General features: G+C 72.4%; 33 protein-coding genes (1 of these 33 running past the window's edge). 14 read left to right on the top strand and 19 right to left on the bottom strand.

The genetic code is table 11. From position 1 onward, the window contains the following. Nucleotides 1-422: 422 nt before the first annotated feature. Nucleotides 423-1,430, bottom strand: a complete 1,008-nt coding sequence (locus tag ABZ354_RS08560) for a stage II sporulation protein M (RefSeq protein WP_358654316.1) — start codon at nt 1,428-1,430, stop codon at nt 423-425. A 128-nt stretch (nt 1,431-1,558) separates the two neighbouring features. Between ABZ354_RS08560 and ABZ354_RS08555 the strand changes: the two genes are divergently transcribed. Further along, the gene (locus ABZ354_RS08555; RefSeq protein ID WP_358654314.1) at nt 1,559-2,527 is read left to right on the top strand and encodes an RDD family protein; all 969 of its coding nucleotides are present in this window, start codon (nt 1,559-1,561) and stop codon (nt 2,525-2,527) included. Nucleotides 2,528-2,569: 42 nt separating this feature from the next. Here the strand turns inward: ABZ354_RS08555 and ABZ354_RS08550 are convergent, their stop codons facing one another. The 9 genes from ABZ354_RS08550 to ABZ354_RS08510 all read right to left on the bottom strand — a co-directional run bounded on the left by ABZ354_RS08550 (nt 2,570) and on the right by ABZ354_RS08510 (nt 11,792). Next, nucleotides 2,570-3,184 carry a hypothetical protein gene (locus ABZ354_RS08550; RefSeq protein WP_358654312.1) on the bottom strand — a complete coding sequence of 205 codons (615 nt, stop codon included), beginning with the start codon at nt 3,182-3,184 and terminating at the stop codon, nt 2,570-2,572. A gap of 181 nt (nt 3,185-3,365) precedes the next feature. Further along, nucleotides 3,366-4,823 carry an adenosylhomocysteinase gene (ahcY, locus tag ABZ354_RS08545; protein WP_358654310.1) on the bottom strand — a complete coding sequence of 486 codons (1,458 nt, stop codon included), beginning with the start codon at nt 4,821-4,823 and terminating at the stop codon, nt 3,366-3,368. After that, a complete protein-coding gene (locus tag ABZ354_RS08540; RefSeq protein WP_358654308.1) occupies nt 4,820-5,014 on the bottom strand; it encodes a hypothetical protein in 195 nt (64 codons plus the stop codon). The genes ahcY and ABZ354_RS08540 overlap by 4 nt, the downstream gene beginning before the upstream one ends. A 445-nt stretch (nt 5,015-5,459) precedes the next feature. Further along, nucleotides 5,460-6,440 (bottom strand): cation diffusion facilitator family transporter, encoded by a 981-nt coding sequence (locus ABZ354_RS08535; RefSeq protein WP_358654306.1) that lies wholly within the window; start codon nt 6,438-6,440, stop codon nt 5,460-5,462. A gap of 122 nt (nt 6,441-6,562) precedes the next feature. Beyond that, complete coding sequence (gene manA, locus ABZ354_RS08530) at nt 6,563-7,714, bottom strand: mannose-6-phosphate isomerase, class I (protein WP_358654371.1); 1,152 nt, start codon at nt 7,712-7,714, stop codon at nt 6,563-6,565. Between the two features lie 110 nt (nt 7,715-7,824). Beyond that, complete coding sequence (locus ABZ354_RS08525; RefSeq protein WP_358654304.1) at nt 7,825-8,952, bottom strand: SIS domain-containing protein; 1,128 nt, start codon at nt 8,950-8,952, stop codon at nt 7,825-7,827. Nucleotides 8,953-8,983: 31 nt separating this feature from the next. Continuing rightward, nucleotides 8,984-9,154 (bottom strand): Trm112 family protein, encoded by a 171-nt coding sequence (locus ABZ354_RS08520; RefSeq protein ID WP_358654302.1) that lies wholly within the window; start codon nt 9,152-9,154, stop codon nt 8,984-8,986. 697 nt (nt 9,155-9,851) lie between these two features. Further along, nucleotides 9,852-11,222, bottom strand: coding sequence for a phosphomannomutase/phosphoglucomutase (locus tag ABZ354_RS08515; protein ID WP_358654300.1), 1,371 nt, complete (start codon nt 11,220-11,222; stop codon nt 9,852-9,854). A gap of 147 nt (nt 11,223-11,369) precedes the next feature. Further along, the gene (locus ABZ354_RS08510; RefSeq protein ID WP_358654369.1) at nt 11,370-11,792 is read right to left on the bottom strand and encodes a DUF3499 domain-containing protein; all 423 of its coding nucleotides are present in this window, start codon (nt 11,790-11,792) and stop codon (nt 11,370-11,372) included. A 278-nt stretch (nt 11,793-12,070) separates the two neighbouring features. Between ABZ354_RS08510 and ABZ354_RS08505 the strand changes: the two genes are divergently transcribed. Beyond that, on the top strand, nt 12,071-12,520 hold the full coding sequence (locus ABZ354_RS08505; protein ID WP_358654298.1) for a metallopeptidase family protein: 450 nt from the start codon (nt 12,071-12,073) through the stop codon (nt 12,518-12,520). Between the two features lie 65 nt (nt 12,521-12,585). Here ABZ354_RS08505 and ABZ354_RS08500 read toward each other — a convergent pair whose 3' ends face one another. The 3 genes from ABZ354_RS08500 to ABZ354_RS08490 form a co-directional block, all read right to left on the bottom strand. After that, nucleotides 12,586-14,079, bottom strand: coding sequence for a DUF5719 family protein (locus tag ABZ354_RS08500; protein WP_358654296.1), 1,494 nt, complete (start codon nt 14,077-14,079; stop codon nt 12,586-12,588). Then, nucleotides 14,076-17,783, bottom strand: a complete 3,708-nt coding sequence (locus ABZ354_RS08495; protein ID WP_358654294.1) for a glycosyltransferase — start codon at nt 17,781-17,783, stop codon at nt 14,076-14,078. Before ABZ354_RS08495 ends, ABZ354_RS08500 begins: the two co-directional genes overlap by 4 nt. 195 nt (nt 17,784-17,978) lie before the next feature. After that, a complete protein-coding gene (locus ABZ354_RS08490) occupies nt 17,979-18,242 on the bottom strand; it encodes a WhiB family transcriptional regulator (RefSeq protein ID WP_358654292.1) in 264 nt (87 codons plus the stop codon). A gap of 676 nt (nt 18,243-18,918) precedes the next feature. On the opposite strand from ABZ354_RS08490, the gene ABZ354_RS08485 reads away from it, so the two are divergent. The 4 genes from ABZ354_RS08485 to ABZ354_RS08470 all read left to right on the top strand — a co-directional run bounded on the left by ABZ354_RS08485 (nt 18,919) and on the right by ABZ354_RS08470 (nt 22,939). Next, a complete protein-coding gene (locus ABZ354_RS08485) occupies nt 18,919-19,434 on the top strand; it encodes a cysteine dioxygenase family protein (protein ID WP_358654290.1) in 516 nt (171 codons plus the stop codon). Nucleotides 19,435-19,527: 93 nt separating this feature from the next. Beyond that, the gene (gene cofD, locus ABZ354_RS08480; protein ID WP_358654288.1) at nt 19,528-20,487 is read left to right on the top strand and encodes a 2-phospho-L-lactate transferase; all 960 of its coding nucleotides are present in this window, start codon (nt 19,528-19,530) and stop codon (nt 20,485-20,487) included. Next, a complete protein-coding gene (locus ABZ354_RS08475; RefSeq protein ID WP_358654286.1) occupies nt 20,484-21,794 on the top strand; it encodes a coenzyme F420-0:L-glutamate ligase in 1,311 nt (436 codons plus the stop codon). Before cofD ends, ABZ354_RS08475 begins: the two co-directional genes overlap by 4 nt. Nucleotides 21,795-21,925: 131 nt before the next feature. Beyond that, nucleotides 21,926-22,939 (top strand): DNA-3-methyladenine glycosylase 2 family protein, encoded by a 1,014-nt coding sequence (locus ABZ354_RS08470; RefSeq protein ID WP_358654285.1) that lies wholly within the window; start codon nt 21,926-21,928, stop codon nt 22,937-22,939. Nucleotides 22,940-23,257: 318 nt separating this feature from the next. Here the strand turns inward: ABZ354_RS08470 and ABZ354_RS08465 are convergent, their stop codons facing one another. Beyond that, the gene (locus ABZ354_RS08465; RefSeq protein WP_358654283.1) at nt 23,258-24,724 is read right to left on the bottom strand and encodes a peptidoglycan recognition protein; all 1,467 of its coding nucleotides are present in this window, start codon (nt 24,722-24,724) and stop codon (nt 23,258-23,260) included. 151 nt (nt 24,725-24,875) lie between these two features. Here ABZ354_RS08465 and ABZ354_RS08460 point away from each other — a divergent pair, with 151 nt between their 5' ends. From ABZ354_RS08460 to ABZ354_RS08445, 4 genes are all read left to right on the top strand, one after another. After that, on the top strand, nt 24,876-25,631 hold the full coding sequence (locus ABZ354_RS08460) for a TIGR03089 family protein (RefSeq protein WP_358654281.1): 756 nt from the start codon (nt 24,876-24,878) through the stop codon (nt 25,629-25,631). 276 nt (nt 25,632-25,907) lie between these two features. Further along, nucleotides 25,908-27,116: an LCP family protein gene (locus tag ABZ354_RS08455; RefSeq protein ID WP_358654279.1), complete on the top strand. Its 1,209-nt coding sequence runs from the start codon at nt 25,908-25,910 to the stop codon at nt 27,114-27,116. A 234-nt stretch (nt 27,117-27,350) separates the two neighbouring features. Then, nucleotides 27,351-29,105 carry an LCP family protein gene (locus ABZ354_RS08450; RefSeq protein WP_358654277.1) on the top strand — a complete coding sequence of 585 codons (1,755 nt, stop codon included), beginning with the start codon at nt 27,351-27,353 and terminating at the stop codon, nt 29,103-29,105. A gap of 168 nt (nt 29,106-29,273) precedes the next feature. Continuing rightward, nucleotides 29,274-30,935: an LCP family protein gene (locus ABZ354_RS08445; RefSeq protein WP_358654275.1), complete on the top strand. Its 1,662-nt coding sequence runs from the start codon at nt 29,274-29,276 to the stop codon at nt 30,933-30,935. Nucleotides 30,936-30,966: 31 nt separating this feature from the next. Here the strand turns inward: ABZ354_RS08445 and ABZ354_RS08440 are convergent, their stop codons facing one another. Further along, nucleotides 30,967-31,998, bottom strand: a complete 1,032-nt coding sequence (locus ABZ354_RS08440) for a glycosyltransferase family 2 protein (RefSeq protein WP_358654273.1) — start codon at nt 31,996-31,998, stop codon at nt 30,967-30,969. Between the two features lie 127 nt (nt 31,999-32,125). Here ABZ354_RS08440 and ABZ354_RS08435 point away from each other — a divergent pair, with 127 nt between their 5' ends. After that, nucleotides 32,126-33,646, top strand: a complete 1,521-nt coding sequence (locus ABZ354_RS08435; RefSeq protein ID WP_358654271.1) for an LCP family protein — start codon at nt 32,126-32,128, stop codon at nt 33,644-33,646. Between the two features lie 171 nt (nt 33,647-33,817). On the opposite strand, the gene ABZ354_RS08430 is transcribed toward ABZ354_RS08435, so the two are convergent. Continuing rightward, a complete protein-coding gene (locus ABZ354_RS08430) occupies nt 33,818-35,089 on the bottom strand; it encodes an LCP family protein (protein ID WP_358654269.1) in 1,272 nt (423 codons plus the stop codon). 118 nt (nt 35,090-35,207) lie between these two features. Here ABZ354_RS08430 and ABZ354_RS08425 point away from each other — a divergent pair, with 118 nt between their 5' ends. Further along, nucleotides 35,208-35,765 (top strand): acyl-CoA thioesterase, encoded by a 558-nt coding sequence (locus tag ABZ354_RS08425; RefSeq protein ID WP_358654267.1) that lies wholly within the window; start codon nt 35,208-35,210, stop codon nt 35,763-35,765. Nucleotides 35,766-36,108: 343 nt separating this feature from the next. Here the strand turns inward: ABZ354_RS08425 and ABZ354_RS08420 are convergent, their stop codons facing one another. Next, nucleotides 36,109-37,266 (bottom strand): acyl-CoA dehydrogenase, encoded by a 1,158-nt coding sequence (locus tag ABZ354_RS08420; RefSeq protein WP_358654265.1) that lies wholly within the window; start codon nt 37,264-37,266, stop codon nt 36,109-36,111. A 212-nt stretch (nt 37,267-37,478) separates the two neighbouring features. On the opposite strand from ABZ354_RS08420, the gene ABZ354_RS08415 reads away from it, so the two are divergent. Beyond that, the gene (locus ABZ354_RS08415) at nt 37,479-38,822 is read left to right on the top strand and encodes a UDP-glucose/GDP-mannose dehydrogenase family protein (protein ID WP_358654263.1); all 1,344 of its coding nucleotides are present in this window, start codon (nt 37,479-37,481) and stop codon (nt 38,820-38,822) included. Between the two features lie 257 nt (nt 38,823-39,079). Here ABZ354_RS08415 and ABZ354_RS08410 read toward each other — a convergent pair whose 3' ends face one another. Then, nucleotides 39,080-39,580 (bottom strand): CGNR zinc finger domain-containing protein, encoded by a 501-nt coding sequence (locus tag ABZ354_RS08410; RefSeq protein ID WP_358654261.1) that lies wholly within the window; start codon nt 39,578-39,580, stop codon nt 39,080-39,082. A gap of 90 nt (nt 39,581-39,670) precedes the next feature. On the opposite strand from ABZ354_RS08410, the gene ABZ354_RS08405 reads away from it, so the two are divergent. Beyond that, nucleotides 39,671-40,030 (top strand): VOC family protein, encoded by a 360-nt coding sequence (locus tag ABZ354_RS08405; RefSeq protein WP_358654259.1) that lies wholly within the window; start codon nt 39,671-39,673, stop codon nt 40,028-40,030. A gap of 156 nt (nt 40,031-40,186) precedes the next feature. Here the strand turns inward: ABZ354_RS08405 and ABZ354_RS08400 are convergent, their stop codons facing one another. Then, on the bottom strand, nt 40,187-40,571 hold the end of the coding sequence (locus ABZ354_RS08400) for a dipeptidase (RefSeq protein ID WP_358654367.1). The gene runs 803 nt beyond the window's last position; 385 of the gene's 1,188 nt are visible here — the last part of the coding sequence; the start codon falls outside the window, past its right edge; the stop codon is at nt 40,187-40,189.

Genomic DNA, 40,571 nt, shown 5'->3' with positions numbered 1-40,571 from the left:
TATCTGGCGTTGACTTTTGGCACGCTGTTGAGTTCTCAAGGAACGGACGCTTCCTTTGTACTCACCCTCTCGGGCTTTCCTCCGGGCGCTTCCCTCCGGTCTTGCGTTTCCGACTCTATCAGATCTTTCCGATCCGATTTCCTCGGTGCTTTCCAGGTTCCCGCTTTCGCGTTTCCCTTTCCGGCGGTTCCGACTTTATCAGAAGTTCTGAGACCGGACTGACCGGCCGCTGATTTCCGAAGTATCGGGAGACGCTTCTCTGGAATCTGATGTTCCTGGAAGCAGACAGATCGTTCACCTTCGCCGGATCGGGCTCAACCCATCTCCAGGCAACTGTTCAAATCTACCTCCCCGGCCTCACCGCGTCAACGGCGTTTCCGGGGCGAGGAGGACACTAGCAGCTCCGCGGACAGGTCTGCACATCAGGCTGCTGTCGGCAGGCTCGCGCTGCGCTCGGCCGCGTCGACGTCACCCGTCCCGCCGGTGCGAGCTGCGCGACCGCCGAGGACATAGACGTAGGCCAGGAAGGCCGACTCGGCGACGGCGCCGATCGTGATGCGGGACCAGGTGGGCAGGTCAGAGGGGGTGACGAAGCCTTCGACGGCGCCGGAGACGAAGAGCACCACGGTGAGACCCACAGCCATGCCCAGGGCTGCTCGGCCCTCCTCGGCGAGTGCCGCGCGACGGGTGCGTGGACCGGGGTCGACGAGGGTCCAGCCGAGTCGCAGGCCTGTGCCGGCGGCGACGAAGACGGCGGTGAGTTCGAGAAGGCCGTGCGGGAGGACGAGTCCGAGGAACGTGTCCAGGCGGCCGGCCTCGGACATCAGGCCGATGCCTACGCCGAGATTCAGCATGTTCTGGAAGAGGACCCACAGGACCGGGAGGCCGAGGAAGACCCCCAGGATCAGGCACAGCGCGGCGGCCCAGGCGTTGTTCGTCCACACCTGGGCCGCGAAGGAGGCTGCCGGGTGGCTGGAGTAGTAGGTCTCGTACTGGCCCCCGGGCCGGGTCAGCTCGCGGAGTTCGCCAGGGGCCGCGATGGTGGCCTGCACCTCGGGATGGGTGCCGATCCACCAGCCCAGGAGGGCTGCGACCAGGGTGGACACCAGTGCTGTGGGTACCCACCAGTGCCGTGACCGGTAGACCGCTGCGGGGAAACTGTGAGTGAGGAAGCGGGTGACGTCTCGCCAGTCGGCGCGCCGGGTGCCTGCCACGGCACTGCGCGCCCGTGCCACGAGCCGGCTGAGCCGGCCTGTCAGCTGTGGGTCAGGGGCGCTGGACTGGATCAGGGACAGGTGCGTGGCGGTGCGCTGGTACAGAACGACGAGTTCGTCGGTCTCGACTCCGGTGAGGCGGCGCCGACGGCCGAGCAGGGCGTCGAGGCGGTCCCACTCCGCTCGGTGGGCGGCGACGAAGACGTCGAGGTCCATCGGTGTGCCTGCTCCTGGGCTGCTCGGCGGCGGCTCGTCATGGGTCAGCTTGTCGTACTGCGGCGCGATACGCCCTCAGCTTGGCAGACTGGCCGTGTTCGGGGCAGGTCAGGGGAAGGGCGGCGGGCGTGAGTGAGCTGGTGACGGGCGAGGCGGTGGCCCTGGAGCTGCGCCCTGCGAGGCTGCCCAGCAGGGCGCTGGCCGTGCTGCTCGATCTGTCGGTGGCGGTGGCCGCGTACATCACCGTGGCACTCGGGCTGGTGGCTGCCACCTCTTCGTTGGACGAGGCGGCGCAGACCGCGTCGTCGATCGCGGCGTTCGTGCTGCTGCTGGTGGGCGGGCCGATCGCTGTCGAGACGCTGAGTCACGGGCGGTCGCTCGGCAAGATGGCGTGCGGGCTGCGGGTGGTGCGTGACGACGGCGGGCCGATCCGGTTCCGGCACGCGCTGGTGCGCGGTTTGATCGGGGTGGTCGAGATTCTGATGACGTTCGGGGCTGTCGCCTGTATCGCCTCTCTGGTGTCCGAGCGTGGGCGGCGGCTCGGAGACGTCTTCGCGGGGACACTGGTGGTGCGGGAACGGATACCGGTGGCGCCGTCGGCTTTCGTACCGCCGCCTCCGCCCTGGCTGGCGGGACGGTTCTCGGAGCTCGACCTGTCGGCCGTGCCGGATGATCTGTGGCTCGCAGTACGGCAGTACCTGACGCGGATGCAGCAGCTCGATCCGCAGGTCGGTCACGTCCTGGCGCAGCGGCTGGCGGCCGATCTCGCGGCGCGTACGGGAACGCCCGTGCCGCACGGTGTCCCGGCCGGGGCGTATGTGGCCGCGGTGGTGCAGGAGCGGCAGGCGCGTGAGGCGCGGCGGGCCTTCGGGGACGGTGCTGCCGGGGTCGGGGTGGCCTCTGCGGCGGGCTTCGCGACGTCGCCGTACGCGGGCACCGCCCAGCCTTGGGCGGTGCCCGCCGTGCCCGTGTCACCGCCCGTCCCTCAGGGCGGACGGGCGCCCGGCGTCGAGCCGGCCGGTCCGGTCGCAGTGTCGGCGCAGGACGTTGAGGCTTCCGAGCGGCGCCGGTCCACCGGGTTCGTCCCGCCGGCCTGATCCACGCCCGCATCGCTGTCGCGGCTGTCTGCCGACTCCTCGTCAGGGGAAGACGGACGGCGGTGACTCCAGGTCCTCCAGCTCGATGCCGGGGGCCGCGAGGATCACGTCGCCGGCGATGTGGACGGTGTGCTGCTCGCCCGTGTCCAGGGCTGTGACCTGGTATGCGTCCACGGTCAGGGGGCCGTTGTCAGTGGCGTGTGCTTCGCTGTTCATCAGTGCCCACGACTGGTCCACGGTGCGGGGGGCGAGGACTGGGTCGGTGAAGGCGACGAGGCGCACGCGGGTGGCGGACCCGGAGGGGGTGAGGCGCAGGAGACGACTGGTGGCGACGAGGAACGCGGGGGACGTGCCGGTGAAGGCGTGGGCGCGCACATGGCCTTCGGTGGCTTCGGTTCCTGTCGGGTCGGTACGGACCCAGGTGACGCCGTCGATGGCGGCGCCGCGGATTTGCCAGCTCGCCGCGTGGAGTTCGAGGCGGATGGGGCGGCCGAGTTCGTCGAGGGCCAGGTCGACCGAGCCGCGGTGATCGCCGGACGGGGCGGTCAGCTGGGAGACGTAGCGCCAGCCGGACGGGCCGACGGCGCAGTGGAAGTGCTCTTCTGCGAGGGGGGTGTGATCGTGCGGATCGTGGAGCGAATAACGGCCGCGGGGCATCGGGGTCCAGGGTCTTGACGGGCCGGTCCGGGCATGGGGAGCCCGTTGCCGGACGGGAGCCAAAGGGGCAGGCCCCCGGCACGGGGGTGCGGGGGCCTGCCTCTGGGGAACTGCCGCCGTGGGCGCGTCCGTGCGTGTCGGCACCGACGCGCTCACCGCGAGCGGCGGCCGGGCGCCGGGCTCAGTAGCGGTAGAGGTCCGACTTGTACGGGCCCTCGACCTGGACGCCGATGTACTCGGCCTGCTCGGGGCGGAGCGTGGTCAGCTTCACGCCGAGCGCGTCGAGGTGGAGGCGGGCGACCTTCTCGTCGAGGTGCTTGGGCAGCACGTAGACGCCGGTCGGGTACTCGTCGGGCTTGGTGAACAGCTCGATCTGGGCCAGGGTCTGGTCCGCGAAGGAGTTGGACATCACGAACGACGGGTGGCCGGTGGCGTTGCCCAGGTTCAGCAGGCGGCCCTCGGACAGCACGATGATCTTCTTGCCGTCGGAGAAGGTCCAGGTGTGGACCTGCGGCTTGACCTCGTCCTTCACGATCCCGGGGATCTTGGCGAGGCCGGCCATGTCGATCTCGTTGTCGAAGTGGCCGATGTTGCCCACGATGGCCTGGTGCTTCATCTTGGCCATGTCGCCGGCCATGATGATGTCCTTGTTGCCGGTCGTGGTGATGAAGATGTCGGCCGTCTCGACGACGTCGTCCAGGGTCGTGACCTGGTACCCGTCCATCGCGGCCTGCAGGGCGCAGATCGGGTCGATCTCGGTGATGATCACGCGGGCGCCCTGGCCGCGCAGGGACTCCGCGCAGCCCTTGCCCACGTCACCGTAGCCGCACACGACGGCGGTCTTGCCGCCGATCAGGGTGTCCGTGGCGCGGTTGATGCCGTCGATGAGGGAGTGGCGGCAGCCGTACTTGTTGTCGAACTTCGACTTGGTGACGGCGTCGTTCACGTTGATCGCCGGGAAGAGGAGGAGGCCGTCGCGCTGCATCTCGTACAGGCGGTGGACGCCCGTCGTGGTCTCCTCGGTCACGCCGCGGATCTCGGAGGCCAGCTGGGTCCACTTCTGGGGGCTCTCGGCCACCGTGCGGGTCAGCAGTTCGAGGATGACGCGGTGCTCGTCGGACTCGGCCGTGTCGGGCGAGGGGACGTTGCCGTCCTTCTCGTACTCGACACCCTTGTGGACGAGGAGGGTGGCGTCGCCGCCGTCGTCCAGGATCATGTTCGGGCCGCCGGTGGGGCTGTCGGGCCAGGTCAGCGCCTGCTCCGTGCACCACCAGTACTCCTCGAGGGTCTCACCCTTCCAGGCGAAGACCGGGATGCCCCGGGGGTTGTCCGGAGTGCCGTTCGGACCGACGGCGATGGCGGCCGCGGCGTGGTCCTGGGTGGAGAAGATGTTGCAGGACGCCCAGCGGACGCGGGCGCCGAGGGCGACCAGGGTCTCGATGAGGACGGCGGTCTGCACGGTCATGTGCAGGGAGCCGGTGACGCGGGCGCCCTTGAGGGGCTGTGACTTGGCGTACTCCTCGCGGATCGCCATCAGGCCGGGCATCTCGTGCTCGGCGAGGGTGATCTCCTTGCGGCCGAACTCGGCCAGGGAAAGGTCGGCGACCTTGAAGTCCTGCCGGTTGTCGACAGTCGTCATGCGAGCTGCTCCTCGGGGTGTGGGTCGAGGTGGGTACGGCTGGTCTGCGCGACGGCGGACACAGGGGTGCCCGAAGAGGACACAGGCATGCCCGCGTACGCGCAGCGCAGTCCGTCGGAGGCCCTCTCTCCCTCGGTCGGCCCGTACACGGGCCGCCCGACCGCCATCAGCAGCGACGTCTGGCTCCCCACCAAGCTACACCGCCCGCCCCGGGCGTCCCCAGCCCGCCTGCGAACACATCGCGCCGAACTCGCCGGGCGGCACCGGGTGCTCGGCGGACACCCGGCGGCCGGAGCGCACGTGAGGAGGGTGCCCACCGCAGCCTCGTCCGCCCCGGCCGTCCCGGCCGACAAGGCGCAGGTCCTCCAGCTGGACCCGGACCAGCGCGTCGAGCCCACGTGCGGACCGGGCCGCGGCCGGGCGTGGGGAGGGCAGGCCGGTAATGGTCGTAGGGGCCCACCGAATCGGCCGGTGGGCCCCTACGACCGGGGCACGGGTAACGGTGCCGGCGGCGGACGAGGACCTGGCGGTGTTCCGGCGCCGACGGGCCTCGGGTGCGGGCCGAGCACCGGTCCGCGCGAAGAACGCCCTACGGCCGTCCGGGTCGCCTCCGTTACGGGAGGAGTTTCGCGCGGGTCAGTGGGCCTCGTCGTTCGGGACGGGGCCGCCCGGGGTGGCCTCGGGGTCGGGGCCCTTGGCGGCCTCGGTCTCGCTGTAGATGTCGGGTTCGAGGTAGATGACGCGGGCGATCGGGACGGCTTCGCGGATGCGGGCCTCGGCGGCGTTGATGGCGGCGGCGATCTCGCCGGCCGTGTCGTCGTGGTCCACGGCGATCTTGGCGGCGACCAGCAGCTCCTCGGGGCCGAGGTGCAGGGTGCGCATGTGGATGATCCGGGTGACGACCTCGCCGTCCACGATGGCGGCCTCGATCTTCCTGACCTCGTCCAGGCCGGCGGACTCGCCGAGCAGCAGCGACTTGGTCTCGGCGGCCAGCACGAGGGCGATCAGGATGAGCAGGATGCCGATGCAGAGGGTGCCGATGCCGTCCCAGACGCCGTCGCCGGTGAGCAGGGCGAGGCCGACGCCGCCGAGGGCGAGGACCAGTCCGACGAGCGCGCCGAGGTCCTCCAGCAGGACGACGGGCAGCTCGGGCGCCTTGGCGTGGCGGACGAACTCCTTCCAGGAGCGCTTGCCGCGCAGGGTGTTGGACTCCTTGATGGCGGTGCGGAAGGAGAAGGACTCGGCGATGATCGCGAAGACGAGGACACCGACCGGCCAGTACCAGTGCTCCAGCTCGTGGGGGTGCTTGATCTTCTCGTAGCCCTCGTAGAGGGCGAACATGCCGCCGACGGAGAAGAGCACGATGGAGACCAGGAACGCGTAGACGTACCGCTCACGGCCGTAACCGAAGGGGTGCTGCGGGGTGGCCCGCCGCTCGGCCTTCTTGCCTCCGACCAGCAGCAGTGCCTGGTTGCCCGAGTCGGCGAGCGAGTGCACCGACTCGGCGAGCATCGACGAGGAGCCGCTGAAAAGGAACGCCACGAACTTCGATACCGCGATCGCCAGATTCGCGGCGAGTGCCGCAACGATCGCCCTGGTGCCGCCTGACGCGCTCATGTGTCCGCGTGTCCCTTCGCCTTCGTACGTTACGCAGTCCAGGCCTTTGCCCGTCCTTTGCCGGTGGGTCATTGTTGCAGCACGGTTCGGCGGCGGTGCGGCGGTCCGCCCGGCGGGCTCGGTCAGGCCACCACGGTGGCCCGGAAGACCGTACCCGATCCGGACATCTCTACCTTTTCGCTTGCCGGGACGAACACGGAGTGGCCGGGGGTCAGTTCGTGTTCGCCGGCTCGCACGGCTCCTGCGGTGCACAGCAGGATCTGCGGGGTGGCGACGGTGAGGTCGCGGGCGGCGGCGCCCTCCGGGAGGACGTGGCGGGACAGGCGGAACTCGTCGATCGGGGTCGCGTAGACCTCCTCGCCGTCCGGGGAGGCCTCCGGGCGCAGGACCCCGGGGTCGGCGGGCTCGAAGCGGACGACGCGCAGGAGTTCGGGGACGTCGACGTGCTTGGGGGTGAGACCGCAGCGCAGGACGTTGTCGGAGTTGGCCATGATCTCGACGCCGAGCCCGTCGAGGTAGGCGTGCGGGATGCCGGCGCCGAGGAACAGGGCCTCGCCGGGCTGGAGCCGGACGTGGTTGAGCAACATCGCGGCGATGACGCCGGGGTCGCCCGGATAGTGGTGGGCGATGCCGGCGTAGGGCGCGTAGTCGCCGCCGAGGCGGTCGCAGGCGGCCGTGGCCTCGGTGACCGTGGCGGCCATCTCCTCGGGATCGGCGGTGAGGATCGCGGTCAGCACCTCGCGCAGCGCCGCCTCCTCGGGGTGGGCGCGCAGCAGGTCGGCATACGGCTTGAGGGAGTCGACGCCGAGGCCGTCGAGCAGGGCGGCGGCCTCGGCCAGGCGGCGGAAGCCGCACAGGCCGTCGAACTCGGTCAGCGCGCAGAGGAGTTCGGGCTTGTGGTGGGCGTCCTTGTAGTTGCGGTGCGGGGCGTCCGCAGGGACGCCCCGGCGCTCCTCGTCCTCGTAGCCCGCCTTCGCCTGCGCCAGGTCGGGGTGCACCTGGAGGGAGAGCGGGGCGCCGGCGGCGAGGATCTTCAGCAGGAACGGCAGGCGCGGGCCGAACTTCGTCACGGCCGCGGCGCCCAGTTCGCGTTCCGGGGCGGCCTCGATGACGTCCAGCAGCGTGCCGCGCGGGGTGCGCGAGGGCGCGCCCGGGTGGGCGCCCATCCACATCTCGGCCTGCGGTTCGCCGGTCGGCTCGACCCCGAGCAGTCCGGGGATCGCGGTGGGGGAACCCCAGGCGTAGGGGCGGATGGTGTTGTCGAGGCGGTCCATGTGGTTCTGGTTCTCTCTGCCGGTCTCTGTGCGCACAAGGTGCGTACGGGCTGCGTGCGTACGACGCCGGTTCGGAGCCATGTACGGCGGTCAGGGCGTCATCGGCAAGATCAGGCCCTCGAAGCGAGCGCCAGGTAAACGGCGGCGAAATCCGTGACGGCGATCAGTTCGGCGAGGGTCGCGAGTTCGCCGCCCTCCTCCGGTTCCAGTTCGCTGATCGGCGTGTCGTGGCTGAGGGCGAGGTCGCGGGCGGCCGGGGCGGCGGAGATGCCGCCGGTCGGACGGTCACGCAGCAGCACCACGCGCGCGTGCAGAGCGGGGGGTTCCTCGACGCGGTCGCGGAAGAAGTCGCCCGGGTCGGAGCCGGCGGCCAGGGGCCCGGCGAGCAGGGCGCTGTGTGCGGCGAGCGCCTCGGGCAGTTCGGCGACGACCGCGGGTATGCCGGACAGTTCGGCGAGCGCCGAGGCGAAGCGGCGTCCGGCGGGGCCCGCCGAGATGCCTTCCGTCCAGACCAGCGGGAGCGCGTCGGCGAGCTCGGCGGCAAGAGTCTTGGCCGGGTTGCTGTAGGTGACGATGGCGGGTCCGCAGCGTTCCGCGACGAGGTCGAGACGGTCGGCGACCTTGTCGAGGGCTTCGCGGGGCGCGCTGAGCAGGCCGGTGCGGTCCAGGAGGGCGAGGAGCGGGGTGAGAAGCGCCCACAGGACGCCCGGAGCGGACGCCGCCAGGGGTTCTTCCTGGTCGTAGGGGGAGGTTGCAAGGGGGACGAACAGACCGTGCGAGCCGTTCACCGAATCGGCGAGCGGGGAGCCTGCGGGGGCCACGGCGACGACGGTGCAGCCGCGTCGGTAGGCCTGCTCGGCGAGCAGGGACAGGCCGGGCTCGGTGCCGTCCGGGGTGGCGATCAGCAGCAGGTCCACGGAGCCGGCCCAGCCGGGCAGTTCCCAGCGCAGGGCGCCCGCGGCCGGTGCGACGCCGGTGGGCGCCAGGCGGGTCACGGGGCTGCCGGCGCCGGCGAGGGTGCCCAGCAGGTCGGCGGCCTGGGTGGCGGCGGCGCCGGGGCCCGCGATGAGGACGGCGCGGGGGCGGCCGTCGGGCCTCAGGTCGTTGATGCCCGCCTCGGCGGCGTGCCGGGCGGCGGTGCGGACCCGGGCGCCGGCCTCGGCGGCGCCGCGGAGCAGTCCGCGGTGGTCGGCCTCGGCGAGCCCTTGCGGGCTGTCGAGCAGCGCTTCGTCCAGCATGGGCGGCAGCCTCCGATCGCCGGGACGTCGATTACGCGGGACGGCGTGCTTCGTCGACGAGGAGGACGGGGATGCCGTCGCGGACGGGGTAGGCCAGTCCGCAGTCCTGGCCGGTGCAGACCAGCTCGCTGTCCTGCTCCTCGAGGGGGGCGTGGCAGGCGGGGCAGGCGAGGATCTCCAGGAGGCCGGCTTCGAGCGGCATGGGGTGGTCCCTTCGAGCGGGGCGGGTGGGCGGACGGCTCTGCGGATGTGCCTGGTCAGGGTACCGCCGGTGGCCGGCGGGTGTGGGGTCCGGCGGGCGCGTCCCGGGGCTTCGGGTGTCCGTCCGCTGATCGCCGGGCGAGTCGTTGAAGCGGTCGAGCGCCGCGGGGTGGGGCGGGTGAAGCGATCGAAGGGCGTCGGACCTGGCCCGCTGCACGTCGGACGTGCGGGGCACGGGGTTCACGTGTCCGTCCGCCGCGGGGTCGGCTGAAGCCGTCGGGACCGCGAGTCGGGCGAGGCGATCGAGAGCGTCGGACCTGCTCCGCTGCACGTCGGACGTGCGGGACACGGGGTTCACGTGCCGGTCCGCTGCGGGGCAGCGTAGGGGACCTCGACGGCTCGGGTTCCCCGGTCTCGGGGACGCCGGTCCTCGGCCCGTCGGCACGGGGGCGTCCACGCCCGGGGCGGCTCGGCCCCGGACGTGCCTGGCCTTCGGAGCCGCCCGGGTTCGGGCAACCGGCCCGCGGGGCCATCGGTTTTCGGACTCGCCGGCCCTCGGAGCCGCCCCCTTCCGTGGAGACACTGCCCCTCGCGGCCTTCGGATTTCCCGGCCCTCGGGCCCCCGGTTCGCGGAGCGGCCGCCCCTCGGACCCGTCGACTCCGGACACGTCGGCCGCGAACGCCTCGGCGCGGACCCCTCAACTGCGGATGATCGCCAGGGCCTCGTCGCGCACCTTGGCCATCAGCGTCTCGTCCCTCGCTTCCACGTTCAGGCGGAGGAGGGGTTCCGTGTTGGAGGGGCGGACGTTGAACCACCAGTCGGTGGCGGTGACGGTCAGGCCGTCGAGTTCGTCCAGGGTGACGCCCTCGCCCTCACGGTCCCCGTACGCGGCTCTGATCGCGGCGAGGCGGGCCTGCTGGTCGTCCACCGTGGAGTTGATCTCGCCGGACCCGGCGTAGCGGTCGTACTGGGCGACGAGGCCGGACAGCGGGCCGTCCTGTCCGCCGAGGGCTGCGAGGACGTGCAGGGCGGCCAGCATGCCGGTGTCGGCGTTCCAGAAGTCGCGGAAGTAGTAGTGCGCGGAGTGCTCGCCGCCGAAGATCGCGCCGGTGCGGGCCATCTCGGCCTTGATGAAGGAGTGGCCGACGCGCGTGCGCACCGGCGTGCCGCCGTTCTCCCGGACGACCTCCGGAACCGACCAGGAGGTGATCAGGTTGTGGATGACGGTGCCCCTGCCTCCGTTCCTGGCGAGCTCGCGGGCGGCCACCAGTGCCGTGATCGCGGACGGCGGGACGGGTTCGCCGCGCTCGTCGACGACGAAGCAGCGGTCGGCGTCGCCGTCGAAGGCGATGCCGAGGTCGGCGTCCTCCTCGCGGACGCGCTGCTGCAGGTCGACCAGGTTGGCCGGGTCGAGGGGGTTGGCCTCGTGGTGGGGGAAGGTGCCGTCCAGTTCGAAGTACATCGGGACGAGCTCGACGGGCAGGCCGCCGAAGACCGTCGGGACGGTGTGCCCGCCCATGCCGTTGCCCGCGTCGACCACGGCCTTCAAGGGGCGTACGGCGCTGAGGTCGACCAGGGAGCGCAGGTGGGACGCGTAGTCCTCCAACGTGTCGCGCGCCGTGATCGTGCCCGGCCGGGCGGCCGGCTGCGGGGCGCCCGACGTGCTCCAGCCTTCGACCAGCGCGCGGATCTCGGCGAGGCCGGTGTCCTGACCGACCGGGGCGGCGCCCGCGCGGCACAGCTTGATGCCGTTGTACTGCGCCGGATTGTGCGAGGCGGTGAACATCGCGCCCGGCAGGTCCAGCACGCCCGAGGCGTAGTAGAGCTGGTCGGTCGAGCACAGGTGGATCTCGGTGACGTCGACCCCGCGCGCCGCCGCGCCGCGCGCGAAAGCACGCGCCAGGCCCGGGGACGAGGGGCGCATGTCGTGCCCGGTGACGATCGCGGTGGCGCCGGTGACCTGGACGAACGCCGCTCCGAAGAGCTCGGCGAGGGCCTCGTCCCACTGGTCGGGGACGACGCCGCGCACGTCGTACGCCTTCACGATCTGTGACAGATCAGCAGCCACGGCCAACCCTTCTGAAAGTCCCGTCGGTCACCACAAACTACCCGTAGGCACTGACAATCCGTGTCGGGCACCCCAGGTGGGCGGCCGGTCTCGGCCTCGGCCGGGGGGTCCGTGCGGTCCGGTGCGGGAATTCCGGCGGGACTCGGATCAGTTGTCGGGCGACCGCAGGACCCGCAGGTGCCCTCGGCGGGCGACCTCCATCGGGTCGGCGGCGCGTCCGCCGCCCGCTTCCGCGACCCGCTCCTGGGGGCGCGCGGCCTCGCGCACGGCGTTGGCGAGCGCTTCCAGGTCGTCACCGCTGGGCCGGGCCGGTGCCGAGCTGTCGAGGAGCCGGACGACCTCCCAGCCGCGCGGCGCAGTGAGGCGCTCGGAGTGCTCGGCGCACAGGTCGTAGCAGTGGGGTTCGGCGTAGGTGGCGAGCGGGCCGAGGACCGCGGTCGAGTCGGCGTAGACGTACGTCAGCGTCGCAACGGCGGGTCGGCCGCAGGCGGTGCGCGAACAGCGACGTACAGGGCTCACGACGTTGGACGGTACCGCACTCTTGAGCGGGCCGCGACGACTCTCCCCCAGGTCACTCACCCGTGTCGTGGCGCGAAACGCCCCACACGTCCTCTCTGCCCAACCTTCTTGACCTGCGCGGACGTCGGCGGCCCGAATGCCGTCCCGTCCGGACACGGCACACGGGCCGACCCGAACCCTGCCCTTCACCTGGAGACCGGCAGGTCCGGAGGCCTATGAGTTTGAGCCAACCTTGGCCGGATCAGTCCCCCTGTGCCGCACCCTGCCGGGCGGCCGGCAGGACGCGGAACCGGGCGGCCGGGCCCGGCGGGGACTACCCTTCACCAGTGATGGACACCCCCGTGACTCCCCCTGCCGCCGGCCGCGGGCCCCGCCGCCGTGATCGCCACGGCAGGGGCATGCGCGGCCCGATCGCACCACCTCAGGTGCCCCTCGCCGCCAGCCGCGCCGAGATGTTCGCCGATCTGGTGCAGGACTCCGTGGAGCGCCTGGAGCGGCGGTGGCCGCAACTCTCCGACATCGATTTCCTCGTCCTGGAGGTACCGCACCTCGACGGCCCCGGCCAGGTCTGGGACGACGAGGTCGTCCCGCTCGGCGGCACCGTCCCCGCGCGGGACGGCCGACCCGCGCGGGTGGTCGTCTACCGGCGGCCCGTCGAGATCCGTACCAAGGGGCGCGACGAGCGGGCCGCGCTGGTGCACGAGGTGGTCGTGGAGCAGGTCGCCGACCTGCTCGGACTCACCCCGGAGACAGTGGACCCGCGGTACGGCGAGGACTGAGGCGGGCGGGACGGCCGCAGGGCGTCCGTCGCGCCGACCGGTGCTCGGCCCGCACCGTGCCCTGCCTAGCGCTGGAGCACCGCCAAATCCTCGTCCGCCTCCGGCACCGCCACCATGCCCCGGTCGTCCGGGAGCGTCTGCACCGTGAAGCCCTGGACGTCCCCGGTGGCCCTGAGCATGCGGGTCGCATACACGGTGCCGCCCTCCGGCTCCACCGTCAGGGCGTAGGTGCCCTTGGCGCCGCTCGGCACCGGCGCCTCGACGTCCTGGGTCGTGCCGGCCTTGATCGTGTACGTCTTGGTCGCCGTGGCGCCGCCCTCGCTGCCCGCCGACGCCGTGACCTTGACCTTCGCCGTTCCGAGGGGCGCGGTCAGGGAGAGTGTGGTGCCCTTGGCGGTGTTGCCCACGCACGTCGCGCGCGTGCTCACCGGGCTGGTCGCCGGGACGAACGCCGTCTCCTCCGCGCCCGCCCTGCCGCGCACTACTCGCGCCGCGGCCACGACCGGCACGGAGCGGTCCGTCGGCGTCAGCACCAGGGAGCCCGCCTCCCCGCGCGTGAGGTCCCCCAGGTCGACGGCGGTCGTCATGCCCGCCTTCACGTGCACCGTCTCGTGCCCGGCGGGGGTGATCAGGCCGGACGGCGAGGCCAGCCGCACCTTCAGGTCGGCGTCGGCGTCGCCGGGCGTGAACAGCACGAGCCGCACCTCCTTGGCGTCCTTCGGAAGGCCCGGCAGGACGAGGCTGCCCGCCGGATCCGTAGCCGCCGCCAGCCAGTCGCCGCCCAGTTCGTCGTCGAGCGCCTGCACCGCGGCGCCGACCCGGCCGCTGCGCACGCTCACGTGCACGGTGAGGTTGGTCTGCTCGGCCTCGGTCAGCGTGGACAGCAGAACCGGCTCGCTCGCGTGCGGCTTGACCGTGATGCCCTCGCCCACCTCGGACTTGAGGGCCCCGTCCTTGCCGTAGAGCTCGATGTCCACCACGGCGGCCGAATCGTCCGGGTTGGTCAGGTGTACGTAGTCGGTGCGGTCGGCGGCCGTACTTGCGGCCGGGAACCAGAACTCGGTGTCCGGGGCGGTGCAGTTGACGCCCTGCAGGCCGCGGCCGGAGCCGGCGGCGATCTCCGTGGTCGCCTGCACGGTCCAGCCGGGCGCGTACCGCCCCTCGGCCGTGCCGATCAGCGCGGGCGCTTCGCTGCCGGAGCTCTCGCCGGTCGCCGGTCTGCCGGGCGCGGCGGGCTTCAGCACGGGCTTGTCGGACCGCCTGTCGCTGTCGTCGGCGTCCTTGCCCTCGTCCGACTCGGGGGCCGCCACGCGCAGTTCGGCCTTGCCGCCGCTGCCGGCGCCCTTCGTGACGGGTGTGAAGGAGGTGTACGACGTCTCGGCGAGGTCCGAGTTGCTCGGCGTCGGGCACAGCAGGCTCGTACGCTCCACGGGCAGTTGGACGGCCGATGTCGCGCCCGTGTCCGTGCCGGACGCGTCCGGTGCCATGAGCGCGGCGACCCCGGTGAGGGCCGCGAGCGCGGCCGTGCCGGCGATCAGGGACTGGGTCGTGCGGTTCACTGCTGGCTCCCGTCGGGACGCTCACTGCCGGTGCCGTGCGGCGGATGCCCGCCGGGGTCGTACGCCGCCGGGTCGTAGCCCTGCTGGTACGGCTGTTCGTAGGTGCCCTGCTGGACCTGCTCGCCGTAGCCGTACGGGTCGTACTGGCCGGTCTGGTAGGGGTCCTGGTAGCCCTGGCCGTACCCGGCGTACTGCTGGTCGCCCTGGTACTGCTCGCCCTGGTGGCCGCCGTAGCCGTCGTACCCGGCGCCCTGATAGGTGGCGGCGTCCCAGTCCCCGTAGGGCTGCTGGGGCGGTAGGGGCACCGGTGCCTCCTGCGGCACGGGAGGCGTCTCGCTGTCCTGGTGTGCCGACTCGGGTGCCTGCTCGGGAGCCTCCTGCGCGCCGCGGGCGGATTCCTCGGCCTCCGCCTGCGCGCGCAGCCTGCGGGCCCGGCGCCCTTCGCCCTCGACGGCCTGTACCGGCACGACCGGCTCGTCGGGCATGTCGTCGTCGATGTCGCGGCGGCGGCCCGGCAGGGCGAGGACGACGAGGACCACGGCCAGGAGGCCCTGCGTCCACAGCCACGCGGTGTGCCCGAACGGGTCCTCGTAGACGACGTCCAGCCTGCCGCCGGAGGCGGGGAGTTCGAACCCCTGGGCCCAGCCGTCGACGGTGGTGGGAGTGAGCGGACTGCCGTCCAGGGTGGCCGTCCATCCGTCGGCCGCGGTGTCGGCGAGGCGCAGGACACGGCCCTCGGCGCCGGTCGGGATCGTGGTGTGGATCCCGACGGGGCCCGCGGCCACCGGCTGCGGCGCGGCCGAGCCGGATGCCGAGCCGGAGCCCGACGCGGGGACGATCGCCGCGCGGGAGACCTGCCGGTCGACGCGCCACAGTGCGCCGCCGTCCTGCTGGCTCAGCCGGCTCAGGCCGGGCGTGGCGTCCAGGATGCGGCTGATCTGGCGGGGGGCGCCAGGGTGGACCATGACGTAGCGCACGGCGAAGCCGCCGAGCTGGTCGGCCTGGTCGGCGCCGGAACCGGCGACGAGGTTGGCGACGACCTTGTCGAGCCTGTCGTTCTCACCGTCGGCCGCGGCGATCTCGGCGTCGCCGAGGCGTGCGCCGGAGCCGCGCACCAGCACGTACCCGACGTGGGCGGCGGAGTCGGAGTCGAGGACGAGGGTGCGGGCCTGGTCGCGGGTACCGCTCTCCTCGGCGACGAACGCGGGCACCTGCACGGGGTCGCGCCGCTCCACCGGCCCGTCGGCGCCGCGGATCATCCAGCCGGCGGCGACGAGCAGCGGGCCCGCGGCGCAGGCGAACGCGATGAGCGCGGCCACCGGCTGGCGCCAGCCGAAGCTCTGCTCGGCGACGCGCGCGCGTGCCCCGTCGGCGCCGAGGGCCGCGGCGGACAGCAGGGCGATGCCGTAGACGAGGGTGGCGGGCCCGGCCCAGGTGGAGCCGTTGGACAGGGCCGCGAAGGTGAGGCCGACGAGGGCGACGGCCCAGGCCGTCCGGATGCCCAGCTGCCGCTCGGAGCGCAGCAGGGCGGCCAGCGCGGCGAGCACGATGCCGGCGAGCAGCAGGCCGTCGACCGTGCCGGGGCCACCGGGGCTCGCGCCGAGCAGGTCGAGCGCGGAGGCGGCCGAGGCGCCGTAGTCCAGGCCGGCCTCGCGGAAGAAGCCGAACGGCAGCAGCGAGAGCGACCACGGCGCGAGCACCAGCAGGGGGGTGCCGAGCTGGGCGAGGAGCCGCAGCCCGTGCGCCGCGAGGTCGGTACGGCGCAGCGCGAGCAGGCCGATGCCGAGGACCAGAGCTACGGGCCAGACGAGGGGCGTGAAGGCGGTGGTGAACGTCAGCAGCAGTGCGTACGCCCAGGTGGCGCGCCAGCTGCCGCGCCCGCCGGAAGAGATCGCGAGGCCGCCGGCCGCGATGCCCGCGCGGGCGAGGAGCGGCAGCAGCACGGCCAGGACGGCGGTGCCGATGCGGCCGCCGGCGAGTGCTCCGGTGGCGGCGGGCAGGAAGGCGTAGGCCACGGCCGCCCACGCGCGCAGCAGCCGGGACTCGACGAGCGGGCGGGAGGCGAAGTAGGCGGTGACGCCCGCCAGCGGCACGGAGGCGACCAGCAGGACGGCGACGGCGAGGCCGGTGGAGCCGAACAGCAGGGACGCCAGCAGGGCCACGATCGCGAGGTAGGGCGGGGCGGAGGCGGTGCCGCCCGCGCCCACGGCGTGCCAGTCGTCCAGGTGACGGGACCACAAATCGTCGACGTCGGCCGGTGCGGGCAGCAGGGCGCCGCCCGCGAGCGCGCCGCCGCCGAGGAGCCCGCGGCAGGCGACGAGCGAGACGAGCAACAGCACAAGGAAGAGGACCGGCCCGGGCTTGCGGGCGATGCGCTTGAGGCGGGCGAACTGCTCGACCTGCATGAAGTCGGCGTCGTCGCCGCCGGGCCCGGACTCGATCGCGCCGCCGTGCCGGCCCGCGCCGGTGACGGCGTCGGGGTCGGAGCGGCCGACGAGGTCGCCGGCGACCTGTTCGACGGTGGCGCGGACGGTCGCGCCGGGCGGCGGGAACAGCGGCCGCAGCTCGGCCCGGTCGACCTGGGGCCGGCCTCGGTGGCGCCGGGCGGCGATGATCCGCTCGGGCCGCAGCAGGGTGCCCACGAGGCCGCGGATCTCGTCGAGTGCTTGCCCCGGGGCCTTGCCGACGAGGTAGGCGAGGGTCCGCAGAAACGTGCCGAGCACCAGGCGCAGCAGCACCCAGGCCAGCGTGGCCGTGGGGGTGTTGGCGAGGAGCGTGTAGGCGGCGCCCGCCTTGTCGACCTTGTGCGGGGAGGCGGCGGTGCGGCCGACGCAGTCGACGGTGCGGCGCTCGCGGGAGGCGGCCTCGGCGTGCCGGACGACGGCGTCGGGTGCGACGAGGACGCGGTGGCCCGCGGCGTGGGCGCGCCAGCACAGGTCGACGTCGTCGCGCATCAGGGGCAGGCGCCGGTCGAAGCCGCCGAGCCGGTCGAAGATGTCGCGGCGTACGAGCATGCCGGCGCTGGACACCGACAGCACGGGGCGGACGTGGTCGTGCTGGCCCTGGTCCTGCTCGCGGCGGTCCAGGCCGGTCCAGCGGCGGCCGGAGTGGGCGATGGTGACGCCGACTTCGAGGAGCTGCCTGCGGTCGTACCAGCCGCGGAGCTTGGGGCCGACGACGGCGACGTCGGTGCGGCCGAGCTCGTGCTCGGTCTCCACGACGCGCAGCAGCTGGGCCAGGGCGTCGGGTTCGGGGGCGCAGTCGTCGTGCAGGAGCCAGAGCCATTGGACGGGTTCGCCGTACGGCAGCTCGGGCATGTCGTAGGCGTCGTCGCGCCACGTGCGCGTGACGGGGTCCCAGCCGCTCGGGCGGCGCAGGTACGGCAGCTCGTCCGGGGTGAGGTGGGGCGCGGTGCGGTTGGCCTCCTCGACCGCCTGGCCGAAGCCGGTGCGGCGGGCGAGGTGCAGGACGCGGTCGGCGCCAAGGGCGTCGGTGACGAGCTGCGCGGAGTTGTCCGCGCTGCCGGTGTCGGCCGCCACGGCGTACTGCACGGGTCGCTCCTGGCCGAGCAGCGCGGAGAGCGCGTCGGGCAGCCAGCGGGCGCCGTCGTGGGAGACGAGGACCGCGGTCACCACATGACGCGGAAACTCAGGGGCGGCAGCAGCGGTGTCTTGCCGGGCTGCCGGGTGGCTGTGCACGGACATCGAGGTACGGGCCCCGGTTCGGTGGACTGCGGTGGACGTCTGTGCCCCGAGGGGGCAGCGAGGCGTCTCGGACGAGCGACCACACTATCGGCTGGGCAGCACTACGGCCCGTCGCCTGTGGATAACCCACGCGCGACGGGCCGTTCGGGAAATATGTCCGTAAGTGTCCGTGCCCGTCGGGCGCGGGGTGCCGGTTCAGACGGCGGCCTTCTTGAGCCGACGGCGCTCCCGCTCGGACAGGCCGCCCCAGATGCCGAAGCGCTCGTCGTTCGCGAGGGCGTACTCGAGGCACTCGGAGCGGACCTCGCAGGCGAGGCAGACCTTCTTGGCCTCTCTCGTGGAACCGCCCTTCTCGGGGAAGAAGGACTCGGGGTCGGTCTGGGCGCACAGTGCGCGCTCCTGCCAGCCGAGTTCCTCGTCCGCGTCGTCGACCAGCAGCTCCTGCACCGTTTCGGTCATGTGCGCCCCTCGTCCGTCTTTCGCGTCCCCGTGATGCGGCCGTTACCGTTTTCGGCTGAACGACACGAGTGAAATTACAAGTGTGCTGCTCCGGGCGAGTCAAGCCGAGATCTGCTATTGGGCCCCTTATTCACTCTGCGGAACCAAGGCCGTACGGAAAGTGTTCAAATACGCATAAACCGTGCAGGCAGAGGAGGCCCACCGAGCGCTCCGCCTCCGTACGGCTTCCGCACGGTCCGCAAGAGGGCCCGTACGGAGGAAGACGCCCGGTGATTCGATCTCGTTCCGACGGCGGCGACGAAGCGGACCCGATCACGTTCGGATCACGGGATCGCCACGGCGCACGCGCGCCCGGATGGACGCCATGTGTCCCGGCAGGTGGCTGAACAAACCTTTCCGCAGACCGTTGAACCGGATTGGGTGAACCCGATCCCACATACCGGCGCGGAGTTGACAGTGGTGGTGTGAGCCGCTGTCCTTGTGGGCATGCTCGCGAATTCGGCACGTACCTCGACCCGCACCGCCGGGTCCCTCGGTGCTGCCCGCGCTCGCTGTAGCTGTCGCTGTCCCGGCTGTTGAGCCCCACGCGCTCCGGCCGGCGCCCGGTCCACACGACCCGGCGCGGTTCCTCCCCCGTCCTTTCTCCGCCCTTCTCCACCGAGGACCCACCGCATCCATGAATAGCGACAGCGACCTCCAGATCGCCGGCGACATCCTCGAAGTCCCGCACCTGCTCCAGCCCCCGCGCGAACACCCGGCCACCGTCGCCGAGTTCGCCGGCCTGGCGCGCTCCGTCGCCGCCGACCGCTCCCAGTGGCAGCACCTCGTGCGCTACGACGCGACCACGCGCTGGTACCACCGGCTGCGCACCGGCCCCGGCTACGAGGTGTGGCTGCTGTCCTGGCTGCCCGGCCAGGACAGCGGGCCGCACGACCACGGCCCCTCGTCCGGCGTGATGACCGTCCTCGACGGCACCCTGACCGAGCGCACCGAGGACGGCACGCACGCCTGGGGCCCGGGCGCCCAGCGCGTGTTCGCGCCGGGATACGTGCACGAGGTGGTGAACGACACGCTGGAGCCGGCGGTCAGCCTGCACGTGTACTACCCGGGCCTGACGGAGATGACGATGCACGCGGCCCACTGCACGGCCACCGCCGCACCGCACGCACCGGCGGACACCGTAACGACGTGACGTGGCAGCCGGTTTTCCACAGGCCCGGCGCCACGCCTCCGTAGTTGTCCACAGCTCTCAACACGTCGGTCCGGCGGCTGACACACTGTTTCCATGCGCATTGTGGTTCTGGCAGGCGGCATCGGCGGTGCCCGGTTCCTGCGCGGTCTGAAGCAGGCCGCGCAGGACGCCGACATCACGGTCATCGGCAACACCGGCGACGACATCCACCTCTTCGGTCTCAAGGTCTGCCCGGACCTCGACACGGTGATGTACACGCTCGGCGACGGCATCGACGAGGAGCAGGGCTGGGGCCGTAGCGACGAGAGCTTCCACGTCAAGGAAGAACTGGCGGCCTACGGTGTCGGACCCGAGTGGTTCGGGCTCGGCGACCGGGACTTCGCCACGCACATCGTGCGTACGCAGATGCTGAGCGCCGGATTCCCGCTGAGCGCCGTCACCGAGGCCCTGTGCCGGCGCTGGAATCCGGGCGTGCGGCTCATCCCGATGTCCGACGACCGGATCGAGACGCATGTCGCGGTCGAAGTGGACGGCGAGCGCAAGGCGATCCACTTCCAGGAGTACTGGGTGCGGCTGCGGGCCTCCGTGCCCGCCGAGGCGGTCGTTCCCGTCGGCGCCGAGCAGGCCAAGCCCGCGCCGGGTGTGCTGGAGGCCATCGCGGGGGCGGACGTGATCCTCTTCCCGCCCTCCAACCCCGTCGTGTCCGTGGGCACGATCCTGGCGGTGCCCGGCATCCGCGAGGCGATCGCCGACGCCGGGGTGCCGGTCGTCGGCCTGTCCCCGATCGTCGGGGACGCTCCCGTGCGCGGGATGGCCGACAAGGTGCTGGCGGCGGTCGGCGTGGAGTCGACGGCCTCGGCCGTCGCCGAGCACTACGGCTCGGGCCTGCTGGACGGCTGGCTCGTCGACTCGGTCGACACGGACGCCGTCGCGCGCGTGGAGGCCGCCGGCATCCGCTGCCGGGCCGTGCCGCTGATGATGACCGACCTCGACGCGACGGCGCGGATGGCCCGTGAGGCACTCGCGCTCGCGGAGGAGGTACGGACACCGTGAGCGCGACCCCCGCGGACGGTTACCGGGTCTGGGCGGTGCCAGGCCTGCCCGAGGTCACGGCCGGCGACGACCTGGCCAAGCTGATCGCGGCCGCCGAGCCCGGCCTCGTGGACGGCGACGTCCTGCTCGTCACCTCGAAGATCGTGTCGAAGGCGGAGGGCCGGTCCGTCCAGGCGGCGGACCGTGAGGCCGCGATCGACGCCGAGACGGTGCGGGTGGTCGCCCGGCGTGGCGCGCTGCGCATCGTGGAGAACCGGCAGGGCCTGGTCATGGCCGCTGCCGGCGTCGATGCCTCCAACACCCCCTCGGGCACGGTCCTGCTGCTGCCCGAGGACCCCGACGCTTCGGCGCGAGCGATCCGCGCGGGGCTGCGGGACGTCCTCGGCGTCGACGTCGGTGTGCTCGTCACCGACACCACCGGCCGCCCCTGGCGCGCGGGCCTCACCGACGTGGCGATCGGCGCGGCCGGGGTGCGCGTCCTGGACGACCTGCGGGGCGGCACGGACACGCACGGCAACCCGCTCAGCGCCACCGTCGTCGCCACGGCGGACGAGCTGGCCGCCGCGGGTGACCTCGTGAAGGGCAAGGCCGCCGGGCTGCCCGTCGCCGTCGTCCGCGGACTGCCGCACGTGGTCGCCGAGGGCGACGACGACGGGGCGAGGGCCATGGTGCGTGCCGCGCGCGACGACATGTTCCGCCTCGGCACGTCCGAGGCCGTACGCCAGGCGGTCACCGGGCGCCGTACGGTCCGGTCGTTCACGGACGAGCCCGTGGACCCCGGCGCGGTGCGCCGGGCGGTGGCCGCGGCCGTGACCGCCCCCGCCCCGCACCACACGACGCCGTGGCGTTTCGTCCTGCTGGAGTCGCAGGCGTCCCGCACCCGGCTGCTCGACTCGATGCGGGACGCGTGGATCGCGGACCTCCGGCGGGACGGCAAGAGCGAGGAGTCGATCGTCAGACGGGTGCGGCGCGGCGACATCCTGCGCCACGCGCCGTACCTCGTCGTGCCGTGCCTGGTCATGGACGGCTCGCACACGTACGGCGACGCGCGGCGGGACGGTGCGGAGCGGGAGATGTTCGTCGTCGCCACGGGCGCGGGCGTGCAGAACTTCCTCGTCGCCCTGGCCGGGGAGCGGCTCGGTTCGGCCTGGGTGTCGTCCACGATGTTCTGCCGGGACGTCGTACGGCGGGTGCTGGACCTGCCGGACGGCTGGGACCCGATGGGCGCGGTGGCGGTGGGGCATCCGGCGCAGGATCCGAGCCCGCGTCCGGAGCGGCGGGCCGACGCGTTCATCGAGGTGCGCTGAGCCCTCGCCACAAGCCGTCGTCGAGGACGCCCCGCCTCTCCGCCTCGCCTTTATTCTCATAGGACACTTAGGACACTTTCGTAGCACCTCGGTCCGTCATTCCTTCCCTTCTCGCATCCCTGGGGCCTCTCGTGGCAGGACGCTTCGCACCTCGGCCCACGCGTACGACTGTGCGCGGTGGCGATGTCGCCGTGCCCGGGGGCGTGCCGCGGCAGGCATCGGGTGCGACGCCGGCCCGGGCCCGGGTGCGCACGTGGGCGCCGGAGGGTCCGCTCGACCTGGGGCTGGTGCTGGGGCCGCTGCGGCGCGGGCCGAGTGATCCGACGTTCCGCGCGACGCCGGACGGCTCGGTGTGGCGGGCGAGCCGGACACCCGCCGGGCCGGGGACGTTGCGCGTCTCCCGGATCGGCGACGGCATCCGCGGTGAGGCCTGGGGGCCGGGGGCGGAGTGGCTGCTGGACCGGCTTCCCGACCTGCTCGGTGCGGCGGACGACCCGTCGCTGTTCACCCCGCGGCACAAACTGCTGGCGCTCACGCGGCACCGCCGGCCCGGCCTGCGGCTGACGCGTACCGGGCTGGTGCTGGAGTCGCTGATCCCGTCGGTCCTGGAGCAGAAGGTCACGACCATCGAGGCGTACCGGGCGTGGCGGCTGCTGGTGCGCACGTACGGGGAGCCGGCGCCGGGGCCCGCGCCGGAGCGGATGTACGTCATGCCGGAGCCGCGGACATGGGCGCTGATCCCGTCGTGGGGGTGGCACCGGGCCGGGGTCGACGACAAGCGGGCGGCCACGATCCTGCGTGCGGTGCGGGTCGCCGCGCGGATGGAGGAGGCGACGCGGATGGAGCCGGCGCAGGCGCAGGCGCGGCTGGAGGTCGTGCCGGGGATCGGGCCGTGGACGTCGGCGGAGACGGTGCAGCGCAGTCATGGGGCGCCGGACGCGGTGACCGTGGGGGATCTGCACCTGCCGGGGATCGTGGGGTGGGCGCTGGCGGGGGACCGGGGGGCCGATGACGCGGTGATGCTGGAGTTGTTGGCGCCGTACGCGGGGCAGCGGCATCGGGCCGCGCGGCTGGTCCTGTTGAGTGGACGGGTGCCGGCGCGGCGGGCACCGCGGATGCCCGTCGGAGACATCCGGCGCTGGTGACGGTGCGGGCCACCGCGGCCGGGGAACACGGGGGGTCTCCTGGGCGGGGCGGTGACCTGCGGTGGCTTCGCCTCCGGCGTCCCGGTGCCTGCCGTGACTTCCCGGCGTCGGGATGACCGTCGGCTGCTCAGGGCCCGGCCCCGGCACCGGGGGTTGCCTCACCGTCGTCGCCGCGACCGTGAGCCATGTGACACCCCGCCACCGAACGGCCGGGGGTGGTGCACGCTGTCCGGACCCTTCCGCGGCGCCGCGAAGGGTCCCGCGGTCGGCCGCACGACGACCCGGCCGTCCGCCGTCCACCGCTCCGCGGCTGTGTCCTCAGCGGCCCTGGTAGCGCGCCGCGGCCGCGCGGGCCGAGGCGAGCTTGCCGTAGAGCTTCCGGCCCGGGCACTCCGTGGCGAAGCCGTCACGATGGCCGGAGATGACGTGGAGCCGCACCGTACTGCCCTTCCGGTAGAGGTTGCCGCCGCCGGACTGCAGGGACGTCTTGCCGGCCGGGTTCATGCCGTACAGACCCAGTTTCCACGCGGTGAGCTGCGAGATGCCGCGTACCGCGGCGGCCGGCGGCTTCTTCGAGCCGTAGGAGCCGAGTACGGCGACGCCCATGCTGTTGGTGTTGAAACCGAGGGTGTGAGCGCCGAGGACCGGTCTGGTCACGCCCCCCGCGCGCCCCTCGTAGATCTTTCCGCACTTGTCGACGAGGAAGTTGTAGCCGATGTCCCGCCAGCCCATGCTGCGGACGTGGTAGCGGTAGATGCCCCGGATGAGTGAGGGCGCCTCTTCGCAGCGGTAGTCGTTGCCCGACGCCGTGTGGTGCACGAAGGCCGCCTTGACCTTCTTCGTGTAGACGAACTTCCGCTCGCGCAGCCACTCGTTCGCGCCCCACCCCAGCCGCGTGACGATGCTCGGACGCGGCCCGATGTACGGCTTCGCCCGCTGCTTGTCGGCGGGCGCGCCCATCCCCCGGGTGCCCTCCTCGGCCTCCCCCCGCAGGCCCTCCCCCGCCACCCGCCGCCCGGCAGGCTCAGCCACCTCCCGCCCGGTCGGATCGGCCTCCGTCCGGAGGTTGGGCCGACGCAGCTCCCGCTCCGTCTCCTCCCGGCTCAGAGCCGGGATCACGGTGGCGCCGAGCGGCGCGAGACCGGCGTTGGCCGCGGACGCCGCGCGGGCCGCGTCACCGAGCGCGTCACCGGTTCGCGGCCCGGCCACCTGCCTGCGCTCGGGCGGTTCTTCCGCCCCGGGGTCGACCAGTTCCAGCCGCAGCCCCGTCGCGTCCGGACCGTCCGGGCCGCGCGTGCCGTGGGCGCTGCCGGCGGCCTCGCCGCGCACCCGTACCTCCACTCCGTCGGACTCCCCCACCCACAGCGGTGCGGTCGCCCCGCGCACCCGTCGGGAGGCGCGCTCGGCGCTGTCCGGGTCGGCGGCGTGGTCGGAGTTGTGCGTCTCCAGATCGCGCCAGCCCGACCATGTGCCGGTGCCGGCGGCGCGGGTGCGGACCCGGACGCGGCCGGGCGGTTGGGCCTCCGGGTCGTCCCAGACGACGCCGACGAGCGAGAAGGGCCGTACGGAACGGCGGGTCAGGCCCTCTTCGGCGACGCCCCCGGAGGCGCGGTCGCGGGCGAGGGGTTCGAGGGGCAGCGACTGGGTGCTGCCGGGGACGTGACGCCCGGCCACGTCCGCGGCCGACGCCGGTCCGGCGGGCGTCGCGGCGGCGGGCGGGGTGAGCGGCAGGGCGATGGCCGCCGCACACGTGACACCGATCGAGGAAGCAAGGAATCCACGCATGCCCCCGATCCTGGACATAGCCCCACTTATCTGTCCATCCGGGGCTTGACGGGCTGTCGGCTCCCGCCGTTCCCGCGTTGCGCCGAACCGGTGGCGCGCGGCGGACGCCGCCGCACCGCACGCGCCTTCCCGCCCGCGTACGCTTGCCCGGGTGAACGCCACCGACCGCACCCCCGCCGACCTGCTGGGTTCCGCGCTCGCCGCGGACCCGGGCCGCCCCCTGGTGACCTTCTACGACGACGCCACGGGCGAGCGCGTGGAATTGTCCGTGGCCACCTTCGCCAATTGGGTGGCCAAGACCGCCAACCTCCTCCAGGACGAGCTGTCCGCCGAACCGGGCGACCGGGCCGCGCTGCTGCTGCCCGCGCACTGGCAGACGGCGGTGTGGCTGCTGGCGTGTTCCTCGGTCGGCGTGCTCGCGGACGTGGGCGGGGATCCGGCGGCGGCCGACCTCGTGGTGAGCGGCCCCGACGCCCTGGAAGCGGCCCGGGCCTGCTCCGGCTCGCGGATCGCGCTCGCGCTGCGCCCGCTCGGGGGCCGTTTCCCGCAGCCTCCGGAGGGCTTCGCCGACTACGCGGTGGAGGTGCCGGGGCAGGGCGACCGCTTCGTGCCGTACGCGCCGGCCGGTCCGGAGGAACCCGCACTGATCGCGGCGGGGCGGGAGTTCAGCGGCGCGGAGGTCGTCGAGCGTGCCCGTGCGGAGGCGCAGACGCTCGGACTGACGGGTCCGGGTTCGCGCATCCTGTCCGGGCTGCCGTACGACACGTGGGAGGGCCTGGCCGCCGGGCTGTACGCGCCCCTGGCCACCGGCGGTTCGGTCGTGCTGTGCCGGAACCTGGACCAGCTGGGCGCGGACGCCCTGGCCAAGCGGATCGAGAGCGAACGGGTCACCGCGGTCGCCCACTGACCCGATCGAGAGCGAACGGGTCACCGCAGTCGCCCGCTGACCCGATCGAGAGCGAAACGGGTCACCGCAGTCGCCCACTGACCCGATCGAGAGCGAAACGGGTCACCGCGGTCGCCCGCTGACCACCCGCACCGGAGTCCGGGCGGCCCTCCCGTCCGGCAGCCCGGGCTCCCTGTCACTCCATCGGCCCACCCCGGCCCGCCCCCGCCCGTCTTCCGCGTCATCGTCGTAGGTGCACGCACCACACGCCCGTACGCCGTGAGGGGTGGAACAGACGTGACCGACACCGCGGGCTCTCCCTCCGGACGCCGGGCCACCGAAGGGCCGTCCGGGCCGGGGGCGGGCGCGTCGGCGAGCGGGACCGGGCTGACGCGGCGGCGCCGCAGGCGGTGGCTCAGACGCGGGGGGCTCGGCGCCGCCGTGCTCCTGGCCGTCGCGGCCGGGGCGGGCTGGGCGGTGTACGCGAAGCTGGACGGCAACATCACGGCGGACGAGGCGGCCGCGGCGGAGCTCGCCCGCTTCGAGAAGGACCGGCCGACGGCGCTGGTGAAGGACGCCCGGAACATCCTGCTGATCGGGTCGGACTCGCGCTCCGGAGACGGAAACGCCCGCTACGGGCGGGACTCCGGGACGGAGCGGTCGGACACCACGATCCTGCTGCACCTGGCGGCGGGACGGCGCAGCGCCACCGCCGTCTCGCTGCCCCGCGACCTGATGGTGGACGTGCCGGGATGTCTGCGCCGGGACGGCTCGCGCACCGGACCGTCGTTCGCGATGTTCAACTACGCCTTCCAGGCGGGCGGTTCGGCCTGCACGATCCGAACGGTGGAGCGGCTGACCGGAATCCGCGTCGACCATCACGTGGTCGTGGACTTCCACGGTTTCAAGGAGATGGTCGACGCGGTCGACGGCGTCGAGGTCTGTCTGCGCAGGCCCGTCACCGACAGGGCGGCGAAGCTGCGGCTGCCCGCGGGCCGCGTGCGGCTGAACGGGGAGCAGGCGCTCGGGTACGTCCGGGCCCGCAAGTCGCTCGGCGACGGCAGCGACACCGACCGGATGGAGCGCCAGCAGCGTTTCCTCGGGGCGCTCGTCAACAAGGTGCAGAGCAATGACGTCCTGCTCAACCCGGGGAAGCTGTATCCCGTCCTGGACGCGGCGACCTCGTCCCTGACGACCGACCCGAAACTGGCGAACCTGCGCGGTTTGTACGAGCTCGTCCGTGGTTTGCGCGACATCCCCACGGAACGGGTGCAATTCCTTACAGTGCCGAGGGAGTCCTACGCCCGCAACGCCAATCGTGATCAACTTGTGGAGCCCGCGGCGGAGCGCCTGTTCCAGCGGCTGCGCAGGGACGCGCCGGTGACGGTCGCCCGGGGCACTTCCCGGGATTCCTCCGCAAAGGGCCGGAATTCAGCGGCCGATCCGTCGGCCTCTCCGGCGCCGACGTTCCAAGGGAACACGGCCGCCGAGGACGTCTGCGAGTAAAACCCTCCCCAACTCGACACACATTGCTTCAAAGAAATGCGCCGTATTGCCCGGTTGTATGGACGTGGAATTTGTCACTGCCGTCGCTGCGCGCCGAACCGGCCGGATAGTGTGAGCGATCCGGTGCACCCGGCCGACACGAGGGTTCTCCCTCCGGTCGCGCACCGCATGTACGAGACCCGGGCGCCTTTGGGGGTAAGGCGCCGCGTGCCCCGACGGAGGATTCGGACAACCGTGGACGCGCAAGGCCGTGGGAGGTCGGAGAACATCGACCCCGCAGACCAGTGGGTACTCAATCCGGCCACCGGTGAATACGAACTGCGACTGGGTAGTTCCGCAGCGCAATCACCGGTCCCCGGTCCCCGCCGTACGTCGGGCCCCCGCCGGGCCGGATCCGCTTCGCGCGGCCGTAAGCCGGCAGCGGGAGGCCCCTCGGCACCCGGCACGACGCCCGAGACCCCGGACCGCGAGATGCCGCCCCAGCGCAGGCGCCGCGGCGCACCCGCCGAACCGTCCCCCGGGCGGCGCGGGCGGCGGCCGGAGAAGAAGTCGAAGGCCAAGAAGATACTGATGTGGAGCGGCGGCACGGTGGCGTTCATCGTGCTCGCCACGGCGGGCGCCGCCTACCTCTACATCGACCACCTCAACGACAACATCTCGTCGGCCTCCTCCGACGGCGCGAGCACCGGCGGCTTCAGCAAGGACCGGGCCATCAACATCCTGCTGATCGGCACGGACAAGCGCACCGGCAAGGGCAACAGCGCCTACGGCGACAAGGGCAGCGTCGGGCACGCCGACACCACGATCCTGCTGCACGTCGCCAAGGACCGTTCGAACGCGACGGCGCTGAGCATCCCGCGCGACCTGATCGTGGACGTCCCGGACTGCCCGACCACGCTGGAGGACGGCAGCCAGAAGGTCATCCCCGGCACGCCCGGCACCCGCTTCAACACCAGCCTCGGCCAGGGCGAGCGCACCCCGAGCTGCACCGCGCGCACGGTGACGGAGCTGACCGGCATCAAGCCGGACAACTTCATGGTGGCCGACTTCAACGCGGTCAAGACCCTGACGTCGGCGGTCGGCGGTGTCGAGGTGTGCCTGAACAAGGACATCAACGACAAGGACTCCAAGCTCAACCTGACCAAGGGCAAGCACGTCGTCGAGGGCGAGCAGGCGCTGGCCTTCGTCCGTACCCGGCACTCGGTGGGCAGCGGCGGTGACCTGAGCCGCATCGGCCTGCAGCAGCAGTTCCTCAGCGCGCTGATGCGCAAGCTGAAGTCCAACGACACGCTGACCAGCCCCTCGAAGATGCTGAAGCTGGCGGAGGCCGGCACCAAGGCGCTGACCGTGGACTCCGAGCTGGACAGCATCGGCAAGCTCAAGGACCTCGGGATGGAGCTGGGCAAGCTCAACGTCAAGAACCTGACGTTCGTCACCGTTCCGGTGATCGACAACCCGGCCGAGACGGTCAAGGTGACGGTCGTCCCGGCCCCGGGCAAGGCGGACGAGGTCTTCCGGTCCATCAGGAGCGACGTCTCCTTCACCGCGGTCAAGCAGAAGAAAAAGAAGGAGGCGGCCGCGGTCGCCGCCCGTCTCAAGGGCGAGAAGGCCGACCCGTCCGAGGTGCGGGTGCGCATCTTCAACGGTGGCGCCGAGGCGGGCAGCGCGTCGAGCACGCTGACCTGGCTGCAGACCGAGGAGGGCGTGACGAAGTCCGAGAACGCGGGCAACGCGCCCGCGGAACTCGACAAGACCACCCTCGAGTACGCGCCCGACCAGGCCGCCGAGGCGCGACGGCTCGCCGACATCATGGGCCTGTCCGGGTCCGCGATGAAGGAGGGCAAGAGCGTGAACAACGCCCAGGGGCTCCCGACGATGACGCTGACCCTGGGCGCGGACTTCGAGGGCGCGGGTGTGCCGCTCACCGGTCCGGCGAAGGCGCCGGACGTGGACAAGTCGACGGCCGACAAGGTGCAGTGCGCCGAGTAACGACCGGCAGGGCGGCGGGCGGGGACCAGCCACCGGCGGCGCACGGCGACGAGGGGGAACGACCGGCGGCGTGGCCGGCCGCGGGGCCGTACAAGCGTGGAGAAAAGGTCCGTCGAGGACCGGGCAGTGACTTGGGGGGTAACCCAACGGGTCCGTCGTGCGTCTGACATGACGCGGGGCGGACCCGCATTCAGGTGCAGGGTGGGGAAGGACGGGCACGTGGCGCGTAGCAGTGTGCGGGGGAAGGCGCCCGCGTCCGAGGACACGACGTCCCCGGACGTACGGGAGCAGCAGGAACGGTCGTCCGGCGCGAGCGGCGGCGGCAAGAGGCACCGGGCTCTTGCGCCCCGGCGGCGCAGACGGCGCGTGCTGCGCTGGTCGGCGACGGTACTGGCGGTGGTGATAGCGGGCACCGCGGGTGCCGGGTATCTCTACTACCAGCACCTCAACAGCCAGATCCGCAAGGACGAGCTGAACCTCGGCGACGGCAAAATCGCCGAGCCGACGCCGAACGCGGCGGGCCAGACCCCGATGAACATCCTGCTCATCGGCTCCGACGCCCGGGACAGCAAGGAGAACCAGAAACTCGGCGGCGCGAAGGAGACGTTCGGCGGCACACCGCTCGCCGACGTCCAGATGCTGCTGCACCTCTCCGCCGACCGTTCCAACATGTCGGTCGTCAGCATGCCCCGCGACACGCTGCTGCAGATCCCCAAGTGCACCGACCCGGACGACGGCACGGTGTACCCGGCGAGCAACGGCCGCGCGATGACCAACGAGAGCCTCGGGCACGGCGGTCCGGGCTGCACGGTGGCGACCTGGCAGGAGCTGACCGGCCTTCACATCGACCACTTCATCATGGTCGACTTCGCCGGCGTGGTGTCGATGGCGGACGCGATCGGCGGCGTCCCGGTGTGCGTCAAGGCGAACATCCACTCCCGGGACAACCAGGGCCACGGCTCCGGCCTGAAGCTCAGGAAGGGCACCACGTACGTCAAGGGCAAGCAGGCCCTGCAGTGGCTGCGCACACGCTACGGCTTCGAGGACGGCAGCGACCTCGCCCGCGCCAAGGCGCAGCACATGTACATGAACGCGATGGTGCGCGAGCTGCGCGCGAACGCCACCCTGAGCAGCCCCAACAAGCTGCGCAGGCTGGCCGAGAAGGCCACCGAGTCCCTCACGGTCGACACGGGCCTGGACACGGTCAAGAAGCTGTACGACCTCAGCGACGAGCTGCGGCAGGTGGAACCGGAGCGCATCACCATGTCCACGATGCCGAACCGGTACGTGGGCGAGCGCGTGGAGCCCACCGAGGACGCCGAGCAGCTGTTCCGGCTGGTGCGCGACGACGTCGCGCTGGACGGCAAGGACAAGAAGAAGAAAAAGGCGCCGGAGACACTCTCGGACGACCCGGCGGCGCCCGACGCGGAGATCGCCGTCCAGGTGCGCAACGGCACCCGGACCGACACCCTGGCCGCCGCGCCCGGGCGTGCCGGCACGGTGGCGGGCCTGCTCGCGGAGAAGGGCTTCTCGGGCGCGGTCGCCGACCAGGGCGTGGCGCCGGTCGAGGACCGCACGCTGGTGCGCTACCCGAGCGCGGACCTGGAGGGCGACGCGCAGCGGATCGCCAAGTCTCTGGGGATTCCGCTGAGTTCGGTGAAGCGGTCGACCGAGGTGACCGGGGTGACGCTCGTCGTGGGAGCGGACTGGCGCGAGGGCACGACGTACAAGGCCCCGGCCGCGAACGACAAGACACCGGACACGGCCGAGGTCCTCAACGGCGCCGACGACACCGCCTGCATGGACGTGAGCCCGGGTTTCACCTGGTGACGTTCCCGGTCGGCCCGGCGGGCGCCGCCCCTCAGGCGGAGGAGCCGGTCACCGCCGGGCGCCGGGACGCGATGACCTTCTTCGCCAGCGACCTGGGGCTGGTGAGGAAGCCCCAGCCCCACGACATGTGCATGGTGGCGAGCGCCACGGGTATCCGGAGCCGGGCCGTCACCGGCAGGCCGCTGCCCGCGGGCAGGGAACCGGCGACGATCGCCGCCAGGTAGCCGCCCGGCACCAGGAACGCCCACGGCGTGAGCGCGACGCCGGCCACCAGCCCCGCCGCCAGCGCGCACACCGCGGTCGGCGGGGCGAGGTAGCGCGGGTTGATGGAGCCGGCGTGGTAGCGGGCCACGACGTGCCGCCAGCGGCCGTAGTCCTTGTACTGCTTGGCGAGCGCCCGCACGCTCGGCCGCGGCCGGTACGACACCCTCAGCTCGGGCGAGAACCAGATCAGCCCGCCGGCCTCACGGATGCGGAAGTTCAGCTCCCAGTCCTGGGCGCGTATGAACTCCTCGTTGTAGCCGCCCTGCTGCTCCAGCGCCTCGCGCCGGAACACCCCGAGGTACACGGTCTCGGCCGGGCCGGCCCGGCCGCCGGTGTGGAAGGCCGCGTTGCCCACGCCGATCCTCGACGTCATCGCGGCGGCGACGGCGTGCTCCCAGGCGTTCTCGCCCTCGGCGTGCATGATGCCGCCGACGTTCTGCGCGCCGGTCTCGTCCAGCAGCCGTACGGCCGTGGCGATGTAGTCCGGCGAGAGCATGCCGTGCCCGTCGACGCGTACGACCACCGGGTGCCGGGACGCCTTGATGGCGGCGTTCAGCGCGGCGGGCGTGCGGCCCGTCGGGTTGGGGACCGTGTGCACGCGGGGGTCTTCGGCCACGAGCTCGGCGGCGATCTCGTCCGTGCGGTCCGTGGACGGGCCGAGGGCGATCACCACCTCCATCTCACCGGCGTACTCCTGCGCGAGGATCGCTTGGACGGCGCCGCGCAGATGCCGCTCCTCGTTGAGGACGGGCATGATCACGGAGACGGCGGGCGGCCGCATGTCGGCATTGGCGTTCATCGGTGCTCACGTTACCGCGTACGGGGGACACGGCTGCGCCCCGCCGGGGCCGCTGCCCCGGGCATCCGGTCGTATGGGCCTACGGTGAGACGGATCCCACGTACGGCCCCAGCGGAGGTGTCCCGCGATGCCCAGCACGCCGCCTCGGTCCCCCTCCCCCAGATCACCGTCCGCGCCCGGCGGGCCGCCGGGACCGCAGCCGTCCGAGGGACGGCCGGCGCCCGTACCGCGCGGCCGACCGCGCTGGACCGCGCGGGCCGTGACGGCGCTCTCCGTGGTGGTTCTCGCCTCGGCCGGGATCGGGCACACGGTCCTGACCGGCCTCGACGCGGACATCGGCCGCGTCGACCCCTTCAAGGACATGAAGAACCGGCCGGAGGGCGGCGACGGCATGAACGTCCTGCTGGTCGGCACGGACGGCCGCGACCGGATCTCGCCACGGGAACGACGCAGGTACAGGCTGGGCGGCGCACCCTGCAACTGCACCGACACGATGATGATCGTGCACCTCTCGGCGGACCGGCGACGGGCCGGCGTGGTGAGCCTGCCGCGCGACTCGTACGCGACGACGCCCTCGCACACCGACCGCACGACCCACGAGAAGCACCCGGGCCACCCGCTCAAGCTGAACGCCGCGTACGCCGAGGGCGGGCCGCAGCTGACCGTGCGCCTCGTGGAGAGCATGACCCGCGTGAGGATCGACCACTATCTCGAGGTCGACTTCACGAGCTTCATGAAGACGGTGGACGTGCTCGGTGGCGTCGAGGTGTGCACCGCGAAGCCGCTGAGGGACGGTTACACCGGGCTCGACCTGCCGGTCGGCACACACCGGCTGATGGGCGGCCGGGCCCTGCAGTACGTGCGCGCCCGGCACGTCGACGCGGCCTCCGACCTGAGCCGCATGCAGCGCCAGCAGCGGTTCCTGGCGGCGCTGATCGACCGGGCGACCTCCTCCGGGATCCTGCTGAACCCGCTGAGGTTCCGGGACGTGGCCAGGGCGGTGCTCGGCTCGATGCGGGCCGACAAGGGCTTCGGCACGGACGAGTTGCTGACCCTGGGCCGGGCCATGTGGAACCTCTCCCTGTCGTCGTCCGAGTTCACGACCGTGCCGATCGCGCGGATGGGCTACACCGTGGAGGGCGTCGGCTCGACCCTGAAGTGGGACACCGCGAAGGCCCGACGCCTCTTCGCGGCGCTCCGCCACGACAAGCCGCTCACCGCACACCGGCCGGCCGGCGGGGCGCCCCGCGTGGAAGTGCCCCCCGAGCAGATCCGCGTCCAGGTGGAGAACGGCACCGGACACGAGGGCCTCGGCCGGCGCGTGGACGCGGCACTGGCGGCGGCCGGCTTCGGTACGACCCGGGCCCGGTCACGCACGGCGCATCCCGGGGGCCCTGGGGAGCGCACCGTGCGACGGACCGTCATCGCCTACGACCCGCGCTGGGACCGCTCGGCCAAGACCCTGGCGGCGGCCCTGCCGGGCAGTGAGCTGCGCGCGGTGAGGGGCCGGGGGCGGACGCTGAAGGTGACCCTCGGCTCCGACGTCCAGAAGGTCCGCGCGGTACGGGTCGAGCACCCCGCGCCGCGGAACACCGACGGCACGTCAGGTGCCGGTGTCGTGCGGGGCGACGAGGTGGTGTGCCCGTGAAGGAGGTCGCCGGCTCAGCCCAGCAGGAGTTGCCGGCGACCGCTCCAGGCCGGCGGCGGCCCGGAAGTGCACGGTCCGCGTGCCCGGGGCCGCGGCGGCGTCGACGTTCAGTGGCGCAGCACGTCGTCGGCGTCGCAGAGGACCGCGTCGAACGGTGTCCCCGCCTGGCGGTCAGCCACTCGAGACGGTGATCTTCTCGTCGTTCTTCAGCTGGTTGACCAGCGTCTTGACCTTGGCCATGTCCCACTGGAGGTTGCCGCCGACGCTGCCCGAGATCGGCATGTTCATCGACTTGCCCTCGCCGCCGCTGACGCCCTTCATCGCCCAGAACATGGACGCCAGGTCCCACAGGCCCATGTCCTTGTCCACGACGAGGGAGTCCAGGCCGGCGCCCATGGTCGGGTACAGCCGGAACGGGTTGAGGATCGTGCCGGGCGTGGCGACCTGGTTGGCGAGTGCCGACAGGAACTTCTGCTGGTTCTTGGTGCGGTCCAGGTCGGAGCCGGCCAGCGCGTACCGGGTGCGGACGAAGGCGAGGGCCTGCTCGCCGTTCAGGGTCTGCTTGCCCTTCTCGAAGTCGGCGCCGGACTTGGTGTCCTTGATGTCCTGCGGGATGTCCATCTCGACGCCGCCGACCGCGTCCACGATGCTCGCGAAGCCGCCGAAGCCGATCTCGACGTAGTGGTCGATGTGCAGTCCGGTGTTGAACTCGACCGTGCGCACCAGCAGCGTCGGGCCGTCTATGGAGTACGAGGCGTTCAGTTTGCTGGCGCCCATCGCGGGCCGGATCTTCCCGGACTCGGAGCCCTTGAACTCCGGGATGGTGACGTTGGAGTCACGGGGCAGGGAGATCAGCGTGGGGCCGTTGCTTCCGGTGTGCAGGATCATCATCGAGTCCGTGCGCTTGCCCTCGGCGGACCCGGTGTGCAGCTTCCTCTTGTCCGCGGCGGACATGCCCTCGCGGCTGTCCGAGCCGACGATCAGGTAGTTCGTGCCCTCGCCGGCCTCGGGCCGGTCGATGACGGTCGCGAGGTCCACGTCACGGTTGAGTTTGGAATCGGCCCAGAAGTACGTACCGACCGTCGTGACGAGCACCACGGCGAGCAGGGTGAGCAGCGTCACCTTGGTACGGCGCCGCCAGTCGGGCCTCTGCCGGTACTGGCCGCGGGCCGGGTCCACGTCGTTGCCGTGGGGCACGGAGCCGCCGCGCCTGCCGCCGCCCCCGTAGACCTGGCCCGTGTTGTAGCCGCTGTCGTGGCCGGGCTGCCCGCCCTGGCCGTCGACGTAGGACGGCTGCTGGGGCACACCGGGCGCGTACGACGGGGGCGGTGCGGCCTGGCCGCGGCGGACCTGCCGCATCACCCGCGCGCTTTCCGGCTGCTCGCCGGCGCTGCCGCGTCCGTAGCGGTTGTCCTCGGACCGTCCCTGGGGCCAATCAGTCATGGCCTCAGTGTGCAGGGCGCGGCTGTGTGCCTTACAAGGGCCGACGGAGAATAGGGCCACGGCTGTTGCGAAGCTGACACAAATCCCACGGATGTCAGTTCGACATAGGGTGGAGGCCATGACAGACCAGGCCTCAGCCATGGATACGGAAGTCTCGGGCATTCCGGGCAAGCCGACCGCGGCGTCCCGCACCACCCTCAGCCACATCATGACCCACAACGACACCAACCTCCTGGGTACGGTGCACGGCGGCGTGATCATGAAGCTGGTCGACGACGCGGCGGGCGCCGTGGCCGGGCGGCACTCCGGCGGCCCCGCCGTCACCGCGTCGATGGACGAGATGGCGTTCCTCGAACCGGTCCGCGTCGGCGACCTCGTCCATGTGAAGGCCCAGGTCAACTGGACCGGCCGGACCTCCATGGAGGTCGGCGTACGCGTCCTGGCCGAACGCTGGAACGAGTCGGCCCCGGCCACCCAGGTCGGCTCCGCGTACCTGGTCTTCGCCGCGGTGGACGCCGACGGCCGGCCCCGCCGCGTCCCGCCGGTCCTCCCGCAGACGGAACAGGACAACCGCCGCTACCAGGAGGCCCAGATCCGCCGCACCCACCGCCTGGCCCGGCGCCGCGCGATCATGGATCTGCGGGCGAAGCGAGCCTCGGAGGGTTTCGAGGACTGAGCCCGGCCCACCGGCCGCCGCGCACCGCCCGGCGGCCGGCTCAGTCGCGCAGGGGTATCCGGCCGCGCAGGCGCGGACCGTCGAACATCGAACGGTCGACCACCGGCCGCGGCGCCGGCTCCGCCGCCATCAGCCTGACGGTCTCCCGGCCCGCGAGCGCGGTGCGCCGACCGTTGGAGCAGTGGCCGTGGGCGGGAGCAGTCGGTGCGGGAGCCGACGGACCGCGCCTGCGGTTTCGGTTCGTCCCAGGGCGTGGGGACGAGGGACTGAGCCGGACCGGCCCCGGCGCATGCGACGGCCCCCGGGCGTGTGACACCGGGGGCCGTGCCGCCACGCGGAAGCGTTACGGAAGGTTGCGCGCCATCACGATGCGCTGGACCTGGTTCGTGCCCTCGTAGATCTGAGTGATCTTCGCGTCGCGCATCATCCGCTCCACCGGGTAGTCCCGGGTGTAGCCGTAGCCGCCGAGGAGTTGGACGGCGTCCGTGGTGACCTCCATGGCGACGTCGGAGGCGAAGCACTTGGCGGCGGCGCCCTGGAAGGTGAGGTCGCTGTCACCGCGCTGGGACTTCGCGGCGGCCGCGTAGGTCAGCTGGCGGGCGGCCTCGATCTTCATGGCCATGTCGGCGAGCATGAACTGGATGCCCTGGAAGTCGGCGATCGGCTTGCCGAACTGCTTGCGCTCCTGGACGTAGCCCTTGGCGTAGTCGAGGGCGCCCTGGGCGATGCCGAGGGCCTGGGCCGCGATGGTGATGCGGGTGTGGTCCAGGGTCTTCATCGCCGTGGCGAAGCCGGTGCCCTCCTCGCCGATCATGCGGTCGGCGGGGATGCGGACGTTGTCGAGGTAGACCTCGCGGGTCGGGGAGCCCTTGATGCCGAGCTTCTTCTCCGGGGCGCCGAAGGAGACGCCCTCGTCGGACTTCTCGACGACGAACGCCGATATGCCCTTGGAGCGCTTGGTGGGGTCGGTGACCGCCATGACCGTGTAGTACTCGCTGACGCCCGCGTTGGTGATCCAGCGCTTCACGCCGTTGAGGACGTAGTGGTCGCCGTCGCGGACGGCCTTCGTCTTCATACCGGCCGCGTCCGAGCCCGCGTCCGGCTCGGACAGGCAGTACGAGAACAGTCCGTCGCCCTTGGCGAGCGACGCCATGTACTTCTTCTTCAGCTCCTCGGAGCCGGAAAGGATCACCGGCAGCGAACCCAGCTTGTTCACGGCCGGGATCAGGGACGAGCTCGCGCAGACGCGGGCCACCTCCTCGATCACGATGACCGTGGCCAGCGCGTCGGCGCCCGCGCCGCCGTACTCCTCGGGCACGTGCACGGCGTGCAGGTCGTTCGCGACCAGGGCGTTCAGTGCCTCCTGCGGGAAGCGTGCCTCCTCGTCCACCGCTGCGGCGTACGGCGCGATCTTCGCCTCGGCCAGCGCGCGGACGGCGTCACGGAGCATGTCGTGCTCCTCGGACGGGCGGTACAGGTCGAAGTCAGCCGATCCGGCCAAGGTCTCCACGCTCCAAAACGCTGTGATGCCTGCGCTAACTACCGTTAAGTAACTGGAATTTTATGGTGCTGCCCACCCCAGGGATACGTGAGCTTGGCGACAGAAGGAGTCACCAGGACTGAAGCTGCCCGGTGGGGGGCCCGCCCATGCCCGGACTATGCTCGGGCAGCGCGTCTTTCGACCCCCGACCTGCCGTACCCCCTGGAGCATCCATGGCCCTGAAGATCACCGTGATCGGCACCGGCTACCTCGGCGCCACGCACGCGGCGGCCATGGCCGAGCTCGGCTTCGAGGTGCTGGGCCTCGACGTCGTGCCCGAGAAGATCGAGATGCTCCAGCGCGGGCAGGTCCCGATGTACGAGCCGGGCCTGGAGGACCTTCTGCGCCGGCACGTCGCCGGGATCGACGGATCCACCGGTCGGCTGCGGTTCACGACCGACTGGGCCGAGGTGGCCGCCTTCGGTGACGTGCACTTCGTGTGCGTGAACACCCCGCAGAAGCACGGCGAGTACGCCTGCGACATGTCGTACGTCGATTCCGCGATCGCCTCGCTCGCGCCGCACCTGACCCGTCCCGCCCTCGTCGTCGGCAAGTCGACCGTGCCCGTGGGCTCCGCCGACCGTCTCGCCGCCTACCTGGCCGCGCACGCGCCCGCCGGGGCGGACGCCGAGCTGGCCTGGAACCCGGAGTTCCTGCGCGAGGGCTTCGCCGTCGACGACACGCTGCACCCCGACCGGATCGTGGTCGGCGTGCGCAGCGAGCGCGCGGAGAAGCTGCTGCGTGAGGTGTACGCCACACCGGTCGCGGAGGGTTCGCCGTTCGTGGTGACGGACTTCCCGACCGCGGAGCTGGTGAAGACGTCCGCGAACTCCTTCCTGGCGACCAAGATCTCGTTCATCAACGCGATGGCGGAGGTGTGCGAGGCGGCCGGGGGCGACGTCGCCAAGCTGGCCGAGGCCATCGGGCACGACGACCGGATCGGCAGGAAGTTCCTGCGGGCCGGCATCGGCTTCGGCGGCGGGTGTCTGCCGAAGGACATCCGGGCGTTCATGGCGCGCGCGGGTGAGCTGGGCGCGGACCAGGCGCTGACGTTCCTGCGGGAGATCGACTCCATCAACATGCGCCAGCGCGGCCAGATGGTGGAGCTGGCCCGGCAGGCGCTGGGCGGAGGGCCGTTCCTGGGCAGGCGGGTGGCCGTGCTGGGGGCGACCTTCAAGCCCGACTCGGACGACGTACGGGACTCGCCCGCGCTGAACGTCGCAGGTCAGATCCACCTTCAGGGCGGCCAGGTCACGGTGTACGACCCGAAGGGCATGGACAACGCCCGCCGGATCTTCCCGACGCTCGGCTACGCGGACTCCGCGCGGGGGGCGGTGCGCGGCGCGGACGTGGTGCTGCATCTGACGGAGTGGCGGGAGTTCCGCGAGCTGGACCCGGCGGAGCTGGGCGAGGTCGCCGCGGCCAGGATCGTGCTGGACGGGCGCAACGCGCTGGACGCGGAGCGGTGGCGGAAGGCCGGCTGGACGTACCGGGCGATGGGGCGGCCCACCGCCTGAGACGTCCTTCGAGGCGTGTGACGCCGGTTCGGCCGGGGCCGGGCCGGCGTCTTCCTGCCGGGTGCCGCCCGGCCGTGGTGTCTTCCGGCCGGGCGCCGCGCGGCGTCGTGCGCCTTCCTGCCGGGTGTTGCGCGGCCGTCGTGCGCCTTCCTTCCGGGCGCCGCGCGGCCGTCGTGCGCCTACCTGCCGGGTGTTGCGCGGCCGTCGTGCGCGCCTACCTGCCAGGCGCCGCGCGGCCGTCGTGCCCGGACGGGACCTCACTTGGCGCGGTACCGGCGCATCTTCGCGCGCGCCCCGCACCCCTGCATCGAGCACCAGCGGCCCCGCACCGCCGGGCTGCGGTCGTAGTACGCCCACAGGCAGTCGTCCAGCTCGCAGGCCTTGAGGCGGGTCCAGGTGCCGGCGACGAGGGCCTCCGCGACGGCCAGGGCCACGCGGGCCGGCAGGGACCGGCCGTCGGCGGGGGCGAGGGCGGCCGAGCCGTCGCGCTCGTCGACCGTCACCCGCAGGGGCGCGTGGGCGAGGAGGTCGCCGAGCGGGGTGACCCGGCGGTGCGCGGGGTGGCCCGCGTGGGCGAGCAGGGCGGCACGCAGCGACTCGCGCAGGTCGCGGGCCGCGGGCAGGTCGTCCTCACCGAGGCCGAAGCGGGCGCGGCCCTCCGGCGTGTCGAGCGAGTCGGTGCCCTGTTCCACGTCCAGCGTGTTGACCAGGGACTCGATCAGCGCCAGCCCACCCGGGGCGGGCGATTTCGCACTCATGCTTGCGACGTTACCGCTCATGCGGGAGCATGCCGTAACCGTTACCGGTTACCCGCACTTACAGGTAACCGACTCTTCGAGGAGGAAGTCATGGCTGTCGCTGAACTGGGCGTCGTCGTCCTGGACTGTCCCGACCCGCGCGCGCTCGCCGAGTTCTACGCGGCCGTGCTGGGCGGCACCGTGGACGGCGAGGGGGACTGGGTCGAGGTGCAGCTGTCCGGGCGGCGGAGGCTGGCGTTCCAGGCCGCGCCCGGCCTCGTACCGCCGACGTGGCCGTCGGCCGACCACTCGCAGCAGTTCCATCTGGACCTGGACGTCACGGACCTGGACGCGGCGGAGAAGGCCGTGCTGGAGCTGGGCGCCAAGCCCCTGGACGCGGAGGACCGCGCACGGACCTTCCGGGTCTACGCGGACCCGGCCGGGCACCCGTTCTGCCTCTGCGCCTGCTGACCCGGTCTGCCGGGAGGTGCCGGTGGACGCCTCCGCCGCGGGGAGGTACACCCCTCGGAGGAGTGTCTGCAGGGCCGCTGAGCGGCCGGGACGTGACAGCCCCGGCCCCGCTCGCCCCGTACGCGGTCGACGGCCCCCGTACGGCCTGGACGGCTGTCAGCCGTCCAGGTCCGCGATCGTCGCGTTCGACGGGCCCCTCGTCGTGCCGAGGTCACGGGCCACGTCCTCGGCCGCGCCCAGCACCCGTACGGCGTTCTGCCAGGTCAGTTTGGCCAGGTCGGGCTCCGACCAGCCGCGGTCGAGGAGTTCGGCGACGAGGTGGGGGTAGCCCGAGACGTCGTTCAGGCCGTCGGGGGTGAAGGCGGTGCCGTCGTAGTCGCCGCCGATGCCGAGGTGGTCGATGCCGGCGACCTCGCGCATGTGGTCCAGGTGGTCGGCGACCGTGGCGGTCGTGGCGACCGGGCGCGGGTGGCGCTCCTCGAAGGCACGGTGCAGCCTCATCGCCTCGGGGGTGGTGTCGAGGTGGTGGAGGCCGTGCGCG

Origin of the sequence: Streptomyces sp. NPDC005925, assembly GCF_040638805.1 — a bacterium.
GTDB lineage: Bacteria > Actinomycetota > Actinomycetes > Streptomycetales > Streptomycetaceae > Streptomyces.
This window is presented reverse-complemented; position numbering and strand designations above follow the sequence as displayed.

What these genes read in the sequence shown, in the direction of transcription:
- ABZ354_RS08560 (WP_358654316.1), bottom strand. Translation starts at nt 1,430, where the DNA reads ATGGACCTCGACGTCTTCGTCGCCGCCCACCGAGCGGAGTGGGACCGC.
- ABZ354_RS08550 (WP_358654312.1), bottom strand. Translation starts at nt 3,184, where the DNA reads ATGCCCCGCGGCCGTTATTCGCTCCACGATCCGCACGATCACACCCCC.
- ahcY (WP_358654310.1), bottom strand. Translation starts at nt 4,823, where the DNA reads ATGACGACTGTCGACAACCGGCAGGACTTCAAGGTCGCCGACCTTTCC.
- ABZ354_RS08535 (WP_358654306.1), bottom strand. Translation starts at nt 6,440, where the DNA reads ATGAGCGCGTCAGGCGGCACCAGGGCGATCGTTGCGGCACTCGCCGCG.
- manA (WP_358654371.1), bottom strand. Translation starts at nt 7,714, where the DNA reads ATGGACCGCCTCGACAACACCATCCGCCCCTACGCCTGGGGTTCCCCC.
- ABZ354_RS08525 (WP_358654304.1), bottom strand. Translation starts at nt 8,952, where the DNA reads ATGCTGGACGAAGCGCTGCTCGACAGCCCGCAAGGGCTCGCCGAGGCC.
- ABZ354_RS08520 (WP_358654302.1), bottom strand. Translation starts at nt 9,154, where the DNA reads ATGCCGCTCGAAGCCGGCCTCCTGGAGATCCTCGCCTGCCCCGCCTGC.
- ABZ354_RS08505 (WP_358654298.1), top strand. Translation starts at nt 12,071, where the DNA reads ATGGACACCCCCGTGACTCCCCCTGCCGCCGGCCGCGGGCCCCGCCGC.
- ABZ354_RS08495 (WP_358654294.1), bottom strand. Translation starts at nt 17,783, where the DNA reads ATGTCCGTGCACAGCCACCCGGCAGCCCGGCAAGACACCGCTGCTGCC.
- ABZ354_RS08490 (WP_358654292.1), bottom strand. Translation starts at nt 18,242, where the DNA reads ATGACCGAAACGGTGCAGGAGCTGCTGGTCGACGACGCGGACGAGGAA.
- ABZ354_RS08485 (WP_358654290.1), top strand. Translation starts at nt 18,919, where the DNA reads ATGAATAGCGACAGCGACCTCCAGATCGCCGGCGACATCCTCGAAGTC.
- cofD (WP_358654288.1), top strand. Translation starts at nt 19,528, where the DNA reads ATGCGCATTGTGGTTCTGGCAGGCGGCATCGGCGGTGCCCGGTTCCTG.
- ABZ354_RS08465 (WP_358654283.1), bottom strand. Translation starts at nt 24,724, where the DNA reads ATGCGTGGATTCCTTGCTTCCTCGATCGGTGTCACGTGTGCGGCGGCC.
- ABZ354_RS08445 (WP_358654275.1), top strand. Translation starts at nt 29,274, where the DNA reads ATGACGCGGGGCGGACCCGCATTCAGGTGCAGGGTGGGGAAGGACGGG.
- ABZ354_RS08440 (WP_358654273.1), bottom strand. Translation starts at nt 31,998, where the DNA reads ATGAACGCCAATGCCGACATGCGGCCGCCCGCCGTCTCCGTGATCATG.
- ABZ354_RS08435 (WP_358654271.1), top strand. Translation starts at nt 32,126, where the DNA reads ATGCCCAGCACGCCGCCTCGGTCCCCCTCCCCCAGATCACCGTCCGCG.
- ABZ354_RS08430 (WP_358654269.1), bottom strand. Translation starts at nt 35,089, where the DNA reads ATGACTGATTGGCCCCAGGGACGGTCCGAGGACAACCGCTACGGACGC.
- ABZ354_RS08425 (WP_358654267.1), top strand. Translation starts at nt 35,208, where the DNA reads ATGACAGACCAGGCCTCAGCCATGGATACGGAAGTCTCGGGCATTCCG.
- ABZ354_RS08415 (WP_358654263.1), top strand. Translation starts at nt 37,479, where the DNA reads ATGGCCCTGAAGATCACCGTGATCGGCACCGGCTACCTCGGCGCCACG.
- ABZ354_RS08410 (WP_358654261.1), bottom strand. Translation starts at nt 39,580, where the DNA reads ATGAGTGCGAAATCGCCCGCCCCGGGTGGGCTGGCGCTGATCGAGTCC.
- ABZ354_RS08405 (WP_358654259.1), top strand. Translation starts at nt 39,671, where the DNA reads ATGGCTGTCGCTGAACTGGGCGTCGTCGTCCTGGACTGTCCCGACCCG.